Raw genomic sequence first — 57014 nt, forward strand, 5'->3', positions numbered from 1 at the left:
GAGATGATCTCCTTGACGTTGTCACTGAACCCGCCCAGGTACTCCTCGACGTTGGCCAGCAGGATCTGCTGGTTGTTCGTCGCGGTGGAATACAGCTGCTTCAGCGTCCACTTGCTGGTGTTGTAGAACACGTAGCCCGATGCCGCACTCAGGGGCGCATCGTCAAGTTCCATCGCCTTCATCTCTTCGCGCTGGAAGCGGACTTCTTCCAGCACGGCGGCCTTGGTCGGCTCCAGCAGAGTGTCGAGCCGGCGCAGGACGACCATCGGCAGGATGACGTCGCGGTATTTGCCGCGTACGTACACGTCGCGCAGGCAGTCGTCGGCAATGGACCAGATGAAGGAAACGAGTTTGTTGTGTGCTGCGTGGTTCATGTGTGGCGTTCTTCCATGTCGCGCCGGAAAGATTGGCGCGGCTTGCTGAAAGCGACCATTGTCTACTGCTCGCCGACGCTGTGGGACCTGCTACTGGACTGCGCCACCGGTCGCACGCGTCGCACTGCTGCCGGTGAAGGCCGCCGAGATGATCCCACCGGCCGGCTTAGCTTCTTCTGGAGCCTGCGCACCGACGCCTTCGCCCAGAGGGAGACCGACGGCCTGGCCGGATGGATGGACGTACTACACCGGCTTTGGCCCGACACGCGCGACATCTTCGCCGGCATCATCGACCCCGCCCCGCTTGCCTGCGCCCGCTACCGCGACACCGGCATGAAGCACTGGCGCCGTAGCCCCGTCGTGCTGCTGGGCGACTGCGCAGACGCCATGAGCCCGCAGCTCGGCCAGGGCGTGAACATGACGCTGCTCGATGCCGAAGCCCTTACCGCTGCGCTGCACGACGCCACATCGATGGAAACGGCGCTGCAGGCCTACCAGCGTGAGGGCGAGCTCACGTGTGGATCTAGGTAATGACCCAGATGGCTCACGACGCCTATTCAGCGACCCGCAAACTTGCCTCACACGGGATTATATGCATACGCGTTGCGAATTTCGGCATTAAAGAACTGCCCTATTGAGGAGGCCTCCATTAATCTCTCGTGCATAAAAGCCGGCACGTTATAGTACTCGTAAACCTTCCCAGTCTTTACAAATTCCACTTCCAACGTTTCCGAGGCGGGATCGTAACCTACTGACGCAATGTTTGATGAACTCACACTTTGCCGTTCCATATTCAGTCCTTCCACCAAGGGTTCTGCGAACGCCATGCCGCCGCCATGGCCGAATAGTCCTCTGCGGTTCTTTTTTTGGCCCAGCACTCTGCCACAAGTGGATCCCCGCTCGCGGGGCGAAATCGCTCGTCGGGAAGGGTGATACGACACCGGACTGGCAACTTTGCTGCCTCTCCTGTGATAACTGCCTCGCCAGTCCGAAGAACTGGCAGACTATCAACGATTCCTGACAAACTATCAGGAAGTGCCGCCTGAACCTTCGACCTGTCCATGGCGTTGGAAAGCCTCAGGGCAAAGAAGGTGCCACATTGCGAAAGAATCGTGTCATCAATCTCGGACGGTCTTTGACTAACGATCATGGCCCCAAGGCCAAACTTGCGTCCTTCTTTGACTATTCGCTGCACTGCGTCTCTGGCTGGGTTCTCGTTGTCATGACCAAGGTAACGGTGCGCCTCCTCCATAACCATCAGTAGCGGGCGCTGCCTGCCACCTTCTGGTCGGAGGCGGGCCCAAAATAGGCTCTCGTAGATAATGTTAAGAATTCCGCCGATCAGCCTCATGAGCACTGCACTCGGCACACCGCTCAAGTCCAACACTGTGATCGGCTTGTCATGCCCCAACCAACTTTCCAAAAGATCTGCCAGATCTTTCTCGACTGAGCCCTTCAAATCCGGCTCCCAAGGGCCAGGGTGAAGCATGAAGTCATACTTCCTATCCAGCAGTCGTGACCGCATTTGGTCGAGCTGGCGACGGATCGACAGTACGCCTGTTTTGTTTGCGAAAGGTGGAGCTCCCCCAGGGCCTGGCAAGGGATATGTAGGGGCCTCTAGCGTTCCAGCATCGCCGGGCGCAGTCTGGGCGGACGTTCGCTGGGTGTTTTCGTTCCAAGTCTTCAACTCTGGATCAATAAGCTCAGACCAAAGCGCCTTCAAGCTGAAAGGCAGGGGACTGTCTACAGTAAGTGAATTCAACTCCACACCGGGGGTCGGCTTGACCCCCACCGCTGCGGCCTTCATAGCTAATATGTGGTCATGAATTGCAGCTAACGCCTTTTCCTCAGTTTTTCCAAGAATAAAGTGAAGAAGATCGGAAAGACCCAATGCCCAGTAGGGGATATAGAGCGGAAACTCTCCCTTCAGCGGGCTAATCCGAAACACCTTTGCGGCGTCACTTAACGCATTTCCGTATTCACCATGAATGTCGATTAATAGAATTCGAGCACTCGGAAAACCGGGGCTTTGATCTTGGACAATAGATAACGAGCGCAAAAGGCTGGTTACGGTTGTAGACTTACCTGATCCAGTTGACCCGAGCACTGCGGAGTGCCGCGTAACAAGCTTGTCGAGATCAATCCGCACGGGAATACTCTCCGCGCCCGAAAGCCGACCGACCGCGACTTGCCCGAAGTTGCTACCTCCGTAGATGCGCGTTAAATCATCCTCTGTCACGAGGTGCACTTGGTCGTTGATCGACGGGTATTGACCTATCCCCCTTTCGAATGTGGTCTCGACCACTTCTCCGACCAACTGCACCTTCATCCACCGATCACCTTTAGCGCCGGGATCGACAACTGTCTCAGGCGTAGCTGATGCACCAACGTCTGAAATGATCCCATAAAGGTCGTGATAACCCTGCGGAACTCGTACGAAGCTACCAACTTGACCAACACGGTAACTTCGGCCGCCAATGACGGCGATACCAGACGCGATGCCCTCGTAAAGCCGGACGCTTATTGTTGCACCCGCAACTGCACCGACATGCCCTAGTAACGTCGGCGCGTTCACAAGCCTTCATCCGTATCATCGGAGGCCGTTTCAGAGAGCGGCTCTTTTACTAAGAAAGCCTGCGTTGATCTGGAGGCGGCAAAGAAGCGGGCCAACGGCTCTATCGCGCCAAGCGTGAACTCTGCCGATTTGTCAGGTGATGGCTGACTCCAATAGGAGGAGCGAATCGCACCCCAATCCTTAGAAGGAAGCTCCGTAGGCACGCGCCAGGCTCCTGGCGCTCCATTGATGATTGCCGCGTCACGCGCATAAACACTAAAGTTTGGCAGCCTAGAACCGAGTTCCGCAGCGCACACTTCCTCCTGCAACGTTTTAAATTGAAAAGCGAAAACTGCAGATGACGGATTTGCCGAAAGTCCTTCCGCAACCCGCGTCGAAATATGCGCATCGGCGAATGAGAAACCGGTTGAGATTAGCAAGGTGTCTGGGACGGACAAGAACGATCGCAGCCTATCCAAAAGAGATGTGTAAGGAGCCTTTTGAGTCTGTTCGTACTTCAGATGTTCGGGGAATATTAGGTGACTCGAACTAGAAGTTCCCGAACGTACGACCTCCCCTCTGCTGTTCGATCGCCAACCGAGTGAACCATGCAATTTCCAAAGACGAGTCCAGCGCGGCGGAAGATCATTGCTCGATACGGAAACGGCGTCGAAGAATGGGTTTCGCCCTCCGGTAAACCCGTCGAAATAAGGTGCTCGTATCCTTTCCAGCGCTTCTTCTAGTAATAGATCATAGTTTGTCGTGAAAATTTCTATCGGATGCTCTCTAGCGGCGCCTGTGATCCAGGTTGCGATTTCACTATAAGCAGAGATCTCCTGAGGAAGCCCTACGTTGACGACGTCAGCGATTTTTTCGCAGATTTTCTCGCCTAGAGTTCGATAGCCATCTCCATCGAGGCCGTGAACTTCGGCCTTGCCAATCACCTTCGAGAGAGTTCGAACTCGAGAAAGGATGGCTTCGATGTCTTGCCTAGGAGCAATCTCTTCCAGGAGGGCTTGAAGCTGATCTTCGTAAGTTGCCTTGAGTGAATCGAGGACTTGGGCAGTCAGCTCCGCAACCGCTGGGATTAGCGGGTAGCTGCCGTCGCTTTTCTTCATCCCCGCAGAGGCTCCCGCTCCAATGAGGAGCCCGATCCTCTTCCGTCCTCCCGAAATAATCGTCCGCAAAGCAGACATATAATGATCCGGATTGTGAACTGTATGACTAGACATCTTGCCCCCTCAAGACTGGTCGATCTACGTTGCTTCAACCGTTGGCAGCGCCAAGGCATATTAACTTTTCTGCTAGCTCATCATCCTTAATCGCGAACAATGTTGTGGCCGTTTCGGGGTGAGCCACATTCCCGAGGCTTTAAATTTGGCACGTGCGGTATTCGGTTTGAAAAATCTCAAGTACTCCCGTCTGCATCCACGTACCAATATAGCCCTCGTTTGACTATGGACACAGTCTTGGCTCCAAGCCCGACCAACGACCTGCATGCTGTTTCAATGCATTCCTAATGACGTCTGTCCTCCCCGTCAGATGTAAGGCACTCCGCGCGCGGGTCACACCTGTGTACACCAGCTCCCGCGACAGCACGCGGTTGAAGCGCTCTGGTAGCACCAGCCACACCTCATCAAACTCACTCCCCTGCGCTTTGTGCACCGTCATCGCGAACGCGCTGTCATGCGCCGGCAGCGCGGCGGGGTGGAACGGCCGTGGATTGCTCGGGTCATCGCCAGGAAACCACGCCATCAACGTGCCGCTGTCATCGCGCAGGCAGATGCCGATGTCGCCATTGAACAGACGATGGCGATAGCTGTTTTCGGTGATCAGCAGCAGGCGGCCGTGGAAGTAGCGGCTGCCGGCTGACGCCGGGCCGGCGCCGCGGCGGGTGCCGGCGAGCAGCTCCTCGATGCGGGCGTTGAGGCCGCGGGCGCCCTGCGGGCCTTCGCGTACGGCGGTGAGGATGCGCAGGCGGTTGGCGTTGGCGAGGGCTTCGGCGGGGTTGCCGGCTTCGGCGAGCGAGGTCCAGTGGGCGAGGAGGTGGTCGCGGTGGGTTTGCAGCGGGTCGGCGTTGCCTTCGTGGAAGTGGACGCCGGAGAGGGTGCCGCTGCGGAGGAGTGAGAGGGCGGTGTCGCTGTCGCCTTCGCGCACGGCGGTGGCCAGGGGGGCCAGGTCGAGGGTGGAGCTTTGGCGGTAACCGCGGGTGAGGTGGATGTGGTGGGCGGGGAAGGTGGCGTTGGTGGCCGATGGGGCGGGGGCTTCGCGCGCATGGCGCGCTCCTACGGGGAAGGCGTTGGCGGCGGCGAGGATGCCGGTTAGGACGTCGCCGGCTTCGACTGAGGGGAGCTGGTCGGGGTCGCCGAGCAGAACCAGGCGGGCGCCGTCGGGCACGGCTTCGACCAGCTTGGCCATCAGCGGCAGGTCGATCATGGAGGCTTCGTCCACCACCACCACGTCGAGCGGCAGCGGGTTGTCGGCGTGGTGGCGGAAGGTGGGGCTGTCGGGGATGGTGCCGAGCAGGCGGTGCAGGGTGGTGCCGGCGGTGGGCAGGTGGGCGCACAGGACGGGGTCGACGCCAAGGGCGGTCAGCGCCTGCATGGCGTTGCGCACGCTCTCGGCCATGCGCTCGGCGGCGCGGCCGGTGGGTGCGGCCAGGGCGATGCGCGGCGGCGCGGTGCCGGCTTGCAGTGCCTGCGCCACGAGCAGCACCAGCATGCGGGTGATGGTGGTGGTCTTGCCGGTGCCGGGGCCGCCGGTGACCAGCAGCAGGCTGTGGTGGAGGGCGGCGGCGGCGGCGCGGGATTGCAGATCGTCGCCGGTGGCGGCGTCGGGGAAGAGCTGGGCAAAGAGGTCGGCAAGGTGTGCGGGAACCTGTGCGTCGTCGCCATCGTCTTCTGCATGCGAATGCGGCACGGCGCTGCCGATCCGGCGCAGGCCTTCGGCCAGGCGGCGCTCGTACTCGCGGTAGCGGCGCAGGTAGACCAGGCCGTGCTCGAACACGAGCGGGGCGTCGGCGGCGGATTCGGCGTCGCCGGCCTCTGGACAGGCGACCCAGCGCGAGGATTCCAGCGCCTGGCGCCAGGCGTCGGGCGTGGGCCAGTCGATGGGCTCGTCCACCCGGCGCTGCGGGTCGGCCGGGTCGAAGCCGGCATGGCCGGCGGCGACGGCCAGCGAGGCCAGGGCGGCCGCGGCCAGCACGGCATCCGGCGTGTCCGGATCCAGCCGGCGCAGGCTGTGCGCCAGCGCCTGGTCCAATGGGCGCAGCGCGCCGGATTTCACGAGTGCGTTCAACAGGCTCATGCCACCGCCTCGCTGGTTTCGCCGGCGAACAGGGCATCGAGCGCGTGGACGAGGTCGGGATCGAAGCGCCAAGCCTGGATGCCCTTCGCTGCCTGCGCGCCCTGCACGGACTGCCCTCCCCCTTCCTGCCCACCCTTCGCGCCCTTCGCGTCTTCGCGAGACCCCTCCACCCCGCGACAAAACACATAGCGGGCACCGCCAAAATCACGGGCGTACTCGTACCCGTCGCCCAAACGGAAGCGCAGCCAGCGGTGCAGGGCGAGGGTGTAAATCAGCGCTTGCAGGTGGTATTCGCTGTGCGCCATGGCCTCCTCCAGCTGCGCGGGGGCGTAGCCGGGCAGGCGGTTGGATTTGTAGTCGAGCACGTACCAGCGGCCCTCATGCACGTAGGTGAGATCGATGAGGCCGGTCATCAGGCCTTCCAGCCTGCGGCGCATGCCAAAGCCCTGCCGCGCGGTGAGCAGGCCGTGGCGATGCAGCAGGGAGAGCAGCGCATCGACGCGGGTGGGCGCGAGGGCGAACTGGAACTCGATCTCCGGGCGGCGGTTCTCCTCGGGCACGGCCGCGAGCGTGATTCCTTCTGGCAGAGGGACGGTGAGGGTGTGGCCGATCATGGGCACGATCGCGGCCACGCCGTCGTCCATGTCGGCCTCGGCATAGCCACCCTTGCCCAGGGCATCGGTGATCTTCTTGCGCTCGCCTTCCGGGGCGTCGTCGCCGGGGCGCCAGGCGTGCCAGGCGGCGAAGTCGGCGTTTTCGAACGAGTCGTGCAGCACCACGCCGAAGCGGGCGCCGCCGAAGCGCGGGTCGAAATCGGCGGCATCGGCGGGTGCGGCTTCCGGGTTGTCTTCCGGCTCGTCGCGGCCCCCGGCGGCAGGCTGGGTGGCGGCGGTGGAGAGATCGTGGCCAGCGTCGGCGTTGGCCAGCTGGGTGAAGCTGTAGACCCACCAGTCGCTGGCGAGCGTGCGCTTCGTGGTGCGGGCGGCTGGGACCTCTTCCACGGTTTCGGCGCCAAGCCATGGCAGCTGCACAGGCGGCAGCGCGGCGTCGATGGCAATGGCATCCGGCGCGCGCGCGGCCAGCGCTTCGGGGTCGGACACCATGGTCCACAGCGGCGACTGCTGGTGGCAATAGAACATGCCCGTCGCCAGCCACAGGGCGTCGCGGGTGCGGGTGAGGCCGACGTAGAGCAGGCGCGCGTCTTCGGCGCGCTCGCTGCGCTTCCAGGCTTCAGCGGCTTCCTTCCAGCCGCTGTGCTCTTCCTGCAGTTTCCAGTGCAGCACGCGGCCGTCATCGCCGTGCACGGTTACCTTGCGGCCGGGGCTGCGGGGCATGCCGCCAATGCCGACGTAGGGCAGGAACACCAACGGGTATTCCAGGCCCTTGCTCTTGTGCAGGGTGACCACCTGCACGCGGCGGGCGTCGGATTCCAGCCGCAGCTGCTGGGCTTCGTCGTCGGCGCTGGCCTCGGCGATGGCGCGGGCCAGCCAGTCGAGCAGGCCGTGCAGGCCCAGGGCGTTGCGCTGGGCTTCCTGCAATTGCTCGGCCAGCTGCAGGTAGTTGGTGAGACGGCGCTCGCCGTCCATCAGGCCGAGCAGGCGCGGGGCGCTGTGGGCGCACAGCTCGCCAATCAGCGCCAGCGGGCCGCCGCGCTGCAGGCGCTCGCGCCAAGCCAGGGCTTCCAGCTGCTTTTGCTGCAGGGTGGCGCCTTCGGCATCGAGCACAGCGATGGCGTGCGCGTCCTCGCCCACCAGCACGGTGGCCAGCGCAGCGCGCAGGCGGCGGTCGTCGGCGCCGTGCACCAGCGCCTGCAGCAGGGTGTGCAGCTCGCGCGCTTCCGGGGTGGCGAACAGGCTCTGCTTGCCTGCGGCCACCGCCGGGATGCCGACCGCGGCCAGCGCGTCGCGGATCAGGATGGCTTCGCTGTGCTTGCGCACCAGCACGGCGATGTCGCCGGGCCGCACCGGCTCGCCGTTGATGGTGGCGCGCCCTTCGCGGGCATCGGTGAGCACGCAGTGGATCGCGGCCACGCAGGCCTGGGTGGCGAGTTCGCGCGATTGGGGCGAGCTGTGGGGTTTCAGGTTGCCGCTGCGGTCTGTCTCCGTCGGCTGCGGCGCCTGCCACAGGGTCAGCGCCGGGGCGGGTGCGCCATTGCGCTGGTATTCGACGTCATCGCGCGCGCCGCCGGGCTGCACCGGATGGAACTGGATGCGCGGGTCGATGAAAGGCGGGGCGATGTTGTCCCGGTCGGCTTCGTGCGCGGCCTGGGCCTGGCTGTAGAGCGCTTCTATGCTGCCGAGCACGGCGGGACGCGAGCGGAAGTTGTGCGACAGCGGCGGCGCCATGTAAGCGGTCTCGCGGGCGGCCAGGTAGGTCTCCACATCGCCACCGCGAAAGCCGTAGATGGCCTGCTTGGGATCGCCGATCAGGAACAGCGCCGGCTCCGGGCTGTCGGCACCAAACACGCGGTTGAAGATCAGCCACTGGCGCGGGTCGGTGTCCTGGAACTCGTCCACCAGGGCGATGCGGTACTGCCCGCGCAGGCGCTCGGCGAGGGCGTCGCCGTGTTCGCCTTCGAGCGCATCGGCCACGCGGTCAATCAGGTCGTCATAGGTCAGCACCCGCGCCTGCTGCTTGTGACGAAGCATGCGGCGGCGGGCGTCATCGCGCAGGCGGTGCAGCAGGGCCACCTGGCGCGCTTCGCGCAGGCGGTCGACCTCGGCCAATGCGGCGGCGTACTCCGCCACCGCATCGCACAGCGGCGAATCCGGGGTGCGCCCGGCGCCGGCCTTGCTGGTGCGCTTGAGCAGGGTGTCGCGGTGCAGCTGCTCCAGCTTGTCGTGATGGAAGCGGGAGCCGTGGTCACCACGGTCGCACCAGCGGGCAAGCTGGGTGAACAGCTCCTGGATCCATTCGGCCTTGTAGCTGCCGCCATGCAGCACCTTGCCTTCCACCGCGCGCAGCAGTTCATCACGGAAGCCGTCGCCATGGCTGCGCGCGGCTTCGGCGAAGACCTGCGCGGCGGCCTGCAGCATCGGGCCCGGATCGGGCAGCGAGGCCGGCGGCGGGGGCAGCAGCACCGGTTCGCGCACCAGCGGGGAAAGATCCTTGGCCAGCGCGTCGGGACCCTGCGGCCACAGTGCGTACAGGTCGTCGACGCTGGCGGCATCCACCGCGTGCGAGCGCCACAGGTCGGCGGCAATGCCGGCCCGCAGCTCCGCATCGCTGGCCAGCAGTTCGGGCGGATCAAAGCCCTGCCCGCTTTCCAGCGCGTGCTCGCGCAGCACCCGGGCGCAGAAGCCGTGGATGGTGAAGATGGCGGCCATGTCGATGTCGTTCGCCGCCGTACGCAGGCGGCGACGGACGGCGGTGCTGGATTCGCCGCTACGCTCTCTATGCGCTTCGATCAGGGTGCGCATCAGGTCGGCCTCGGGCGAGGCCTCCATGGACAGGCCTGCGGCCACTTCGGCGGCCAGCACCAGGCGCTGACGCACCCGCGCGCGCAGCTCCTGGGTGGCGGCTTCGGTGAAGGTCACGGCAAGGATCTGCCCTACCCCGAGGCCGCGCTCCAGCACCAGCCGCGCCAGCAGGGTGGCCAGGGTGAAGGTCTTGCCGGTGCCGGCCGAGGCCTCGATGGCGTAGACGCCCTCAAGCGGCTGGGTCAGATACGGGTCCTGCGGCGCGCTCACTCGCTGTCCTCCGGTTCGAAGCGTTCGGCCAGGCCGTGGAGCGCGTCGGGGTCGAGGCCGCCATGGACCTTGCCGTCGCGCAGGGCCAGGAACACCAGCAGGGCGGAATCGACGAAGCGCTGCAGGGTGTCCTGATCGGCAAAGGGATCGCAGCCGCGCAGGGCCTGGCGCAGTGCGTCGCCGTGCCCTTCGGCAAAGCCGCCGCCGCTGCCGTGCCACTGGCTGCGCGCGGCTTTTACCCCGCGCTCCAGATTCTCGGCGCCGTTGTATAACGCCCAGCCGCTGTAGGGCGCGTACGGCAGCGGTTCGCGCAGGCCCTGGGCGCGCAGCGCGAGCAGTTCGCGCAGTGCGTTACGTGCATCGACCGTCGACAGCTCCGGACGCTCGAACGGGCCAGGACCCGCGCGGCCGCCGTCGAAGAATTCCACCAGCGGCAGGTTGATACCGGCCGCGCGCGCCAGCAGCCAGTCCAGGCCGCTGCGAATCACGCTCGGCCCGTTGAGTTTGCCGAAGCGCATGCGCGCGATGCCGTGCGGGTATGCATCCTGGATGCGCCCGTGCACACGCACGCCGTCGATCTCCACTTCAGCCAACACCGATCCCGGTTCCGAATCCCCACGCCACTGCGAGAACGCGTCCAGCCACGGCGCCAGCAGCTCGCGCTGGTCGGCCAGCACCCGGCGCCCGGACGCCCCCGACGGCAGCAGGCCGCGAGCCCGCAGCGAGGCGTGGATGGCGGCATCGTCGCGACCGCGCAGCAGTTCGTCGAACAGCTCGCGCTGCAGCACGCTGCGCTCCAGCCCGCCGCCGGGCGCGGCCAGCGGCTCCAGGTCGTCGCCGTGCTCTTCGATCTCGATGAGTCGCATGCCCATGCGGGCGAGCAGCTCTTCGGCCGGGTGCAGCAGGAAGCGCCGCAGCGCACTGATCGACAGCTCCGGCTCGGCCTCGCCCGGCGCGAACGGATCGCCCACGAACCACGGTGGCAGCGCCACCCGCCGGTCGACGGCACCGGCGGCGGCCTGCTGCCAGCGGGCGTGATAGGAAAAGCGGCGCGGCTCGTTGGCCGAGCCAAAGGCTTCCGGCGAGAACGGCTGCAGCGGATGCTGCACCACCAGCGCATCGGCCACCTTTTCTTCCGTATCCGATGCGTGCTGGCCGACGGCGGCGTCGATCAGCTCCGATACCAGCACCGACGGCTCGCGCCGGCTGCCGTCGCGCGGGTCGGCGCCCTGCCAGCTCACGTAGAACACATCCTGGGCGGCAGTGAACAGCTGCAGGAACAGGAAGCGGTCGTCATCGCGGGTGGAGCGGTCGCCGGCGCGGCGCTTGTCGGTGCCGAGTTCCGCGGTGAGGCGGTTGAGGCCGGGGGCAGCATCACGGCGCGGGAATTCGGCGTCGTTCATGCCCAGCACGCAGATCACCCGGAACGGCAGCAACCGCATCGGCACCATGCGCGCGATGCTGACCCCGCCGGTGAGCAGCGGCGCGCGCACGTCGGCCTCGCCCAGCACGGCGCCGAAGTGGGCGCGCACGGCTTCGGCAGGCACCGGCGCATCGAAGTCGGCGCGCTCCGCGGTCTTGGCGAACTCGTCCACCAGCGTGCGCAGCCGGTCCAGCGCACGCTGGCTGGCCGGGCTGGTGGGCGGCTTGGGCAGCAGCGCTTCGAGCAATTCCAGCAGGCGTTCGCGCCACTGCGCCGGCGGCATCGCCTCGCCCAGCACCCTGGCGTAGCGGGCGAGCACGCGCAGCAGGCGGACCAGGGTATCCAGCGCGTCCAGCGCGCTGCCTTCAAGGTCCGGCAGCGGGGCCACGAGGCGGCCGTCGTTCGCGCGAATCAGCGCATCGCTGCCGCTGGCGTGGCCGAGCAGCAGGCGATCGAGGGCGAAGGCCCAGGTATAGGCGTCATCCTCGGGCGCGTCGAAGCGGGCGCGGTGGGCGCCATCCAGGCCCCAGCGCGCGCCGGCTGCCTCCAGCCAGGCCTGCAGCCGCTCGATCGCGGGCGCGTCCAGGCCGTTGGCCTCGGCCAGCGCGGGGCTGGCCAGCAGGTCCAGCGTTTCGTGCAGGCCAAAGCGCGACACCGGCAGCGCCAGCAGGCGCACGAACACTTCGGCCAGCGGTTCGTTGGCCAGCGGGCTGGCGTCGGCCAGTGCATAGGGGATGGCTTGTCCTGAAGCCGCTTCCCCACGACCACCGAACACCGCTTCCAGGTACGGAAGGTAGGGATCGATATCCGGCGCCAGCACCGCGACTTCGCGCGGCTGCAACGGCGGGTCGAAGCGCTCGTCATCGAACAGCGCGCGCAGCTGGTCGCGCAGCACCTGCAGTTCGCGCAGGCGGGTGTGGCAGGCGTGCAGCTGCAGGCTGGGGTCGGTGCGGTCCACCGCCTCGCGCAGCGGCCAGCCGGGCGCGCCACGACGGTGATACAGGTCCGACTGCAGCCGCCGCAGCAGGCTGCCGTGCAGCGCGCCACCGCCCTGGCCCGGGTCGGCATGGGCGTGGATTTCCGCCGAGGCGTGGATCACCTCGTAGTTGCCGACCAGGCGCATGAAGTCGACGCCCGCCGCGCCCCAGGCGCGCAGCAGCGGGGTTTCATCTTCGGCCAGCAGCCCGCTGCCCGCTTCCAGCCAGGCCGCTTCCGGCAGCGCGCGCACCCGCTGCAGGTCGCCCCAGTAGTCCTTTACCGGCGTGGGCACGAAGCAGTGCAGGGTGCCGGCGCGGGCCTGGGTGGCGATCACCCGCAGCACGTCGGGCGAGACGTTGAGGGTGGCGAAGGCCAGCAGCCGCGTGGGCAGGCCCTTGGGCAGGGGCCGCTCCGCGCCTTCGAAGCGGTCGAGGTACTGCTGGATGCGGCGCGCGCGATGGTTGTGCCCGCGCGCGATCCGGCGCCACAGGATGGACTGCGGATCATCCGGATCGGCGCCGCCTTCCCAGCGCAGCAGCCAGTCGCGGCGCCAGGCCTGGTACTTGCCGAACACCTGCGCCAGCTCCCCGGCCAGTGACCAGGCGCGCAGCGGATCGTTGCCCTGCACGTGGGCGGCGATCGCAGCCATCGCCGGCTTGGCCAGCAGCGCGGGATCGGTCAGCGCGGCGTACAGCGGCCAGTGCAGGGTTTCGGGATCCAGCTCATCCTCGCTGGGGCCGAGGTTGGCCTTCAGCGCATTGCCGAGGAACTCACCCGGGGTGAGGAACTCGATGTTGGCCGCCACGCCGTGGCGCGCGGCCAGGGTGGCCTGCAGCCAGCGGCGCATGGCCACCTGCGGGATCAGCACGATATCCGGCGCCAGCGGCGACGCGCCGGGAGCGGGCGTGCGCAGGATGTCGGCCAGCACTCCCGCCAGCACCTCCAGCGAATTGGAGTGGTAGAGGCGGAAGTCGGGCGCAGGAGGCGTGGTCATGGATGCGGCCATTGTGCCGGACGCCAATCGCAATTCCGGAGACAGCGGTTTTATGTAGGAGCGCGCCATGCGCGCGAAGCCGCGTGGATCATGTTTCGCGGGGAGGAGTCGGGCGGTTCGCCATGACCGACGCCCCCGCGGCATGGCCAGGTGTCACGCGGTTTCGCGCGCATGGCGCGCTCCTACGCGAGGGTTAGGATGGTCCCGGGCGTACTTGGCGCAACAGGAGCAGAAGCATGTTCGATCTGTCAGGACAGGTGGCGCTGGTCACCGGCGGCGCTGCGGGCATCGGCCAGGGCATTGCCACGGTATTGGCCAAGGCCGGGGCGAAGGTGGTGGTGGCCGACATCGACGCGGACGCCGGCGCGACCACGGCGAATGACATCGGCGGCGTGTTCAAGCCGCTGGACGTGACCGACCAGGCGCGGGTGCAGGCGGTGGTGGCGGAGATTGTGGAGGAGTCCGGCCAGCTCGACATCCTCGCCTCCAACGCCGGCATCTTCCCCCAGGCCACGCTCGAGGAGATGACCGAGGCCGACTGGGACCACATGCAGGCGGTCAACGTCAAAAGCATGTTCTTCGTGGTGCAGGCGGCGCTGAAGGCGATGGCGCCGCGCGGCTACGGGCGGGTGGTGATCACCTCGTCGATCACCGGGCCGATCACAGGCTTCCCCGGCTGGAGCCACTACGGCGCGAGCAAGGCGGCGCAGCTGGGCTTCATGCGCAGCGCGGCGCTGGAATACGCCAACCGCGGCATCACGGTGAACGCGGTGCAGCCCGGCAACATCCTCACCGACGGCCTGGCGGCACAGGGCGAGGCCTACCTGGACCAGCAGCGCGCGATCATTCCCACCCACACGCTGGGCACGCCGGAGGACATCGGCCACGCGGTGGCGTTCCTGGCATCGCGCGAGGCGGCGTTCATCACCGGACAGACGATCATCGTCGACGGCGGGCAGATCCTGCCGGAATCGCCCGAAGCGTTGCTGTAGCGCAGTCGCGGCGCGACGCTCCGTCCCGCCCGGCGGGACGGAGGTTGCTGTACTGGCCGGTACAATACGGGCCCTGCGTTCAGTAACCATCTGCAATCCTGCGCGGTCAACCGCGCTGCACACACCGGCCTGCCAAATGCCCGAGAACTCCGACATCGCCGTGCGCCTCTCCGGTGTCCGCCTTGACCGCGGGCCGCGCACGATCCTGTCCGATATCGACCTGGCCGTGCCGCGCGGCAGCATCACCGCGGTGCTGGGGCCGTCAGGCTGCGGCAAGTCGACCCTGCTGGCGGCGATGACCGGTGAACTGCCGATTTCCGCGGGCAGCATTGAGGTGCTGGGCCAGCAGGTGCCGCACAAGCAGCGCCCGCTGCTGGAGCTGCGCAAGGGCATTGGCATGCTGCTGCAGAACAATGGCCTGCTGACCGACCTGACCGCGGCCGAGAACATCGCCCTGCCGCTGCAGACCCACACGAAGCTGGCCGGCCCGGTGCTGGAACGGCTGGTGGAAATGAAGCTGCACGCGGTGGGCCTGCGCACGGCGGGGCACCTGTATCCGCGTGAGCTGTCCGGCGGCATGGCCCGGCGCGTGGCGCTGGCCCGGGCGCTGGCGCTGGATCCGCCGCTGATGCTGTACGACGAGCCGCTGACCGGGCTGGACCCGATCGCGATTGGGGTGATCATCGGGCTGATCGCGCGCTTGAACAGCACCCTGGGCCTGACCAGCATCGTGGTGACCCACCACGTGCGCGAAAGCCTGGCGATCGCCGACCGCGCGGTGGTGCTGGCCAATGGCCGCATCGTGTTCAACGGCACGCCGACCGAGCTGCACGAAACTGCCGATCCGCTGGTGCGCCAGTTCCTGGACGGCCGGCCGGACGGACCCATCGCCTTCGACTCCGCGCCGCGGGAAAGGGCCGCCTGATGCCGTTCGCAGAAGCCACACGTTCCGTCGGCCGCGCGGGCCTGTTCTCGCTGTCGGTGCTGCGCGCGTCGAAGCCGACCGCGGATTTCTTCGCCGAGCTGGTGCGCGAGATCTACAAGATCGGCGGCCGCTCGCTGCCGATCATCGCCGTGGGCGGCGCCTTCGTCGGCCTGTCGCTGACCCTGCTCGCCTTCCGCGGGCTGGAGACCTTCGGCGCCACCAACCAGGTCAGCATCCTGATTGGCCTGGGCCTGTACCGCGAGCTGGCGCCGGTGCTGACCGCGCTGCTGTTCGTGGGCCGGGCGGGCTCGTCGATTGCCGCCGAGCTGGGGCTGATGCGCGCCACCGACCAGATCACCGCGCTGGGGCTGATGGCGATCGACCCGGTGGCCAAGACGGTCGCCCCGCGCTTCTGGGCGGCGGTGATCACGGTGCCGCTGCTGACCGGGTTCTTCTGCAGCTTTGCGATTGCCACCAGCTGGTTCCAGGGCGTGCAGGTGCTGGGCATCGACTCGGGCATGTTCTGGCAGCAGATGCAGGACGCGGTGGATTTCCGCAACGATTTCGTCAACGCCTTCATCAAGTCCGCCGTGTTCGGCGGCACTGCGGCGCTGGTGGCCTCCTACGTGGGCTACCACGCCGAGCCGACCATCGAGGGCACCTCGGTGGCCACCACCCGCGCGGTGGTGAACGCCTCGCTGCTGGTGCTGATGTTCAACTTCGCCCTGTCCGCCTTCCTGTTCTGATGTCCCAAATTCTTATGTCCCATATGGAGACAACCGCATGAGCCGCTCCCGTGGCCCCCGCCTCGAATTCGCCGTCGGCGCCTTCCTGCTGCTGGCCCTGGCCACGCTGCTGGTGCTGGCGATCGCGTCCACCAACAACCGCTTCAGCCTGGGCTTTGGCATTGATACCTATGAGCTCAACGCACGCTTCACCGACCTGGGCCAGCTGCGGCCGCAGGCGCCGGTGAAGGTGGGCGGGGTAACCATCGGCCGGGTCGGCAGCATTGCCCTGGATCCGGTGCGGTTCGATTCCATCGTCACCTTGGACATCGACAGCCGCTACGACGAGCTGCCAATCGACACCTCGGCCACCATCCTCACCGGCGGGCTGCTGGGCGAAAGCTACGTGGACCTGCAGCCGGGCGGCGACCTGGAATCGCTGCAGCCGGGCGAGGAAATCGCCTACACCACGCCCGCAGTGGACCTGATCCAGATGGTCGGCCGCTACATGTTCAGCGGCCCCGAAGGTGACAGCGGGCAAACTGCGCCCGACAGCAACGACATCTTTGCCCCCGAACCGCTTCCCTCCCCCGAGGAGCAGAACTGATGAAAAAGCACATTTTTCCCCTGATCCTGGGCTCGGCCCTGCTGGCCGCGGCCCCTTCGCTGGTGTTCGCCCAGGCCAACCCGGCCGGCGCGGCCCAGACCCAGGGCACGCCCAGCCAGCTGGTGCTGGACAACACCCAGCGCGTGCTGACGACGCTTGAAAGCCGTCGCGACGAGTTCCAGCGCGACCCGAGCGCGCTGGAAGCCTTCGTGCGGTCCGAGTTCGAGACCATGTTTGACCGCGACTACGCCGCCCGCCAGGTGCTGGGCCGCCACGGCCGCGGCGCCGATGACGCCGAGATCGCCTATTTCGCCGATGCGCTGGCCGACAGCCTGCTGCGCCGCTACGGTGCCTCGCTGCTGGACTTCAACACCCGCCTGCAGGCGCGGATCGTGACCGAAACGGCGCTGCCGCGCGGGCTCGGCGTGCGTGTGGCCAGCGAGCTGCTGCGCCAGGGCGGCGAGCCGATCCCGGTCACCTTCCTGATGCGCCAGGGCGGCGGCACGTGGAAGGTGTTCGACGTGCAGGTGGAAGGCGTGAGCTTCGTCAGCACCTTCCGCCGCCAGTTCGACAACCAGCTGCAGAACAAGTCGATCCGCCAGGTGGCCGATGAGCTGCGCGGCGGCCGGGTCCAGGTTGATGCCGGGCTCTGAGTCCGTTTCGGTCCGTCGCCAGGACGACGCGGTGGTGTTCACCGGCGCCCTGGTACGCGACCGTATCGGCGGCCTGTGGCCCCAGGCCGTGGCCGCGCTGGAAGGCGCCCGCAGCCTGGATCTGGCGGCGGTGCCGCGCATCGACAGCGCCGGCCTGGCCCTGCTGTCGGCCCTGTCCGCACGCGGCGGCGGACTGGCCCTGAGCGGCAGCCCAGCGGGGCTGGATGAACTGCGCGCTGCCTACCGGCTGTCGCCTTCGCTGGAATTCGGCGGCGGCCAGCTGCCGCAATAGATCGGCCCCCACTTCCCCCAACGGCACCGCTTTGTGACCACCCAACCCTTCCCCCTGTATCGCACGCTGGCCCCCACGGCGACGCTGGCCATGGCGCTCGCGCTGTCCGCGTGCGCGGGCGGCAGCCAGGTGCGCAGCGATGCGCCGCCAGCCGCGCCGGCCGAAGCGACGGTTGTCATCACCGATCCGATGCTGGAAACCAGTCATCCGACAGCTGTGGAAACGGCTATTGCGACCGACGCCATCGCTGCCGAGGCCGCCACTGCTGTAGCGACCGTGGATACCGCAGAGCCGGTCGAGGCCACTGCCCCGGCCGTTCCGGAAGATGCCACCCTCGCACCGACCCAGGAAGAGCTGGACTTCGCCGCGATCTACGGCGAAGAGGTCTACGACCCGATCGCCGACCCCACCCTGCCCCCTTCGGCGCAGATGCCGGTCAGCTACGACCCGTGGGAGCCGTTCAACCGGCGCATGCACCGCTTCAACAACGCCGTGGACCGCACGGTGGCGCTGCCGCTGGCGCGCGCCTATGTGCGTGCGGTGCCGCGGCCGGTGCGGCTGGGCGTGAGCAACTTCTTCTCCAACCTCGGCCAGCCGGTGAGCGCAGTCAACGCGCTGCTGCAGGGCAAGCCGAAGCAGGCCGGACAGTCGCTGGGCCGGTTCGTGATCAACACCACGCTGGGTATCGGCGGGATCTTCGATCCGGCCACCGACGCCAGCATCCCCAACCGCAGCGAAGATTTCGGTCAGACGCTGGGCTTGTGGGGCTGGGAGAGCTCGCGCTATCTGGAGCTGCCGCTGTTCGGGCCGCGCACGGTGCGTGACGTGTTCGGACTGGCTGGCGATGCGCCGCTTTCCCCGACCCGGCAGATCGACGACGACGCGGTGCGCATCGGCCTGCAGGGCCTGCAGCTGGTGGATATCCGTACCCAGCTGATGGCGGTGGACCGGATGCGCGAAGGCGCAGCGGACGAATACGCGCTGGTGCGCGATGCCTGGCTGCAGCGGCGCAACTACCAGATCCACGGCGACCGCCGGAGTGCGGACGAGGATTACCTGCTGCCGGATTATCTGCTGGACGACGAGGCCAACCCCACCGTCCCCGCCGACGCCATCCCCGTCCAGATCCCCGACCTGTAGGAGCGCGTCATACGCGCGAAACCGCGTGAATCGTGGCATTGGGGCGGGGCTTCGGCCACGGCGAGGCATCCGTAGCCCCACCGGAATACCTATCGTCACGCGGCTTCGCGCGCGTGGCGCGCTCCTACTCTTCTTCGTCCTCGGCCAGCAGCTGCTCGGCTTCCACCCCGGGCAGTGACTCCACGTCCTTGAGCTGGCGTTCGATGGCGCGGGTGCGCACGCCGGCCTGCTTGATGCTGTTCTGCACGGTATTAAGCTGGCCATGGGTCTTTTCCAGCACGCCGGCGAACTTGCCGAACTCGCTCTTGACCGCGCCCAGCAGCTTCCACACCTCGCTTGAACGCTGTTCGATGGCCAGGGTGCGAAAGCCCATCTGCAGGCTGTTGAGCAGGGCGGTAAAGGTGGTCGGACCGGCCACCACGATGCGGAACTCGCGCTGCAGAAGGTCAACCAGGCCCGGACGCCGGATCGTTTCGGCGTACAGCCCCTCGGTGGGCAGGAACATCACCGCGAAGTCGGTGGTGTGCGGAGGCACCACGTATTTTTCGCTGATCGACTTCGCCTGCACCCGGATCGCACGCTCAAGCTGGTTGCCGCTGGTGCGCACAGCCTCCACGTCACCCTGCTCCTGGGCGTCGAGCAGGCGCTCGTAATCCTCGCTCGGGAACTTGCAGTCCACCGGCAGCCACACCGGCGTGTCGTCGTCGCGGCGGCCGGGCAGGCGGATGGCGAAATCAACCGCTTCAGTGGACCCCGGGCGCACCCGCACCTCGCGCTCGTACTGCTCGGCGATCAGCACCTGTTCGAGGATGTTCTCCAGCTGCACCTCGCCCCAGCCGCCACGATTCTTGACGTTGCTCAGCACCCGCTTCAGGTCACCCACGCCGGTGGCCAGCTGCTGCATCTCGCCCAGCCCGCGCTGCACCTGCTCCAGCCGCTCGGACACCAGCTTGAAGGAAGAATCCAGGCGGGTGTTGAGGGTGGACTGCAGTTTCTCGTCCACCGTCTCGCGCATTTTATCCAGCTTCTGCGCATTGTCCGCCTGCAGCGCCTGCAGCTGCTTTTCCAGGGTGTCGCGCATCTCGCCGATGCGCTGCTCGTTGCGTTGGGTCAGCTCACTCAGGCGCTGGCCGAAAGCCTGTTCAAAGCGCTGCTGCTGGGCGGTGAGCTCGCTGCGCGCCTTGCGTGCATCCTCGGTGAGCGACTCGCGCAGGGTGTCCAGGCGCTGGTCGGTGCGGACACTGAATCCGGTCAGGCGCTCGGCAAATCCGTCCATCCGCTGGGCCTGGCTGGCCGAAAAGCTGTCCAGCTGCTCGCGCAGCTCGCTGCGCCCGGCGCGTTGCTCGTCCCGCAGCGCGGCTTCCAGCGTGCTCCCCAACTGTTCCGCCGCATCGCCGGGGCGTCGTGCCAACAGCGCCAGCAGCAGCGCAACCACCGCCGCCAGCAGGACCAGGATGAGGATCAACGACAGCGACTGGATATCCATCCGCCCAGTGTAGCCAGCACAGTCTCAGCAGCTGCGCCTGTACGGCGGATGCGGTTGGTGTGGCGGCGACAAGTTCGGTCCCAGGCCTTGGCCGTACACACGGCCCTTCGGGACGACGCGCGATATTGGCGGCATGACGCAGGCCAGCCACAAGAGGGAGCTTCGCACCCGGAGCGCGCGCGAACCGGCCGCTGAAAGCGATGGCCGCCGGATCCTGGTGGACCGGCTGTGGCCACGCGGTGTATCGAAGGAGAAGCTGGCCGCGGATGCGTGGGTCAAAGACATCGCGCCGAGCGAAGCGCTGCGCAAGTGGTTCGGCCACGATCCGGAGCGCTGGGATGGATTCCGCGAGCGCTACTTCAAGGAGCTGGTCGACAACCCGGACGGGCTTGAGGCGCTGCGCAAGGAGATGCGCGGGGCGAAGCGGGTCACGCTGCTGTTTGGTGCGGCCGACACCGAACACAACAATGCCGTAGCACTGGTGGAATACCTCACCTCGTAGGAGCGCGCCATGCGCGCGAAGCCGCGTGAATTACGGGCAGGCCGGCGGGGCGGCGAGCGTGGGGACGATGGTGATGGGCAGGTCGCGGGCGCCTCTGGCCTGGTTGCCGCTGGCGTCCTCGGCGAAGGCGCGGATGATGTAGTCGCCGGACGGCAGCTGCGACGGCTGCCAGTGGCTGACGGCCATTTCACTGGCGCGCACGCGGTTGCTGGCCACGTAGAGGAAGCGGGTGCGGGCGGCGCCATGCACGGTGATGCCGCTGTTGGCAGCGTAGGCGACCTTCACCGCGCCGGTGTGTGCTGGCATGCGCGAGAAGTCGATGTTCATCGCCGGCCGGGTATGGCCCGGAAGCATGGTTCCGTCAGCGGCAAGGATCTGCCAGCCCACCCGATGCAGGCCCAGTCGGCGACGGGCAAGGTTGCCATCCACCTGGTCCCAGGCATCCACCACCACCTGCATTCCGCCCCTGTCCTGCGGCACCAGCAGCCGCCCTTCCGCGCGGTGCTCAAGTGGCTCGTCGTACTCATCCAGCAGCAGCACCCCGTCGATGCGCGGGGCCACGGTGTCGTCATAGTTCACCAGACCCAGGCGGATGGCGTTGAGCTGGTGCCCGAAGGGGCCGACGATCAGGTGCACGTGGGCCTGGGCGTTGATGGTGCCCAGCGGATCACCGGCGGCAAAGCGGGTGCCGCGGGCAATGCGCACCCGCTCCGGACGCCCGTCCTCGTCTTGCAGGATCTGGAACCGCGACGGATCCACGTTGCGGCCCTGCGGCGTGCGGCCGACCCGCAGGTGCAGGTAGGTGAGCTCATCGGTAGCGATGCCTTCCGCCTGGCCGCCAAAGCTCCACGCGGCCAGCGGCGAGCTGACCTTGGCGTCGGCGATCGACAGCACCTGCGCGCCCACATCGCCGCGGATGTCCAGGCCGTTGTGCAGGTGGCTACGGCTTTCCCCGCGGAAATTGCCGCGCACTTCGCCGAGCGTGCCGACGAGTTCATGCCAGCCGTCCTGCGGCGCGAGAGGCCAGCGGCCAGCGGTGGCGGGCAGCAGGCGTTCGGGATTGGGGCCGGTTGCGCTGTCGGCGCTGTCATCGGTGCGCGGCGCCACGCGGTGCAGGCGATGGCCAGCGGCATCGGCGAGCAGCAGGCTGCCATCCGGTTCGAGCCACAGCGCCGAGGGACGCGCGAACCACTGCTGCGCGTGCTCACCGGTCAACACCCGGATCCGGCCATCCGGCGACAGCTGCAGCACCCGGCCCGGCGACAATTCGGCCACGTACAGATGCCCATCATGGCTGGCGGCCACCGCCAGCGGCCGGCCCAGGCCGGTATCAAAGTCTTCCCACGGCGAAGGACGCCAGGTATCCGCCAGACCGTCCGGATCGATCCGCCGCAGCGCCCGGTTGCCGGTATCGGCCACCCATAGCCGGCCGTCGTCATCCAGGGTCAGTGCGGTGGGCGTATCGAACCGGGCCTCAAGACCCATGGAATTGCGGAACCCGGGCCGATCACCACCGGCCAGCGTGCGCACGCGGCCGTCGGTTTCGATCACCCGGATCCGGTCGTTCCAGGTATCGGCCACGAAGACCCGACCTGACGCATCCACCGCCACGCCCATCGGCCCGTGGAAGCGCGCCTGCGCGCCGGGGCCGTCGCGGAAGCCGGGGCTGCCGTCCCCGGCCAGGGTGGTCACGGTGCCGTCGGGGGTGATCCGGCGCACCGCGTGGTTGCCGGTGTCGGCTACATAGAGATTGCCGTGGGCATCCACCGCCAGCGCGGAAGGGGTGTGGAAGCGGGCCTGCGCGCCCACCCCATCGGCAAAGCCTTCTTCGCCACCGGCAAAGGTGTGCACATGGCCATCCGGCGTGATCCGGCGGATGCGATTGGCTTCGCCGCCATCGGCCACGAACAGGCTGCCATCCGGGCCGCGTACCAGACCCCAGGGTTCATCAAAGCGTGCCCGTACCAGCGCGCCGTCGCGCACGCCGCGATGGCCGTCACCGGCCAGCAGGGCGATCCGCGCCTGCCACTCGAACGAGGTCTCCGGCGGGGCGGCCGGAGTGTCGTCATCCCGCGACGGCCACAGCAGGGTGGCGGCCAGTCCAGCCAACACCAGCAGCACCACGCCCAGCAGCGCGCGGCGCGTTCCGGGCCGCGGCGCCCGGTGCCGCCGGTTCAATCCAGTACGCGGCAGAAGGCCGCCTTCAGGTAGCGCGACTCGGGCACGTGGGCCAGGAAGGGATGGTCGGCGCCGGCGCCGGACACCTTCAGCACCTGCACGGTACGACCTGCGTAGAACGCGGCGCGGCGCAGCATGTCGAGGAACTGTTCCTCACTCACCAGCCCGGTACAGGAGAAGGTGGCGAACAGGCCGCCCGGCTTCACCGCGCCGAGCGCCAGCTTGTTCATGTCCAGGTACTTCTTCAGCGCCGGGATCACCTGTTCGCGGTCGCGGGTCATCTTGGCCGGATCCAGCACCACCACGTCCCAGCCATCGGCATCGCGCGAGGCCACGTCACGCAGCCACGGGAAGATGTCGGCCTGCACGAAGCGCACGCGCACATCGTTGAGCCGCGCATTGGCGGCGGCGATCTCCAGCACCGCGCCGTCGATGTCTACGCCGGTCACGTCCAGCGCGCCGCGCGCGGCAGCGTAGATGCCGAAACCGCCGGTGTTGCAGCACAGGTCCAGCACCCGCTTGCCCTCGCACTGGCGCGAGAGCCATTCGCGGTTCTCGCGCTGGTCGGCGAAGAAACCGGTCTTGTGCGCGCCGGCGGGATCGGCGCGGAACTTCACCCCATGCTCGGTGATCACCGCCGGATCGGCCGGCACGCTGCCACGGAAATCGAAGCTCTCCTGCTTCTGCACGTGCTCGTCGGCGGAGGCGTGGATGCGGCATCCGGGGAAGTGTTCCCGCAGCGCCTCGTAGATCCATTCGCGGTGGCGGAACATGCCGGCCGAGAAGAACTCGATGACCAGCAGGTCGGCGTAACGATCCACCACCAGGCCGGAGAGCCCATCGCCCTCGCTGTGCACCGCGCGCCAGGCGTCGCTCACCTCATCCAGCCGCAGCACCTCGCGCCGCAGGCGCATGGCCTCGCCGATCCGGCGCTGGAACCAGGCGGCATCGACCCCTACGTCCGGGTCGGTTTCCAGGATCCGCAGCGCGATGCGCGAGCGGCCGTTGTAGAAACCGCGGCCGATCCAGGCCCCGTCCACGCCGACCGCGTCGACGATGGTGCCGGGGCTGATCCGCTGGGCGGGTTTTTCGACCAGCCGCTGGAAGATCCAGGGATGGGACGAGCGCCAGGCGTTCTTGAGCCTGACCGTGGGCAGTGGGGAATCCATGCCGCGATTCTAAGGCAGGTTGCATCGCGGAATTCCGGCGCCATTGTGTTGGGCATGCACCTGGAGATACCTGAACCGCCAGCCGACCCCAAAGCCCAGCACGCGGCCGACCGCCGTCGGCTTGGCAAGGCGCTGAGGCTGGCCGTCGGTTTCGTCGCCCTGCTGGCGGTGATGTTCGGCGTGCAGCACATGATCGACTGGCGCCCGCTCGCGGTGTCTCCACGGGAAGCAATCGGCCTGCTGGGCGTGCTGACCGCGCCGCTGCTGCACGGCTCGCCCGAGCACCTGTTCGCCAACGCCACCGCCCTGCTGATGCTGGGCACCCTCGCCTTCACCCTGTATCCGCGGGCCACGCCGCGGGCCCTGCCGCTGATGTGGCTGGGCGCGGGGCTGTGCGCGTGGTGGCTGGGCGATCCCGGGTCGCGGCACCTGGGCGCCAGCGGCGTGACCCACGGGCTGATGTTCCTGCTGTTCGTGCTCGGCATCCTGCGCCGCGACCGGCCCTCGGTCGCAGCCGGGATGATCGCGTTCTTCTTTTACGGCGGCATGCTGCTGACCGTGCTGCCGCAAGAGCCCGGCGTGTCCTGGCAGTCGCATCTGGGCGGGGCGGTGGGCGGCGTGGTGGCTGCCTGGCTGTTCCGGGCCAGCGATCCGCGCCCGCCGCGCAAGCAGTACAGCTGGGAGCTGGAAGAAGAAGAGGCCGAACAGGATGCAGCGCGCGAGCGCGACCAGTTCGAACCCGCGGCCCCCGACGACGTGCCGGTGCTGTGGCAGCGCGACGAACCGCGCCACGGCCAGGTGCTCCAGTTCCGCCCCCGCCCTAAAAGCGCAGACGACCCTCCCCTGTAGGAGCGCGCCACGCGCGCGAAGCCGCGTGAATTCCGTTTCATGGGGGAGCTTCGGTCACGGTGATCCCATCCGGATCCTCGCCGCGAGGATCAATGTCACGCGGCTTCGCGCGCATGGCGCGCTCCTACCCGGGTCGCTAGACTCGGGGCATGCGCACACTCCTGCTTGCAACGCTGTTCGCGGCCCTGTCCGGCTGCGCCGACGGCGGCTCCGCCGAACCCGCCGCCACCGAGGCCGATCCGATCGACGCGATCATGTCCGACTACAACGGCAACGTGCCCGGCGCGGCGGTGCTGGTACTTCGCGATGGCGAGGCGGTGGTTCGCCGCGGCTACGGCCTGGCCGATGTGGAAGCCGGCACCGCGATCACCCCGGAGACCAATTTCCGCCTGGCTTCAGTGAGCAAGGCGTTCACCGCGGCCACGGTGCTGATGCTGGCCGAAGACGGCCGGTTGCAGCTGGACGACCCGGTGCGCAAGTGGCTGCCATCTTTACCGGAGGCAACCGACGGGGTCACCATCCACCACCTGCTGGCTCATACCTCGGGCCTGGTCGACTACGAAGACGTGATGCCGGAAGGCCTGGACCGCCAGGTGCGCGATGCCGACGTGCTCAGCATCCTGGCAGGCCAGGACCGGCTGTATTTCGAGCCTGGCACGCAGTACCGCTACAGCAACAGTGCCTATGCCCTGCTGACCCTGATCGTTGAGGCCGCCACCGGCGGGCGCTATGCCGACTTCCTGCGCGAGCGGATCTTTGCTCCGCTCGGCATGGACAACAGCGTGGCGTTCGAGGACGGCATTTCCACCGTGGCCAACCGCGCCTTCGGCCACAGCCTGGTCGACGGGTCGTGGGCCCGGACCGACCAGAGCCCGACCAGCGCGGTGCTGGGCGACGGCGGCATCTACAGCTCGCTGGAAGACATGGCGAAATGGGACGCCGCGCTGTCCGACGACCGCCTGCTGTCCGACGCCACCCGCGCGCTGGCGTTCTCCGACAGGACCGGCGTGCCGGTGGGCGAGGACAACGTGGGCGCCTACGGCTACGGCTGGCGCCTGGACGGCGAGCGCATGTGGCACTCGGGCGAGACCATGGGCTTTCGCAACGTGATCATCCGCGACCCGGAGCAGCGGCTGACGGTGCTGGTGCTGACCAATCGCAACGCCCCGCGCCCGTACCCGCTGGCGCGGCGGATCATGGACGAGTTCAGCCGCTGATCCCTTGATCGCCAGGCCGGGCCCGTCCCGGCCTGGCGATCTTCCACGACCGACGGACTTCCCGAACTGCCATGTCCCGAACGCTGCGCATTGCCCTGGTATTGATCGTGCTCGCGGCATTGGCCGTGCTTGGCTGGCGCTGCGTGCAGACGCCACCGGAACCTGCTGCACCCGAACCGGTGGCGACACCGGTGGCCGACGCAGTGCCCCAGTCCAGCGATCCGGCCGCGCAGCGGATCGAGGCCGACCTGCGGCGACTGGCTGATGCCTCCCTGGAAGGCCGCGAGACCGGCACCCCCGGCTTCGAGCGTGCGGCAGCCCTGGTGGCAGCGCGCATGGCCGAGGCCGGGCTGGAGCCGGCGGGTGATGACGGCACCTGGTTCCAGCGCGTACCGCTGCTGACCGGCGTACCGCTGCGCGAGGGCGCGCGGCTGGCGGTGGAGCGCGATGACGGGGTGGAAGAGCTGCGCTTCAGCGACGACTTCCTGCCGTGGTCGAACTTCAACGTGGCACGCCATTCGGTGCGCGCGCCGGCGGTGTTCGTCGGCCACGCGATCCAGGCACCGGAGCTGGACCACGATGACTTTGCCGGCGTGGACCTGCGCGGCCGCATCGCGGTGATCCTGCCGGGCGCGCCGGACAGCTTCGACCACTACGCACGCGCGTTGCATTCGGCCACCCGGGAGAAGATGCAGGCGCTGGTGGATCGCGGCGCCGTGGGTGCGGTGATCGTGTCCTCGCCGCAGTTCGAAGCGCGCCTGCCGTGGGCGCGGATGCAGGCCGCCTGGGACAAGCCGGCCATGCGCCTGCGTGATGCCGAAGGATTCGCGGTTGATGGGTTCCCGCAGCTGCAGGCGGTGGCGGCGGTGAGCGTGGCCAAGGCGGACAAGCTGCTGATGGCGCCCGGCCGCACCGCGGCGCAGGTATTCGAGACCGCCCGCACCGGGAAGGGACGCGCGTTCGCGCTGGACGCCACGGTGGTGATTGAAGGTGGCACCCGCATCGAGGCGCTGGATTCGCACAACGTGATCGGCCGCCTGCCGGGCAGCGATCCGTCGCTGGTGGACGAGCACGTGGTGCACACCGCCCACCTGGACCACGTGGGCATCATCCAGCTGCGCGATGGCGATGCGGTCCACCACGGTGCCATCGACAACGCCCTGGGCGTGGCGATCATGCTCGAGACCGCGAACATCATGGCCACTGCCGAAACGGCGCCGCGCCGCTCGCAACTGTTCGGCGCGCTCACCGGCGAGGAACAGGGCCTGCTCGGCGCCCAGCACTTCGTGGCCCGGCCGACGGTGCCGCGCGAAGGGCTGGTGGCCAACATCAACATCGACATGCCGGTGCTGCTGGCCCCGAGCACCGACGCAGTAGTGATCGGCGCGGAGCATTCCACCCTGCAGGCGGCGGTGGAGGCGGCGGCCGAAGACGTGGGAGTGAAGCTGTCGCCCGATCCTTTCCCCGAAGAAGTCGCGTTCGTGCGCAGCGACCAGTACGCGTTCGTGCACGGCGGGATTCCCGCGGTGTACCTGGACGGCGGGGTGGAGTCGGCCGATGGCGAACGCGATCCGCGCCTGGCGCTCACCTACTTCCTGCGCAACTGCTATCACCAGCCCTGCGACGACGCGACCCAGCCCATCCAGTACGACGATGCCGCCCGCCTGGCCCGCCTCAGCGCGGCGCTGGCCACCCGCATCGGCAACGACAGCGCGCGCCCCGAGTGGAACCCCGGCGACTTCTTCGGCGAGCGCTTCGCCCCCCGTCTGTAGGAGCGCGCCATGCGCGCGAAGCCGCGTGACGGCGATCAGCACACCGCGGCTTCGGCTGCGACGCAGGATCCGAAGCCCCATCGCATCACCATGATTCACGCGGTTTCGCGCGCATGGCGCGCTCCTACGGGAGGGATGATGCACCGGTCAGCCCGCGTGCAACGCTTGCCCGGCACACTGGCGTGATGCTTCGCTCCCCTACTCCGGCCGAGAAAGTCGGCCTGTCCATTGCCGTGGCCACGGGTCTGTACGGCATTTCGTTTGGCGCGCTGTCGGTGGCCGCCGGGCTGTCGTTCTGGCAGACGGTGGCGCTGAGCGCGCTGATGTTTACCGGCGGCTCGCAGTTCGCCTTCATCGGCGTGCTCGGCGGTGGTGGTACGGGAGCGGCGGCACTCGGCGCGGCCAGCCTGCTCGGGGTGCGCAATGCGGTGTACGGCATGCAGATCAACCAGTGGCTGCGGCCGCGCGGATGGAAGCGGCTGCTGGCAGCGCAGGTGACGATCGATGAGTCCACCGCCACTGCGGCTTCGCAGCGCGATCCGGCCGAGCAGCGGCGCGGGTTCTGGGCTGCGGGGCTCGGCGTCTATCTGCTGTGGAACCTGTTCACCGCGCTTGGCGCGGCGCTGGGCGATGCCCTGGGCGATCCACGCCAGTGGGGGTTGGACGGCGCTGCGGTGGCGGCGTTTCTGGGCCTGCTGTGGCCGCGCCTGCGCGGACGCGAGCCGGTGGCGATCGCACTGGTGTGCGCGCTGGTCACCGCCGTGGCGCTGCCGCTGACGCCGCCGGGCGTGCCGATCCTGATCGCGGCGCTGGTGGCAGGCGCGCTGGGTTGGCGCGGTCCGGTATTGCCGCGTGCATGGCGGGAGGCCAAGCGATGACCATTTGGGCCTGGATCCTGCTGGCATCGCTGCTGGCGTTTGCGACCAAGCTGGCCGGTCATCTGGTGCCGGAAACGTGGCTGGCCGGCGCGCGCATGACCCGGGTGACCGCGGCGCTGACCATCGGCCTGCTGGCGTCGTTGACGGTGATGAACGCCTTCGCCGGCGGTGGCGCACTGATGCTGGATGCCCGTGCCGGTGCACTGCTGGCGGCCGCGGCGGCGCTGGCCCTGCGGGTGCCGTTCCTCGGGGTGGTGGCGGTGGGCGCGCTGGCCGCTGCCCTGCTGCGGCTGGCCGGCCTGCCCTGAACCACGGCGGCCTTCAGCTGCCGACAGGGCGCGGACCGATATGCTCATGCGGATGTTCCGGACCCCGCCGATGATGACCGCCCGACCTTCCCTCTTCCGCTTCCCGCTGGCCCTGCTGTGCACCCTGGTGCTGCTGGTCGCCTGTGGGCACAACGAAGTGCGGCCGGTGGCCCCAGTGACCATCGACCCGACCCCGGCACCGCTGCCGGAGCCGCCTCCCGTGCGGGTGGGCCTGGCGCTGGGCGGCGGCGCGGCCAAGGGCTTCGCCCACATCGGCGTGATCAAGATGCTGGAGGCGAACGGCATCACCATTGACGTGGTGGCCGGCACCAGCGCCGGCAGCGTGGTGGGCGCGATGTATGCCGGCGGCATGGACGCATTCGCGCTGCAGGAGCGCGCGGTGGCATTGGACGAGGCCTCGATCCGCGACATGCGGCTGTTCAGCGGCGGATTGCTGCAGGGCCAGAAGCTGCAGGACTATGTGAATGCCCAGGTGGACGGGCGCCCGATCGAGCGGCTGGGCAAACCGTTCGCCGCGGTCTCGACCCGGCTCGACAACGGCGCACGCACGGTGTTCACGCGCGGCAACACCGGCCAGGCCGTGCGCGCCTCCAGCGCGGTGCCCGGCGTGTTCGAACCGGCGAAAATCGGCGATTACAGCTACGTGGACGGCGGGGTCAGCAGCCCGGTGCCGGTGGACGCGGCGCGCCAGCTGGGCGCCGACGTGGTGATCGCGGTGGACATTTCCACCCAGGCCAGCGGCACGACGCCCGACCACTTGCTGGGCATCGTCAACCAGTCGATCGCGATCATGGGCCAGCGCCTGGGCGCCGAGGAGCGCGGCCGCGCCGACGTGGTGATTCGCCCCGAGGTGGACGACATCGGCCCGGCCGATTTCAGCCAGCGCGCGCGGGCGATTGCCGATGGCGAGCGCGCGGCGCTGGCAGCGATGCCGCAGATCCGCGCAGCCATCGCCCGGGTACAGGACCAGCGCACGATGGCGCTGGCTCCGCGCATGCCGCCCGAGCCGGAACCGGCCGAGTGCAGCCGCGGCTGGGTGCAGGCGCTCAGCCCGTTCCGCGGTCCGGACAGCTGCCAGAAAGCGGCGGGGGCTTCCGGGCTGCGCTGATCCTCCTGCCGCTCAGCCCGGCAGTGGCAGCCCGCGGAATTCCTTGACCGTGCGCAGCACGAAGTTGGAATTCACATCGGCCACGCCGGTGGCATTGAGCAGGCGGTCGAGCAGGAAGCGCGAAAAATGGTCCAGGTCCTGCACCACCACCTGCAGCAGATAGTCCATGTCGCCGCTCAGGGCGTGGCAGGCGACAACTTCATTCCAGCCCTGGACGGCGGTACTGAAGCGCTGCACGTAGCTGGCGTCATGCTTTTCCAGCTGCACGCGCACGAACGCCTGCAGGCCCAGTCCCAGGCGCTCGGCATCCAGCTCCACCCGGTAGCCGGCGATCACCCCGCTGCGCTCGAGCCGCTGCACCCGGCGCAGGCAGGCCGACGCCGACAGGTGCACCCGTTCCGCCAGCTCCGCGTTGGTCTGGCGGCCGTGGCGCTGCAGCTCGGCCAGCAGCTGCAGGTCCGTGCGATCCATCTGGATTGACTGCATTGATCTGTCGCCTTTGAGGCATATGGCGCAACAAATGTGCGCGCTTAACCGGATCTTACGCAACAACGCAAACCCGTTGCGCCGCCCGCGCGCTACGCTGGAATGACCGCCCGCCAGGAAACTGCCATGAGCCAGCCACGCCGCGTTGAAAACCTGCACACCGACAAGGGCAAGGTGCCTGTGTATGCCACCGGCGTGGTGGAGCAGCCCTGGGACGACTACAGCGCCGACGACCACGACACCTGGGCCACGCTGTACGCGCGCCAGCGGGAGATCCTGCCGGGCCTTGCCTGCAACGAATTCCTCGATGCCCAGGACGCCATGGGCATGACCGCCGAGCGCATTCCGAAGTTTTCCGAGCTCAACATTGAGCTGCGCAAGGCCACCGGATGGGAGCTGATTGGCGTGGAAGGGCTGTTGCCGGAGCTGGATTTCTTCGACCACCTGGCCAACCGCCGTTTCCCGGTGACCTGGTGGATCCGGCGCCCGGACCAGATCGACTACATCGAAGAGCCCGACCTGTTCCACGATCTGTTCGGCCACGTGCCGCTGCTGATGAACCCGCTGTTCTCCAACTACATGCAGGCCTACGGCGAGGGCGGGCTGAAGGCCCATGGCATCGGCCCGGATGCGCTGCAGGCGCTGACCCGGCTGTACTGGTACACGGTGGAGTTCGGGCTGATCAACACCCCGGAAGGCCTGCGCATCTATGGCGCAGGGATCGTCTCGTCCAAGGGCGAATCGATCTACAGCCTGGAGAGCGCGGCGCCGAACCGGGTGGGCTTTGACGTGGAGCGGATCATGCGTACCCGCTACCGCATCGACACCTACCAGAAGACCTACTTCGTGATCGACAGCTTCGAGCAGCTGATGCGCGGCACCGAGCCGGACTTCACCCCGATCTATGCGCGGGTGGATGCGCAGGAGTCCGTGCCGGCGGGCGAAGTGCTTACAGGCGACAGGCTGTTCCAGCGCGGCACCGGGGAAGGCTGGGCCGCCGACGGCGACATCTGAGAGAGCATCGGCACTCCGCTCTGTTCCGCCGCCGTGATCTTTTGCACACGGAAGATCGGAGATCATTGCGGGCATGCATTCCTTCCCCCGATTGTCCCTGACCGTGGCCGGCCTGATGGCCGCTGCCCCCTTCCTCGCTTCGGCCCAGACCGTGGACACTGCCGACGCCCCGAGCGACGCAGTCACTCTGGACCGCGTCGTGGTGCAGGCTTCGCGCCTGCGCGGCGTGGACGCGTTCGACATGCCGGCTTCGGCCACTGTCATCCCCATGCGTGGGGAGACCAGCGGCGCGGACGCCGACGTGTCCGAATCCCTGCGCGGGATCCCCGGCCTGCTGGCGCGCAACCGCCACAACCTGGCCCAGGACACCCAGCTCTCGATCCGCGGTTTCGGTTCGCGCGCCACCTTTGGCGTGCGCGGCTTGCGCCTGTACGCCGACGGCATCCCCGCCTCGATGCCGGACGGCCAGGGCCAGCTGTCGCATTTCAGCCTGATCGGCGCCGACCGCATGGAAGTGCTGCGCGGGCCGTTCTCGGCCCTGCACGGCAACTCGTCCGGCGGCGTGGTGCAGATCTGGAGCGCCGATGGCGAGCCGGGTGATCCCTGGCAGGCCCGCGCCACCTGGGGCGCCGACAGCACCTGGACCGCCGCAGCGCAGCTGCTGGGCGGGACCGAGCGCATGGGCTACAACCTGGCGCTCTCGCGCCTGGACACCGACGGCTGGCGCGACCACAGCGCCGCGCGGCGTGACGTAGCCAACCTCAAGCTCGGCTTTGATATCGGCACCGCTGGACGCCTGCAGCTGGTGGCCAACCACGTCGATATCCCCGAGGCGCAGGATCCGCTGGGCCTGACTGCAGACCAGGTGCGCGAGGATCCACGCCAGGCCGTGGCCAATGCCCACATCTACAACACCCGCAAGAGCGTGCGCCAGAGCCAGACCGGCGCGGTGTACGAGCACGACATCGGCGCCAACCAGGTGATCCGGGTGATGGCCTACGGCGGCGAGCGCGAGGTGCTGCAGTATCTGCCGATCCCGCCCGCGCCGCAGGGCGGCCCACTGCATGCCGGCGGGGTGATCGACCTGGACAACCGCTACCACGGCTTCGATGCGCGCTGGTCGCTGCAGTCGGAGCTGGCCGGGCGCCCGCTGGAAGTCACCGTGGGTACCAACGTGGACCGCCAGCGCCAGGATCGGCGTGGCTGGGAGAACTTCGTCGGCGATCAGCTCGGCGTGCGCGGCGGGCTGCGCCGCGACGAGCGCAACCGGCTGGAAAACGCCGACGTCTATGCCCAGGCCTGGTGGCGCCTGGCGGATCGCTGGTCGCTGCTGCTGGGCGCGCGCCACAGCGAGGTGGAGTTCGATTCCCGCGACAGCTTCGTGACCGGGGTCAACCCCGACGACAGCGGCCAGGTGCGCCACCGCCATACCGCCCCGGTGGCCGGCATCAGCTACGCGCCGGACCGGAACCTGCGCGTGTACGCCTCGGCGGGCCGCGGCTTCGAGACCCCGACCTTCAACGAGATCTCCTATCGCGCCGATGGCGGCGCCGGGCTGGCATTCGACCTGCAGCCGGCGGTGAGCGACAACTACGAGCTGGGCATGAAGTGGCGCGGCGACGCCGGGATGCGGCTGGAAGCCGCCCTGTTCCGCGCTGATACCGCCGATGAGCTGGCCGTGGCCCGCAATGCCGGCGGCCGCAGCAGCTTCCGCAACGTGGGCAGCGCCCGCCGCCAGGGTCTGGAACTGGCCTGGGGCATGCCGCTGGGCGAAGCGTTCGACCTGGCCGTGGCCGCGACCCAGCTGGATGCCACGTTCCGCAGCGACTACCTGATCTGCCAGGGCGCTGGCTGCACCGTGCCATCGACCCTGGTGCCGGCCGGGACCCGGATCCCCGGCGTGCCGGAACAGCAGCTGTCGGCCCGGCTGGAATGGCGCGAGGGGCCGTGGACAGCGGCCCTGGAAGGTGAAGCGGTGTCTTCCGTTCCGGTGAACGACCTGGGCACGGAATCGGCAGCAGGTTATGGCCTGCTGAACCTGGAGGCCTCGCGCAGCTGGCGCGGGCCGGGCGGCACCTGGCGGGCGTTCGCACGCATCGACAACCTGCTCGACCGCGACCACATCGGCTCGGTGATCGTGAACGAAGGCAACGGCCGCTTCTACGAGCCGGGCCGCGACCGCAGCTGGCTGGTGGGGCTGCACTGGACCGGCCGTCCCTGAGCCGCGGGCGCCAGTGGGCCAGCGCCGGAAATGTTATGTTTGACGGGATATCGGCCGCGGTTTTCCCGGCCCTTTCCTTCCGCTGACAAAGTGATGCCGTGTCCATTTTTTCGAACCTGGAACTCGTGCCCGGGGATCCGATCCTCGGCCTGACCGATGCCTTTCGCGCTGATCCACGTCCCACCAAGGTCAACCTTGGGGTCGGGATCTACTACGACGAGGAAGGCCGGATCCCGGTCATGGGCGCGGTGCAGCAGGTCGAGCGCGAGCTGGCCGAACGCAGCCCGCCGCGCGGCTACCTGCCGATCGACGGCATGCCCGATTACCGCAGCGCCACCCGCGAGCTGCTGTTTGGCGCCGACTCGCCGCTGATTCGCGAGGGTCGCGCCAGCACCACCCAGACCATTGGCGGCAGCGGCGCGCTGCGGGTCGGTGCCGATCTGCTCAAACACGCGCTGCCGTTCGCGCGCGTGGCGATCAGCACGCCGAGCTGGGAAAACCACCGCGCCCTGTTCCCGGCAGCCGGTTTTGAAGTGGTGGACTACACCTATTTCGATGACGCCAGCCACGGCCTGGATTTCGACGGCATGCTGGTCGACCTGGGCAAGCTGGAAGCCGGCACCGTGGTGCTGCTGCACGCCTGCTGCCACAACCCGACCGGCGCCGACCTGACCCGCGAGCAGTGGGCCCAGGTGATCGACCTGCTGCACGAGCGCAAGCTGGGGCCGTTCCTGGACATGGCCTACCAGGGCTTTGACCAGGGCATCGCCGAAGACGCGCATGCCATCCGCCTGCTGGCTGAGTCGCCGATCCGCAACTTCCTGGTGGCGAGTTCCTTCTCCAAGTCGTTCTCGCTCTACGGCGAGCGCATCGGCGCGCTGACCGTGGTCAGCGACAGCGCCGAGGAATGCGAGCGCGTGCAGTCGCAGGTCAAGCGCCTGGTGCGCACCAACTACTCCAGCCCGTCCAACCACGGCGCGGCGCTGGTGGCCGGCGTACTCAACGACCCGGCACTGCGCACGCAGTGGGAAGAAGAGCTCGGCCAGATGCGTACCCGCATCCACGCCCTGCGCGACGGCCTGGTGGAGCGGCTGGCGGCGCACGGCGCGGCGGATTTCGAGTTCATCCGCCACCAGGCAGGCATGTTCTCGTACTCCGGCCTCAGCCGCGCCCAGGTGGACCGCCTGCGCGAGGAGTTCGGCATCTATGCGGTCGGCACCGGCCGCATCTGCGTGGCCGGGCTGAACATGGACAACATCGACTACGTGGCCGAAGCGGTCTCCAGGGTCAGCCGCGGCTGACTTCGCTGACCGCCGGTCCGAGGCCCTCGAGCTTGGTACCGGGAAAGAAAAGGGCCGCATCGCTGCGGCCCTTTTTTTCATCAGGAAAGCAGCGCGGCTCTCAGACCGACCTTCAATCCGCGGATTCCGCGTCGATGTCGAGGGGCAGTTGCACCTGGAATACGCTGCCCCGACCCGGCTCCGAGTCTGCCCACAGGCGGCTGCCGTGACGCTCGACGATGGCGTGGGCAATCGCCAGGCCCAGGCCGTCGCCACCGCCCTGTTCGGTGGGGTGCAGGCGCTGGAACGGCTCGAACAGACGCCCGGCATAACGCATGTCAAAGCCGCGCCCTTCATCACCCACCTCGATCTGCATGCGCCCATCGACGATCTTGCCACTGACCCGGATCCGGACCGTCTCCTGCTGGCTGGAAAACTTCCAGGCGTTGTGTAGCAGGCGCTCGAACAGCTGCTTGAGCTGGCGCTCGTCGCCGCGGACGAACAAGTCGGGTTGTACGGTGGCTTCCAGGACCCGTCCGGGCTCGGCGTCCTGCAGTTCGGCCAGGCTCCATTCCACCAGCATGCCCACATCCACACGCTGCATGCGCAGCGACGCGCGGGCCACGTGGGAAAGCTGCAACAGCCCGTCGATCAGGCCATCCATGCGCGCGGCCGCTTCGCGGATGCGCTGCACGTAGCCGCGGCCCTCCTCCCCCAGCGCGGCGGAATGATGCTGGTCGATCAGGCCGGCGTAGCTGCTGATGGCGCGCAGCGGGGCGCGCAGATCGTGTGAAATGCCGGCTGCCAGCACCTCCTGTTGCGTGCGCAGCGCCTGCAACGCCTGTTCAGTTTTTACCAGCCGCTCGTCGGGGGTGAGCGACGTCGGCGCGGAATCTGGATCGGAAAGCATCGCGCAAAGCCCCTGTGAAACGATCGCAGTGTACCGGCGTGGCGATGATGGTCACGTCGAATTTCCGGGCTGCGCGCGCCCTCAGAACAGTTCGCCCTGGGGCGAGGGGGGTCGGGGCGGAACGAACAGGCCGCAATCCAGCGCAGGCAGCCGGCCATAGCCCAGGCGCCGCTGGGCGCGGGCGAAGCGGGCGGCGATCAGGTCGGCGAACGGGCCTTCGCCGCGCATGCGCCGGCCGAAGCTGCTGTCGTAATCCTTGCCGCCGCGCATCTGCTGGATCAGGCTCATCACGTGCGCAGCGCGATCGGGATAGTGCAGGGCCAGCCACTCGCGCCAGATCTCCTTGAGCTCATGCGGCAGGCGCAGCAGCACGTAGCTGGCGGCACCGGCACCGTGCTCGCGCGCCGCCTCGAGGATCGCTTCCAGCTCCATGTCGGTGATCGCCGGCACTACCGGGGCGACCAGCACGCCCACGGGAATCCCGGCATCGGACAGGCGCCTGACCGTGGCCAGGCGCGCATGGGGCGCGGCCGCCCGCGGCTCCATGTTTGCCGACAGGCGATTGTCCAGCGTGGTGATGGACAGGTACACGGTGACCAGGCCCTGGTGGGCCATCGGTGCCAGCAGGTCAAGGTCACGGGCAACCAGCGCGCCCTTGGTCACGATGCTGCACGGGTGGCGGCACTCGGCCAGCACTTCCAGCAGCTGCCGGGTGACGCCCCACTTGCGCTCGATCGGCTGGTAGCCGTCGGTGTTGATGCCCAGCGCGATCGGTGAGCAGCGGTAGGAGGGTTTGGCCAGTTCCTCGCGCAGACGATCCGCGGCGTTGGTCTTGGCGTACAGCCGGGTTTCGAAATCCAGACCCGGCGACAGGTCCAGATAGGCATGCGAGGGCCGGGCGAAGCAGTACACACACCCGTGCTCGCAGCCCCGGTAGGGATTGACCGACTGGGTGAAACCCACGTCCGGCGACTGGTTTCGGCTGATGACCCGTCGCGCCTTTTCTTCCGTGACCACGGTTTCCAGACGCGACTGCCCCGCCTCTTCGGCAAGCACCTGGAGGCTGTCCCAGCCGTCGTCTTCCAGGCGCACGGCCTGCCGCTGGAAGCGCCCGTCGACAAAGGACGCAGCGCCGCGACCGCGGACGGGTTCGGTGGCGGGGCCGTGGGGTCTGGCGCGGGTTCGCATGGCACCATGCTGGCACGCCGCCGTCGCAGGGCCCGAGACGGAAGCTGAAGGAGTCAGCTGAATACGTGGGTGTCCGGTCACCCGCGGTCCTTTCGTTAATTACTCATGCACTGACGAAATACGAGGACCAGCGCACATTTACCGGGGGAAACATCATGCTGGCAGTCCGTCCATTCCATCATCAATTCCTGCAGTTCCTGCATGCCAGGCAGTCTCCCTGGCACGCGCCGCCATTGCGCGACGCTGAATGGAATTCCACTCGTCAATGCCCGCCTGTCATGTGCAGCCGGAGACCTGGTCCCGGCTTCCCGCCCATGCGGCGGGGACAGGTCGTGACTGGGGCCATTCAACCTGCCGTCGGCGCCCATTCCGCGAATTCCGCGTAACCCCGCCCCGGACGCTCCTGGCGGTTCCCACTCGCCCCCGTGACTCCCTTCTTTCAGACCTGACTATCCATGGACAGTCCTTCTCCTCATCGACGCTGCGTGATCTGGTTCGGAAAGCCCTCCGCGCACGAACGGAAGATGTTGGCCGCGGCGGGCTGGAACCTGCGCGTGGTTGATCCGTGCGCCGACGGCCACGTGGGCATGCGCGGCGGTGACCAGGTGGTAGCGCTGGTGGACCTGCGCAACGGCGCCCCACAGGTGATTGAAGCGCTCAAGCGCACCGTGGTCGATCACGCCGATCTGCCATTGATCGCGATGATTCCCGACGATGGGGCTGATGATCCGGCGCTGCAACCGATCCTGCGGGCCTGCGGCGAGCGCATCGTCTGCCCGTTCAACACCCAGCAGCTGTCCCAGGCTTTGGCGAACTTCGACGAACGCTCGCCGGGCAGCGGCGACATCGGCGGCATGATCGGCCAGAGCGCGCCGATGCTGGAGGTGCGCGCCACGCTGCACCGCTACGCGCGCGTGGACCTGCCGGTGCTGGTGACCGGGGAAACCGGCACCGGCAAGGAGCTCGCGGCGCGCGCCCTGCACGATCTTTCCGATCGCCGCCGCAGCCCGTTCATCGCGGTCAACTGCGGCGCGCTGCCGCCCGGGCTGATCCAGGCCGAGCTGTTCGGCCATGAGCGCGGGGCCTTCACCGGCGCCGCCAGCCGGCGTATCGGCCTGTTCGAATCGGCCAACACCGGCACCATCTTCCTGGACGAGATTGGCGATCTGCCGATGGACGCGCAGGCCAACCTGCTGCGCGTGCTGCAGGAGGGCACCCTGGAACGGGTCGGCAACAGCCATTCCACCAAAGTGGACGTGCGCGTGCTGGCGGCCACCCACGTGGACCTGACCGAAGCCGTGGAACGCGGCCGGTTCCGCCGCGACCTCTACTTCCGCCTGGACGTACTGCATCTGCAGATGCCGCCGCTGCGTGAGCGCGCCGGCGACATCGAGATCCTCGCCCGGTGTTTTTTGGAAGAGTTCCGCAGCCTGCACCCGGTCAGCGCGCGCGGGTTCGACCCCTCGGCCCGGCGCGCCCTGCTTGCCCATCCATGGCCGGGCAACGTGCGCGAGCTGCTCAACCGCGTGCGCCGTGCCGCGGTGATCACCCGGCGGCCGCTGATCAGCGTGGCCGACCTGCAGCTGGAGCACGACGCAGCCCGCAACGGGGAAGACTGCCTGGACAGCGCCCGCCACAGCGCCGAACGCGAGGCGGTGCTGTCGACCCTGCGCGAGACCGGCTTCAACGTCAGTGCCTGCGCCCGCCGCCTGCGGGTCTCCCGGGTCACGGTCTACCGGCTGTGCAAGAAGCACCAGCTGTCGCTGGCCGAGCTGCGCTGAGAGGCTGGCGCTGGGCAGCCGACGCCGGGCGCGCCGCAACGCAACGGCGATCTACAGGGTGTAGGGGATCTTGAAGTTGAGACTGAAGTCCGGCGCGTCCGGAGTCAGGCCGATGCCGAGCATGCCCACGAACGTGGCCTGCGGGCTGAGCGCGTGGGTCACGCCCAGGCTCAGGGTGGCGGCATTGCCATCGGAGCCGATCAGCTTCACCCACTCACCGCCCTCGTAGCGGGTGCGCGCGCGCGCGTTGAACCGGTTGTTGTAGGCAATGCTCAGGCTGGTGCGCTCGTTGAAGGCGAACGCCACGCCGGCACCCAGGGTGAACGCCCGGCCGAGCCTGACGTCGCCCGGGTTGACCGTGGCCGGATTGTTGTCCAGGTCGTCGAAGCTGGCGGCGAACGCGTGCGTGTAGCCGATGCTGCCGAACAGGATCGCCGGTTCGGTGGCCTTGACCGCCGACAGATTGGCCGACGCCTGCCACACGCCGTTGCCGGTCGGCTGCTCCTCGGGGACCGCGAAACGGATGAAGTCGTCCTCGTCACGCTCCAGCACCCGCCACGGAATCCCGTACGGCTCGCGCCCGGTGGGGGCGGTGACCCCCATGGTGAGCACGGTCTCGGGCACCAGCCCGCGTTCGGAGAACAGCTTGTAGTTGGCGCTGGCGGTGATGTCGCCCAGGCCCGATCCGCTGGTGTGCGCCTGCGCGATGACCGCCGCAGCGCCGCCTGCACCGCCCTTCTGGTAGACGGTGCGCCGCCAGATCCACGGCACGTCCAGGTTCAACGTCAGCCGCGGCGATACACCCCAGCGCGCACCCAGGTTGTAGGTGGCGGTGTCGGATTCGACATTCTCGATCGCGATATTGCCCAGGAAGATGGCGTCCAGGGCCAGGAAGCCGTTGAGGGTCAGCTGCTTGCGGTCGTAGCGGTTGTAGCTGATGCCCTGGTCGATCACCAGGCGCTGGTTGAACAGCGCCTGCTGCTGCTGGCGCACGTCGGAGACGCTGCGGGCCTCTTCTTCACGGGCGCGCTCGGCGTCCTCGGCGGTGCTCGCATAGCCGGCGTCCGGCGGCGGCGCTGCGGCCGGCGCCTGCGCGGTGGCCGGGGGCGCGACCGGGGCGACCGCTGCCGCCTGCGCCGGCGGGGCCGCCTGGGTGGCCGGTGCGCGACCGGTGATGCGCGCCTGCAGCGCCTGCATCTGCATGTCCAGCTCGCGCAATCGCCGTACTTCCTGGGAATAGGCGGCTTTGAGCGCCGCCAGCTCCTGCATCATGCGCGCCACTTCGTCGCGCTCTTCGGCGCTGAGGGCCATTCCGGCCGGCTGTGCTTGCCCCGGCGGCTGCTCGACCTGGGCGACGACGGGCGTTGCCACGCATGCCAGGACGGCGGCCAGCGCCCATGCCAACGGCGTTGGACGCGGGCCGCTGCCCCTGCGCACAACCCGACGTCCCTGTCCCTGATGCTCTCCCCCGAGTCGCATCAGAGACCGCCGATCCCGCGCGTGGTCACCAGCGCCTGGGCGACGTTCTGGTTGAGCATCGCGGTCGTTGGCAGCGCTTCGCGCACCATATCCAGATGCAGCCGATTGCTGACCGACTGGCCATCGCTGGTCAGGCGAATGCTCTGGCCCATGCTGCCCGCGCGGATCCATTGTTCGACCGCGCCGTGACCCTGGACTTCGAGCAGCACGCCAGCAGTGTTGCCGTCGAACTGGACACTGGCCGAAGCCGCGCCGGCGCTCTGGCTGATGCCGCCCCGGGTTGCGCCGCCGGCAGTGGCCACGGGCACCTCGCCGTCACGCAGCGTCAGTGAGGTCAGGTTACTGGCGGCGTTGCCGTCGCCGGCAACCTGCACGCCCTGGACCAGGCCGGACACGTTGGCCAGACCGGCGCTGTCCACGCTGCGCTGGCCGGAAGGCACGGGCATCGGCGCGTGTTCGTCGGTCAGCACCACGTTGGGGCTGAAGCTCACCACCGGCTGGCCGTCGCTGAAATCAAAGCCGATGTCGAGCCGTCCCTGCAGCATCTGCCCGGAACCCGTCTGCCAGCTGGAAATCATCGACACCCCGAACCACAGCACCTTGTTGTCGCCGGCGATGAAGCGGCCGCGCATCAGGTCCAGTTCCGGATCGGGAATCTCGGTCAGCCCTCGGGCCGTGGGGGCCGGGGCCTGCTCGGCCAGCGCCGGCGCGCTGCACAGCATCGCTCCCAGCAGCAGCGCACGGCCCAGCGAATGGATTGTGTTCATTTCACAGCTCCGTCAGAACAGGTCCGCATGGGTGAAGCCGAAATCAAGCAATTCGGCATCGGTCAACGGTCCCTGACGTGCATACAGGGCCTTGGCGCTAGCGCGCGAAGGCGGGTCCAGCAGCACGGTATTGCGGTCAAAGTCACTGCCTATCACGACAAACACGGCCCGTGACGGCCACCCGGCCATGAATTCATCGAGCGGGACGCTGCGGTTGCCCAGCATCGGGTCGCCGATCTCCACGGTCTCGCCCTGGACCTGCTTGAGGACCACGAAATGCCGGAACCCGGCCACGTCCATCAGCACGATCGCAGGCACCCGCAGGCTGCGCAGCCGCTCCTCATCCACCCGGTAGCCGCGTCCGCGCATGCCCAGGGATTCGACGTACTGTTTGATGTCCAGCAGCGAAAAACCACGCTCGCGGACGATTTCCGGGTCGGACACCATCATCATCCCTTCGATCACGGTTGCCTCGTCGGCGTCGAGCCGGTAGGCGTAGCGCAGGATGGTGGCCAACGCTGCGGCTCCGCAGCTGTAGTCGGTGTACTGGCGTACCACATGCCGGAACCGGCCCTCGGTCATGCTTTCGACCGGCTTGGTGAACAGCGCCCCGTTGGGCAGCACGCCGGCGAACTGGATGTCCGCCGCATGTGCGCCCGCAGTGGCTGCAAGTCCGGCCAGGGCCAGGGTCGCCGCGGCCCGTTGCGCCGTCCGGCGCCAGGTCGTGGTCCAGTGCGGCAAGCTGTTCGTCATCCTGGTCTTCCCTTTCCGAGAAGGAGGCCCCGCTCCGCGGGGGAGGCGGAGCGGGGCTTCCGTTGCATCCCGGTCACAGGGGAAGGACCGGGAAACCTCTTTACGCCGTCAGGCGTTGTTTACTCGCCGCCACCATTGACCGGCGGCGGACCACCGTTGGCACCCGGCTGGGCAACGGCCATGGACAGGCTGTTGGCCTGCATGTTGCCGCTGCCGGCGGCCAGGTTGACGCCGATGTTGCCCGAGGCGTTGGCAAACGCGTTGTCGGACAGCGTCGCCGTGTTGGTCGCATCGCGCACGATCCACTGGGTCGTCGTCACGGTGCCGGCCAGGCTGGCCTGCAGGTCGCTGAAGGACAGCTCATCGAACGACAGCGTGCCGGACTCGGTGCCTGCGTACTCGCCTTCCTCGACGTTGTCGAAGCCCAGGCCGCCGACACCGTCCCGGAACGGATTGGCCACTGCACCCTGGCTTTCGGAGTCGAAGTCGGCATGGCCGATCGCGTCGCCTGCCGGATGCTCCTCGCCTTCCCACATGTCAGCGTAGAAGTTGCTGCTCTGGTAGGAATTTCCGGTGCCTGCGTAGCCGCCCAATGCGGAACCCTCGTAGGTGCCGGTGACCGAACCGCTGGTCTCGCCGCTCACCGTGCCGCTCAGGGTGATGTCAATCGTGTCGGTCAGCTCTTCCATCACGCCGGTGTTGGATACGACGTTGCCGGTGGAGATCTGGTTGGAGCTGACCGAAGCCTGCGCATAGGCGGCGGTGGCAACCGAGGATGCCATCGCGTTCTTCTGCATGTTGTTGTTGCCCGACGCGATGTTGGCGCCGATGTTGCCCGACGCGTCGCTGAAGGCGTTGTTGCCCAGGCTGGCGCTGTTGGTCACGCCCATGTTGACGGTGGCGTTGCCGGCGCCGTACTGGTTGACGAAGATTTCGGCGTCGGCCAGGCCGAACGAGAAGCCCGCGTCGGCGGCGGCCAGCGCGGCGGCGTTGTCCTGCACGTTGTTGTCGCCGGCGGCGACGTTGAACTGCAGGTTGCCCGAAGCCGCGGTACCTACATCGTCACCGATCGATGCGTCGTTGGTCAGCATGTCGTTCAGGCCAACGTTTTCGGTGTTGGATTGGCGATTGTCGACCAGCGCGATGGCGGCCGAATCCAGGTCGATCTCGCCGGTGATGGTCGGCTCGCCGGTGAAGGAGATGTCCGAGTTGAGCGAGATCGACTTGTCGATGTTGACGCTCACGCCGTGCTCGTCGCGCTCGCCGCGGATGTCGGTACGGCCGAACTCGTTGCGCACGATGTTGGAGGTGACCTCGTTGGTCTCCACGTTTGAGATGACGGTCTCGCTGATGTCGCTGCTGACGAATTCGCTGACGTCGGAAGTGAAGAACTCGCTGACGTCGGAGGTGACGGTCTCGTTGACGGTCGAGTTGGTGGTGTCGTTGACGACGACATTGCGGTTGAGGTTGTCGTTGTAGTCGTAATCGTAGTCGAGGGTGACGTCGCCACCGACGAGCAATTCACCGCCAACGGCCACTTCACCCACGGCTTCAATGTCGCCGAAGATGGCGATGTCGGTGTCCACCGTGGTAATGACCTCTGGCGGCGCGACCTGCGCCGCAGCGGTGCCCATCGCGAAGGTCGCGACGGCGACTGCAAGTGCAGTCATCTTCAGATTGCCTTTCATGGTTGTCTCCTGTTGAACTCTCTCTGGATCAAATGCCGGGGCCGGCGCCTTGTACGGAGATCAGAAGCCTGTTCTCCGTGAAATTGGCGACACCCGCGGCCTGGTTGAGCTGCAGAACCCCATCGAACCCCTGCAAGGCGGACCCCTCGACGCCCACCTCACGGGTATGCGTTCTTGCGGCCCCTGGTTCGGGGATGGCTTGCACTCCTGCCGACGCGAAGTCCGCCGACGCCAACATCGCGTCGGGGGTTTCACGTATGCCTCGTTGCGCCAGCGCCACCGTCACTGCGTTAAGTTCCGCATTGCCGGTGCCGCTGGCCTGATTGATTGATGCCAGGCCGCCGGCGCCCTGGAGGACGTTGCCGGTAATGACGGCGATGGCATGGTCGGGGGCGGTTCCCACGTCGCCCTGGCTGCGCTGGAGCGCGGTGGCGGACGCCTGGGCAAGCTCGCCGATCGCGATGCTGCGCAGGTTCGCCTGCTGGTTGAGGTCGCCGGCGGCGATGTTGACCGCGATCGCGCCGCTGGCACCCGCCAGCGCGTTGTCCTCAAGGCGCGTCTGCGCCAGGTACTGGAGCATGTCCGCGTAGTCGTCCGCTTGCTGTGCGTGCGCGGGTGTCGCCGCGAGCAGCGGCAAGCCGATCACAAGCACTGCGATCCCCAAGACACGGCCCATGGTCATGGTCCGCCCGGGCCGCTTTTGCCGAGCGGGAACTGCGACATGGCCCCGGTCACGTGGCTGCCAATGCCCCGGGTGGTCGTGCCTACTGTCCCCAGCGGGCCCGAAAGCGCACCGCCGACACTTCCGCCCACGGCGCCGGAGTGCTGCACCTGACCGGTGCCCAGGCCGACGCTGATTGCATTGTTCACCGTGCCGTCGATGCCCGACGCCGGACGCGCCGGGCCGAGGCTGTGGCCGGAGGAAATCGCCGCGAAATCCGCATCGCTCATTTCCCCGGTGCCCAGGCCGGCGTGCAGCTCACGGCTGGGCCTGGGATCAACGATCAGGGCCACGCTGGGCGGGGCCGGACGGTACGCAGGGCGCGCATTGACGTTCCGCAGCAGCACCATTTCCCCGTGTTGGGGATGGACGCCTGTACGTGACCCGGCCGCCTGCGCAGTGACAGGCGCCAGCATCAGCGCGGTCAGTGCTGTGAGCAGGAGGAAAGAAGATTGTCTGGTCATGGGGCACACGCTCGCAGTGGTAGCGGACAGTGACTACGCAGGCCCCGTGCCAACTGTTTTTACCCAATCAATTCAATGACTTGCATTCATGGCCAATCAGCTTTGCCTGCCAGGGTGTAACAGCTGCTTGGCAGCTGCGGGCGCGTTGCCGGTGCAATCTCCCGCAACGGCGCGGATTTCACCCTCCAGCGGGGTGTAACACCGGTGTTACACCCGCGACCTCGGGCGTTACAGTGCCGTGGACACCCGTGGGTTCGGCAACCGCCGCGCTCGGGTTAGCCTGTAAAAGCGCCGGCTCGGCGCCTGTCGAAGGATGTGGGACATGCCCGAACTGCTGCAGCGTGGCTGGGAGCTGCTCGCCTCCGGCAGTGGCCTGGTCCTGGTGCTGGTATTCGGCTGGCTGGCCTATCTGCTGCTGCTGGGTGGGTGGATCATCCTGCAGAAGCGCGAGCCGGTAGCGACGCTGAGCTGGCTGCTGGGCCTGGCCCTGCTGCCCTATCTCGGGTTCCTGATCTACCACGTGTTCGGCCCGCAGCGGATCCGCCGCCATCAGCTGCGGCGGGAAACCAGCCGGGCACGGATGACCGGAGATGCCGATTACACCGGAGAATCCAGCGATGCCGCGGAGCTGACCCGCCTGGCCGAAGCCAGCACCGGGCTGTCCCGCAGCCTTGCCCACAGCGTGCGCCTGCTGGTTGATGGCTGTGCCACCTACGACGCGCTGCTGGACGACGTGCGCGCGGCCACCACCCACATCCATCTTGAGTACTACATCTACCACCCGGACCATGCGGGCACCGCGCTGCGTGATGCGCTCACCGATCGGGTGCGCGCCGGGGTCAAGGTGCGGCTGCTGATCGACGCGGTCGGCGGCAGCCGGTCGCGGCGCTTCTTCACCGATTTTGTCGAAGCCGGGGGCGAGCTGGCGTGGTTCCATCCGCCCAAGTTCGGCCGCGTCTGGCAGCGCCCGTGGCTGAACATGCGCTCGCACCGCAAGATCGTGGTCATCGACGGTCGGATCGGCTACACCGGCAGCGTCAACATCAGCGACGATCATGATGAGCGCCATAATGATGACGCGTTCCGCGACCTGCACCTGCGGCTGGAGGGCGAAGCGGTGCTGCGCCTGCAGCGTGTGTTCGTGGAGGACTGGATCTACGCCACCGGCGAAGACGCCTGTGTTGATGAAATCCATCGGCAGACTCCCCGCCCAGATGAGCTCGGGACCATCCGCACCCAGATCCTCACCTCAGGACCTGATTCTTCCTGGGAAGCCATTCACCGCCTGCACGTGGGCGCGATCCACGGCGCGCAGCGGCGGGTATGGCTGGCCACCCCCTACTTCGTGCCAGGCGAGGCGGCAATGATGGCGCTGACCTCCGCCGCCCTGGCCGGACTGGACGTGCGACTGCTGGTTCCCAAGCGCTCCGACAGCCGCCTGGTCACCCTGGCCGCGCGCTCGTATTTCGACACCCTGATCAAGGCCGGGGTGAAGGTGCACGAGTACGGCCCGCGCATGCTGCATACCAAGGCCCTGCTGGTGGACGACCACCTGGTAGTGCTTGGCAGCGCCAACTTCGATCACCGCAGCTTCCGCCTCAACTTCGAGGTCTCGGCACTGCTTGATGACACCGACCTGGCCGCCAAGCTTGAGCGGCACCTGCAGGGGGAATTCGAGAATGCGCCCGTGGTCCAGCGTGCCGAGGAACGACCGCTGTTTCGTGAACTCCTGCCCGAGGCACTGGCCAGACTGCTGTCACCGCTGCTCTAGGATCCGGGACGGACGGCTGGTTCCATGGACCGGGCGGCTTCCCGGGCGCGGCCAAGGCGTTAGACTGTTCCCGTTCAAGGAGGAAAACACCCCATGCCCTGGCTGTTCCTGCTGCTGGCAATCGCCGCATTTGCAATTGCAATGACCACTACCTCGATGGCGCTCGCCGTCATTTGCATCCTGGTGGCGCTGGTGCTGATGGTGATCTGGGTGATGGGCCTGGTTGCACAAAGGGTCGGTACGCGCTCAAGGGACGAGACGATGATGATCGACCCGCAGGAGCTGCGCCGACTGCGCGAACAGGCCGAGGCCCGCCGTGCGTCTGGGTCCGTGGCCGATCGCACATCGGCCGCTGACCGCTGACCGAACACCTTGGCCGGGAAGCCGCTTTTCATGACCAGACTCAGTGTGAACCTCAACAAGGTAGCCCTGCTGCGCAATTCACGCGGGGGGGGCGAACCCGACATCCTGCGCGCGGCGGTGACCTGCCTGGATGCCGGTGCGCATGGCCTGACCCTGCATGCCCGCCCCGATGCGCGCCACGCCCGCACCGACGATGTGCTGAAGCTGGCCCGCCTGTGCCGGGACCGCGGCGTGGAGTTCAACCTGGAAGGCAATCCCTTCGCCCCTGCGCGGGCGGGCTATCCGGGTTTCCTGCCGCTGTGCGAACGGGCCCAACCCCATCAGGCGACCCTGGTTCCGGATGGAGATGAGCAGCTCACCTCCGATCATGGTTTCGATCTGGCCGCCGATGCCGAACGGCTTCGCCAGCCGATTACGGCCCTCAGGGACATGGGCTGCCGGGTCAGCCTGTTTGCAGATGCCGACACCGGCCTGAGCCTGACCCGCGCGGCGGCGATTGGCGCCGACCGGATCGAGCTCTACACCGGTCCCTTTGCCGAAGCCCACGCACGCGGGGAGGCCTCCACGGCGCTGCCGATGTTCATTGCTGCAGCCAGTCGTGCGCAGGACGCCGGGCTGGGCGTCAACGCCGGCCATGACCTGAGCCAGGACAACCTGGCTGAATTCCTGGCCGCGGTACCCGGCGTGCTTGAGGTCTCGATCGGTCATGCGCTGATCAGCGAAGCCCTCTACCAGGGCTTGGCCACCACGGTGTCAAACTATCGGAAAATAGTCGCGGTCTGAGGACTGACGGTACAGACATTGAAGGCACGACAAAAAAACGCCGCCCATTGGGCGGCGTTCAACTTTGCGGCTGTTGTCCGGTACGCCGCGCTGCAGGCAACGGCGTACCGGGAACACCTCTGCTTCTTGGCCCTGTTTCTTGGCCTTACTTCTTGACGAAGCCGATCTTCAGCATCTGCGCGTTCTTGGCTTCAGCCAGGACCTTGGCCAGGATTCCATATTCCGAATCCTCTGCGGCGTCGATCTCCAACGTCGGCTGATTGCCCGGATCGCGCTGGACCTCGGCTTCCATCATGTTGCGCAGGGCGGTCACCGGCGTTGGACTGTCATTCCAGAACACCTGACCCGCACCATCGATCCGCAGCCGGATTGGCTCCGGCGGGTCAAGCCGCTGCTCCGGTGGCGTCTCGGAGCGCTGCGGCAGGTCGATATCGATGGGGTAAGACAGCTGCGGCGCGGTCACCATGAAGATGATCAGCAGAACCAGCATCACGTCCGCAAGCGGAATGATGTTGATTTCAGCCATTGGGCCGTCGCTGGAGTTGGAACTGAACGCCATCGTGGATCTCCGTTGTTACTCGCGTGTGGCGACAAAGCCGACCTTGCGCATGCCCTGGGCCTGCGCAATGGTCACCACCTCGTTGATCGTGCGATACGGGGTGGTGCGGTCGCCGCGCACGTTGACCGGTGGCTGCGGCGTCTTCTGCGCCTCCACCGAAAGCGCGCTTTCCAGCAACTCGCGTGTGACCGGCTGGTCATTGAGGAAGATATCGCCGTTTTCCTTCACTGCGATGGTGATCGGCGGCGCAGGCGGTGCCTGGTCGGGGCGGTCTTCCAGATCGGCACGGGGCAACTCGACTTCAACCCGATGTGCCATCAGGGGTGCTGTCACCATGAAGATGATGAGCAGCACCAGCATCACGTCGACCAGCGGCACGACGTTCATCGCCGCCATCGGCTCGCCGCCACCTTGGTTGGCACTGTAGGACATATGCGGCCTCCCTCAGTCTGTCCGGATCAAGCCTTCTTTGCAGGTGCCGGGGCGGAAACATCACCCACGCGCGAACCGATCGCAAAGAAGTCGTGCAGGTCATGGGCGAAGGTATCGAGCTTGTTGTTGAGCATCCGGTTGGCACGGTTGAAGAAGTTGTAGCCAAGCACCGCCGGAATTGCCACGCCCAGACCGATCGCGGTCATGATCAGCGCCTCACCCACCGGACCGGCCACCGCGCCGATGTCGGCCTGGCCGCTGGCGCCGATGCGGATCAGGGCGCGGTAGATGCCCCACACGGTACCGAGCAGACCGACGAACGGAGCGATCGAACCCACGGTGGCCAGCAGGGTCAGACCGGACTCGAGACGCAGCGATTCGCGCACCACGGCCTGACGCAGGGCGCGGTCGACATACTCGGAGCGGGTCAGCGACTCGACCAGGCGCGAACCTTCGTGGCGCTGGTGGTGGGCAGCCGCCTGGGCAGCATCAAGGGCAATCTTGGAGAACGGCTCGCTCGGACGCTGTTCTTCCATGTAGCGGATTGCGTCCTGCGCGTTCGGGGTTTCCCAGAACGTGCGGACCACGCGGTCGGTACTGCCTTTGAGGCGCTGGTTCTTGATGAGGTTGAAGATGATCCAGTAGATCGAAAGCGCAGACATGACGAGAAGGGTGATCAGAGCCGACCAGCCGACGATGTCCAGGTGGTGGATCATGTCGCCGAAGCCCATCTGCTGCAGCGCTGCGGCGCTGTCGGCGGCTCCGGTAGGGGCGTTGGTAGTTTCCTGCAGCATGACGCTTACCTTTGAATGTTGAAGGTGGAGTTGGTGAATCGGGATTGGAACTGATGAATCTTGTGGAAGCAGTGGAGCACGCGGTCAGTCGAGGTTGAAGTCGACCGGAACGCGCACGCGCCCGGCAGAAGAAACCCCATCGATCTTGGCCGCATTGAAGCGCCACTTGCGTGCCGCCTGGATGGCTGCACGGTCAAGATCGCGGTTGCGACTGGACCGTTCGACCTGCACATCGGTCACGTTGCCCTGGGCATCGACGCTGATGATCAGGATCACTGTACCGGTGATGCCCGAGCGCAGCGCTGCCGGCGGGTAACGCGGCGGATTCATGGCGCGCGAGGAAACGTCGACGCTGGCCTCGATACTTTGCGGCGGTGCGGGCGGCGCTGGTGGCGCCGGCGGTGGCGCAGGCGTGTCCATCGGCGAAGGGGTGTCGAAGACTACCGGCGGATCATCCGGCGGTGGCGGCAGCGGCGAAGGCTGCGGCGGCGACAGCTCCTTGATCTCCGGCGGCCGTTCCGGCTCCGGCGGCGGCGGCGGCGGGGGTGGCGGCGGCGGCGGCGGTTCGATGATCACGACCTGGGTCACGTCATCCCTTTCCGCGTCGGCGGCGGGAGGATTGACAGGAGCCAGGAGCAGCAGCACGGCTGCCACGTGGAAGGTGATCACCATGGTGAAGCCGGCGATGCGCGCCCAATCCAGGCCTGGGTCCTGGCCCGTCTCGTTGTTCGGCAAGCGTTGCGTCATGCGGAAAAACTCGAGTCTATCCGGACGTGCGGCCCGGTTCTGGTGGTTCGGAAATCCCGTTGCGTTTTGCCAACGGGAAATTCCAAGTCTATACCAATCCTGTTACGCGTTACCAACCGAAATGGGGCAACGATTGGCACATGCGAAAGCACTGCAGGATCAGTTTCCGATGATGCGGCGCGCCTCTTCCGGACGCCTCACGCCCTTCTCGAGCGCCTGTCTGGCGGCGTCGGCAGCTTCCGCTTCCCGACCTTCTCCGTAGAGTACGCGTGCCAGGTTGAGGTAGGTCTCGCCACTGCTGTCCAGCGGGGCGGCCTTGCGGTAGGCGTCAATCGCCGGCTCCACCTGATCGGAGAAGTAATGGGCCTGGGCGAGCGCGAGGAAGGTCTGGTGATTGCTTTCCAGTACGCCCTTCTCCAGACCTTCGTTGATCACTGCGATGGCGGCAGCCTCGCCACCGTCGGTATTCAGATGCAGAGCCATCAGGTTGCGGTACTCGCGGTCCTCGGTGAGCTCACCGGCGGCACGCAGTCGCTCCATGACCTCGATCGCCTTGTCGTTCTGGTCGACCTGCATGTACATGGCGGCGAGGTTCATCTGCGAACGCTTGTCGTCAGGTGAGTTGGAAGCGATCTGCTCCGCCATGGCGGTAGCCTCCGCGTCGCGACCTGTCTCCGCATAGGCCGCCATGAGGGCCTGGGTCCAGCTGGCGTGGGGTTCTTCCGCCGCGTCGATTGCCTCTCGCAGGGCAGGAATCGCCTCGTCATAGCGCTCGGCCTGGTACAGCAGCTGCCCACGCAGGGCGAGGTCGCTCGCTTCGCTGCTGCCCGACTCGGCGAAGTAGCGATCCAGCAGGGTCAGGCTCTGCTCGGTCTCTTCATCCTGGGCGTGCAACTGGGCCACCATCAGCATGGCCTGGAAGTGGTTGTTGTTGTCGAGCGCGTCGTACTCGATGGCCTGGGCGATATAGCGCTTGGCCGCCTCGACGTCGTCGGCGTTGTAGGACGCGTGGCCGGCCATGTTGGAGGCATAGGCCTTGTCGTAGTTGTTGGCGCGCTCCTGCGCGATGATGTCCTCAGCCTGCTCGATGACCTTGGCGTACTCCTCATCCTGCATCGCGGCATTGAGGCGGTTGAGTCGCTGCGCCATCCGCGAAGAGGCACCTTCTTCCGGTGATTCGCGGGTTGCGTTGGGGTAACGCTCTTCAACTTCCTCCTTGGCACTGGAGCCACGCCGGCTGCGCTGGCATTCGTCGGCGGCCGCGGCAACCGCAGGCGAGGTGGCGGCGGTGGCTTCTGCGGCAGTGCCGCCAGCAAGGATAGCCGCGACGGCAAGTGCGATCAGCGCGGGAGCATGGGGGGTGGATTTCATGGAGTCACCTTTCATCTCTGGACGACGTCCGGGCGCAGGAGCGCACCGGAAAACAGGATTTTGGCACAGGACCGGCCCGGAGACAGCAGCCAGTGGGAAAATGGCGGGCAATCAGCCGCAGGCGGGCCTGCGGCCAGAGGCACGAGCCTGTTCGTACACCGGCACCAGGCCGGAAGCACGGGCCTGCAGTTCGCCGATGCGCGCCTCGGGGTTGGGGTGGGTGGACAGCCACTCCGGAGGCCGGCTGCCACCGGCGGCAATCATGTTCTGCCACAGGTCGACGGCCTTGCGCGGATCAAAGCCGGCGCGGGCCATCAGGTCCTGTCCGACCACGTCGGCTTCGGTTTCCTGGGCACGCGAGCCCGGCAGCAGGAAGCCTGCCTGGGCCGCAATACTGCCGCCCTGCATCGCGGCATTGCCAATGCCCTCGCCATAGCGTGCACCCAGCAGCCCGCCGACCACCTGCAGCGCACCGGCGGCGCCGTACTGGCGGGTGATGCGCTCGTCGTGATGGCGGGCAGTGACGTGGCCGATCTCATGGGCAACCACCGCCGCCAGCTGGTGCTGGTCACGGGCCACGGTGAACAGACCGGTGTTCACGCCGACTTTGCCGCCGGGCAAAGCGAAGGCATTGGGGCTGTCATCGACGAACACCGCAGCCTCCCAGGCAATCTGGCGCTGGTCGGCCGGCAGTTCCCGCACCAGCGCGTTGACCACGCAGGTGAGATAGCTGCTCTGCTGGCCGCCGGCCACGCGCTGTTCGCTCTTCATCTGGGTGAAAGCCTGGGCGCCAAGCTGGTTGAGCTGGTCCTGCGATACCGCGCCGACGTACTGGGTGCGGCCGGTAGGCGAGGTGGTGGTGGCGCAAGCGACGGCCACCAGGGCGACGGCCAGCGCCAGGAGAAGCTTCTTCATGGGTGTGTTCCCTGTCCTTGTACCGGAGTGCTTTGAAGCCGTTGTAGTCGGCTCGGGCTGAAGAATATGTAAACAGTGCCCGCGACCGGCCAGGGAAGGCCGGCCGGGCAAAGTCCGGTCAGACGTCCAGGTTCGAAACCTTCAGCGCGTTGTCTTCGATGAATTCGCGGCGCGGCTCCACCACATCGCCCATCAGGATGCTGAAGATCTGGTCGGCGCCCACTGCGTCCTCGATCCGCACCTGCAGCAGGCGGCGGGTGTCGGGATTGACCGTGGTGTCCCACAGCTGCTCGGGATTCATCTCACCCAGGCCCTTGAAGCGCTGGATCTGCCGACCGCGCTTGGCCTCGTCCATCAGCCAGGCATGGGCCTGGGCGAAGTTGGTCACTGATTGGGTCCGGTTGCCGCGCAGGATCATGGCCCCTTCGCGGATCAACCCGTGCAGCAACTCGGCCGCGTCACGCACCGGCTTCAGTTCGCCGCTTTCCAGCACTGCCAGCGGCAACACATGGCGCTGCTCCATGCCCATGTGGCGGCGCGTGCCCACCAGGGCCACGGGCCGGCCGTCGGCATCGGTCTGCAGGTCCAGCGTATACACCGGTCTGCCCGCACCGCTCTGGTTCAGGCGTGCAGCAAGGGCATCGAGCTCATGGCGCTCGTCGATGTTCTCGATGACAATTTCCGGATCCAGCGGGGTGAAGTCGATCAGCGCCTCGATCAGTGCCGGATCGTGGCGGTGCGCGTTGCGGGCGATCGCTTCCTGGGCCCGGGCGTAGACCAGCAGCAGGTTTTCCAGCGCCTGGCCTTCGATCGGCGGCTCGCCCTCGGCCGGCACCAGCGAAGCGCCCTCGACCGCATTGGACGCCAGATAGGCGTTGAGCGCCGCGTCGTCCTTCATGTAGAGCTCGTTCTTGCCCTGCTTGACCTTGTACAGCGGCGGCAGGCCGATGTAGACGTGGCCGCGCTCGATCAGCTCCGGCATCTGCCGGTAGAAGAAGGTCAGCAGCAGGGTGCGGATGTGGGCGCCGTCCACGTCCGCGTCGGTCATGATGATGATCTTGTGGTAGCGCAGCTTGTCCGGATCGTAGTCGTCCTTGCCGATGCCGGTGCCCAGCGCCGTGATCAGCGTGCCAACCTGGTCGGAAGACAGCATGCGGTCGAAGCGGGCGCGCTCGACGTTGAGGATCTTGCCGCGCAGCGGCAGCACCGCCTGGTTCTTGCGGTTGCGGCCCTGCTTGGCCGAACCGCCAGCGGAGTCACCCTCGACGATGAACAATTCGGACAGGGCCGGATCCTTCTCCTGGCAGTCGGCCAGCTTGCCCGGCAGGCCGGCGATATCCAGCGCGCCCTTGCGTCGGGTCAGATCACGGGCCTTGCGTGCGGCCTCGCGGGCGCGGGCAGCGTCCACCGCCTTCTCGGTGATGGCCTTGGCTTCGTTGGGGTTTTCCTGGAGGAATTCTTCGAGGCGGGCGCCAAAGGTCTGCTCCACCGCCGGTCTCACGTCCGATGAGACCAGCTTTTCCTTGGTCTGCGACGAGAAGCTGGGGTCGGGGACCTTCACCGACAGCACCGCGATCATGCCCTCGCGCATGTCGTCGCCGGACAGCTGCACCTTGGCCTGCCTGGCGACGCCGTTCTGCTCGATGTAGTTGGTCAGCGTGCGCGTCAGCGCGGCACGGAAGCCCTGCAGGTGGGTACCGCCGTCCTTCTGCGGAATGTTGTTGGTGAAGCAGTACATCGTTTCCTGATAGGAATCGGTCCACTGCAGGGCCACTTCCACCACGATCCCGTTCTGCTCGCCGGACACCGCAATCACGTTCGGATGCAGCGGGGTCTTGAGCTGGGCCAGGTGCTCGACGAAAGAGCGGATGCCGCCTTCGTATTCGAACGTATCCCGGCGCTCGTTGCCGTCGTCATCTCCGCGCTCGTCCACCAGGGTGATGCGTACGCCCGAGTTCAGGAATGACAGCTCGCGCAGGCGCCGGGCGAGGATTTCGTACTGGAACTCGGTGTTGGTGAACATGTCGGTGGACGGCTTGAAGCGCAGCACCGTGCCGCGTCGGCCATCGGCCGGCCCTACCGCCTTGAGCGGATACTGGGGTTCGCCGTGCCGGTATTCCTGGCGGTAATGCTCACCATCGCGCCAGATGTCGAGCGACAGATGCTCGGACAGCGCATTGACCACCGAAACGCCGACGCCGTGCAGGCCGCCAGACACTTTGTAGCTGTTGTCGTCGAACTTACCGCCCGCGTGCAGCACGGTCATGATGACCTCGGCGGCGGAAACCCCTTCTTCCTTGTGCACGTCAACGGGAATGCCGCGGCCGTTGTCCGACACCGAAACCGAGCCGTCCTGGTGGATCGTGGCCACGATTTCGTCGGCATGCCCGGCCAACGCCTCGTCGACAGCGTTGTCGACCACCTCGAACACCATGTGGTGCAGGCCGGTGCCGTCATGCACATCGCCGATATACATGCCGGGCCGCTTGCGCACGGCTTCAAGGCCGCGCAGCACGGTGATCCGGCTGGAATCGTAGGAAGCGTTATCGACTTCCGGCGTATCGGGAGTGGTGTCAGTCATTCATGTATCCGGGTTGGCTGGAAGCTCCAGCGCGTTTGCAACGCACGAGAGCCCGCCCAGCACTCACAAGGGGCTCAACCGATGAATTATAGCATTTGCCCCGCCCTGCCCCCTGAGCGGGTCGGTGCAGCGATCAGGCCCCGCTGATCCTGCCGTGTTCCACGTGGAACACACGCACCGGCTGCCCGACAGGCGCTTCGGGCGCGTCAGTCCCCGTCACGAAGACCTGCGCGCCGCTTTCCGCCAGAGTTGCCAGCACCCGGGCGCGGTGACCCGCATCAAGTTCGGACGCCATGTCGTCCAGCGCCACTACCGGCCACTCGCCCAGCTGATCCGCCAGATGCCGGGCCTGGGACAAAAGACAGGACAGCGCGGCGAGCTTGGCCTGACCGCGCGACAGGGCCTCGTCATGCGGCATCGACGCGAAAGCCACCCGCCAATCCGCACGATGAGGTCCGGTGCTGGTATGTCCCAACATCCGATCCCTGTCCCGGGCCAGCAGCAGCGCGTCGGCCAGGGACATGCTTTCCCTCTTCCATCCGGGGAGAAATTGCAGCCCGGCGTGCCCGAGCATCGGTGCAATCTGCGCAGAGGTGGCCGCCAGCACGTCCTGCAGGCTCTGCAGGTAGGCCTCGCGAAAGTCCGTCAGCCCCTCTCCGGCCGTCACCAGCTCCAGATCCCAGACGTCCAGCTGGTCAGACGGCGCCCCTTGCTTCAGCAGCGCATTGCGCTGCCTCAAGGCCCGGGCATAGCGCCGCCACAGCGGAAGGAACCCGGGTTCCACGTGGAACAATCCCCAATCCATGAACCGGCGCCGCGGATCTCCGCTGCCGCCGACCAGGGCATGGCTGCCGGGCTCGAAGGTCACCACCTGCAGCGCGGCACAGAGTTCCCCAAGCTGGACAACCCCCTGCCCGTCCAGACGGCCCTCCCAGCTGCTACCGGAATGGCGCAACCCTGCCCGACGGTCGCGCTGCGCGCTGTCCTGTGACCATTCGACGTAGATTTCCAGAGCCTCTGCGCCGGTCCGGATCAACCCATCACGCACTCGCCCGCGGAAGCTGCGGCCGTACGCCATCAGGTGCAGCGCTTCCAGCACGCTGGTCTTGCCAGCGCCGTTGTCCCCCAGCAACAGATTGAGCCCGGGGGCCGGTTCGAGTTCCACCTGCTCCAGGCGTCGCAGATCGCTGATCCGCAGCCGGCTCACCCGCATCGGATCCCCCGGCTGCGCAATGTCCAGGGATAAAAACGCCCGGACTGGGCCGGGCGTTGTTGTTTCACGTGGAACATGGTGCCTGTCACAAACGCAGCGGCATCACCACATGCCGGCATTTCTCACTGCTCGCCTCCCGCACCAGTGCGGATGAGTTCGCGTCGCGAAGCTGCAGCACCACCTCCTCGTCACGCAAGGCGCCCAGCGCGTCCAGCAGGTAGTTCACGTTGAAACCCACTGCCAGATCGTCGACCGTGGTCTGCGCCTCGATCTCTTCCTGGGCTTCTTCCTGCTCGGGGTTGTGCGCGCTGATCTTGAGCTGCCCCGGGGATACTTCCACCCGCACGCCGCGGTACTTCTCGTTCGACAGGATGGCAGCACGCTGCAGCGCGGCGCGCAGGACTTCGCGGTTCACGCGCACTTCGCGGTCGGCACCAATCGGAATCACCGCCGCGTAATCGGGGAAGCGGCCGTCGATCAGCTTGCTGGTGAAGGTCACATCGTCGCGTTTGACCCGCAGATGACTGCGGTCCAGTTCCAGCTCCAGCTCCCGGTCGCCGCCCTCCAGCAGCCGCTGCAGCTCGGTCACACCC

The 57014-nt window shown here is 67.2% G+C and carries 50 protein-coding genes (2 of these 50 running past the window's edge); 22 read left to right on the forward strand and 28 right to left on the reverse strand.

What is annotated here, in order from left to right; translation table 11 throughout:
* On the reverse strand, window positions 1-374 hold the 5' portion of the coding sequence (locus tag ACW7G3_RS04675) for a type I restriction-modification system subunit M (protein WP_456981392.1). Its footprint begins 2017 nt before the window's first position; the window shows 374 of its 2391 coding nt (coding positions 1-374); its start codon is at window positions 372-374; its stop codon lies off the left edge, out of view.
* A 15-nt stretch (window positions 375-389) separates the two neighbouring features.
* On the opposite strand from ACW7G3_RS04675, the gene ACW7G3_RS04680 reads away from it, so the two are divergent.
* A complete protein-coding gene (locus tag ACW7G3_RS04680; protein ID WP_456981394.1) occupies window positions 390-905 on the forward strand; it encodes an FAD-dependent oxidoreductase in 516 nt (171 codons plus the stop codon).
* Window positions 906-952: 47 nt separating this feature from the next.
* Here the strand turns inward: ACW7G3_RS04680 and ACW7G3_RS04685 are convergent, their stop codons facing one another.
* From ACW7G3_RS04685 to recC, 6 genes are all read right to left on the reverse strand, one after another.
* Entirely contained in the window at window positions 953-1201 is a 249-nt protein-coding gene (locus ACW7G3_RS04685; RefSeq protein WP_456981396.1) for a KTSC domain-containing protein, read from the reverse strand.
* Window positions 1168-2949, reverse strand: a complete 1782-nt coding sequence (locus ACW7G3_RS04690; RefSeq protein ID WP_456981398.1) for an ATP-binding protein — start codon at window positions 2947-2949, stop codon at window positions 1168-1170. Before ACW7G3_RS04690 ends, ACW7G3_RS04685 begins: the two co-directional genes overlap by 34 nt.
* Window positions 2946-4046, reverse strand: coding sequence for an SIR2 family protein (locus tag ACW7G3_RS04695; protein WP_456981399.1), 1101 nt, complete (start codon window positions 4044-4046; stop codon window positions 2946-2948). The genes ACW7G3_RS04690 and ACW7G3_RS04695 overlap by 4 nt, the downstream gene beginning before the upstream one ends.
* Window positions 4047-4383: 337 nt before the next feature.
* Window positions 4384-6234, reverse strand: a complete 1851-nt coding sequence (gene recD, locus ACW7G3_RS04700) for an exodeoxyribonuclease V subunit alpha (RefSeq protein WP_456981401.1) — start codon at window positions 6232-6234, stop codon at window positions 4384-4386.
* A complete protein-coding gene (locus ACW7G3_RS04705; RefSeq protein ID WP_456981402.1) occupies window positions 6231-9923 on the reverse strand; it encodes a UvrD-helicase domain-containing protein in 3693 nt (1230 codons plus the stop codon). Before ACW7G3_RS04705 ends, recD begins: the two co-directional genes overlap by 4 nt.
* The gene (gene recC / locus ACW7G3_RS04710) at window positions 9920-13318 is read right to left on the reverse strand and encodes an exodeoxyribonuclease V subunit gamma (protein ID WP_456981404.1); all 3399 of its coding nucleotides are present in this window, start codon (window positions 13316-13318) and stop codon (window positions 9920-9922) included. Before recC ends, ACW7G3_RS04705 begins: the two co-directional genes overlap by 4 nt.
* A gap of 236 nt (window positions 13319-13554) precedes the next feature.
* On the opposite strand from recC, the gene fabG reads away from it, so the two are divergent.
* The 7 genes from fabG (at window position 13555) to ACW7G3_RS04745 (ending at window position 18652) form a co-directional block, all read left to right on the forward strand.
* Window positions 13555-14310: a 3-oxoacyl-ACP reductase FabG gene (gene fabG, locus ACW7G3_RS04715; RefSeq protein WP_456981406.1), complete on the forward strand. Its 756-nt coding sequence runs from the start codon at window positions 13555-13557 to the stop codon at window positions 14308-14310.
* A 136-nt stretch (window positions 14311-14446) separates the two neighbouring features.
* Window positions 14447-15235: an ABC transporter ATP-binding protein gene (locus ACW7G3_RS04720; RefSeq protein ID WP_456981407.1), complete on the forward strand. Its 789-nt coding sequence runs from the start codon at window positions 14447-14449 to the stop codon at window positions 15233-15235.
* Window positions 15235-15981: an MlaE family lipid ABC transporter permease subunit gene (locus tag ACW7G3_RS04725; protein WP_456974218.1), complete on the forward strand. Its 747-nt coding sequence runs from the start codon at window positions 15235-15237 to the stop codon at window positions 15979-15981. The genes ACW7G3_RS04720 and ACW7G3_RS04725 overlap by 1 nt, the downstream gene beginning before the upstream one ends.
* 37 nt (window positions 15982-16018) lie before the next feature.
* Window positions 16019-16567 (forward strand): outer membrane lipid asymmetry maintenance protein MlaD, encoded by a 549-nt coding sequence (gene mlaD, locus ACW7G3_RS04730; protein WP_456981408.1) that lies wholly within the window; start codon window positions 16019-16021, stop codon window positions 16565-16567.
* Window positions 16567-17220 carry an MlaC/ttg2D family ABC transporter substrate-binding protein gene (locus ACW7G3_RS04735; RefSeq protein ID WP_456981409.1) on the forward strand — a complete coding sequence of 218 codons (654 nt, stop codon included), beginning with the start codon at window positions 16567-16569 and terminating at the stop codon, window positions 17218-17220. The genes mlaD and ACW7G3_RS04735 overlap by 1 nt, the downstream gene beginning before the upstream one ends.
* Window positions 17207-17512 (forward strand): STAS domain-containing protein, encoded by a 306-nt coding sequence (locus tag ACW7G3_RS04740; RefSeq protein WP_456974224.1) that lies wholly within the window; start codon window positions 17207-17209, stop codon window positions 17510-17512. Before ACW7G3_RS04735 ends, ACW7G3_RS04740 begins: the two co-directional genes overlap by 14 nt.
* 90 nt (window positions 17513-17602) lie before the next feature.
* A complete protein-coding gene (locus tag ACW7G3_RS04745) occupies window positions 17603-18652 on the forward strand; it encodes an MlaA family lipoprotein (RefSeq protein WP_456981827.1) in 1050 nt (349 codons plus the stop codon).
* 124 nt (window positions 18653-18776) lie between these two features.
* On the opposite strand, the gene rmuC is transcribed toward ACW7G3_RS04745, so the two are convergent.
* Window positions 18777-20132, reverse strand: a complete 1356-nt coding sequence (gene rmuC / locus ACW7G3_RS04750; RefSeq protein ID WP_456981828.1) for a DNA recombination protein RmuC — start codon at window positions 20130-20132, stop codon at window positions 18777-18779.
* 139 nt (window positions 20133-20271) lie between these two features.
* On the opposite strand from rmuC, the gene ACW7G3_RS04755 reads away from it, so the two are divergent.
* Entirely contained in the window at window positions 20272-20640 is a 369-nt protein-coding gene (locus tag ACW7G3_RS04755; protein ID WP_456981411.1) for a DUF488 domain-containing protein, read from the forward strand.
* Between the two features lie 30 nt (window positions 20641-20670).
* Here ACW7G3_RS04755 and ACW7G3_RS04760 read toward each other — a convergent pair whose 3' ends face one another.
* Window positions 20671-22818, reverse strand: coding sequence for a gluconolaconase (locus ACW7G3_RS04760; RefSeq protein ID WP_456981413.1), 2148 nt, complete (start codon window positions 22816-22818; stop codon window positions 20671-20673).
* Window positions 22815-23987 carry a class I SAM-dependent rRNA methyltransferase gene (locus ACW7G3_RS04765; RefSeq protein WP_456981415.1) on the reverse strand — a complete coding sequence of 391 codons (1173 nt, stop codon included), beginning with the start codon at window positions 23985-23987 and terminating at the stop codon, window positions 22815-22817. Before ACW7G3_RS04765 ends, ACW7G3_RS04760 begins: the two co-directional genes overlap by 4 nt.
* A gap of 54 nt (window positions 23988-24041) precedes the next feature.
* On the opposite strand from ACW7G3_RS04765, the gene ACW7G3_RS04770 reads away from it, so the two are divergent.
* The 6 genes from ACW7G3_RS04770 to ACW7G3_RS04795 all read left to right on the forward strand — a co-directional run bounded on the left by ACW7G3_RS04770 (window position 24042) and on the right by ACW7G3_RS04795 (window position 30140).
* The gene (locus ACW7G3_RS04770; RefSeq protein WP_456981416.1) at window positions 24042-24836 is read left to right on the forward strand and encodes a rhomboid family intramembrane serine protease; all 795 of its coding nucleotides are present in this window, start codon (window positions 24042-24044) and stop codon (window positions 24834-24836) included.
* 149 nt (window positions 24837-24985) lie between these two features.
* Window positions 24986-26053 carry a serine hydrolase domain-containing protein gene (locus ACW7G3_RS04775; RefSeq protein ID WP_456981417.1) on the forward strand — a complete coding sequence of 356 codons (1068 nt, stop codon included), beginning with the start codon at window positions 24986-24988 and terminating at the stop codon, window positions 26051-26053.
* Between the two features lie 71 nt (window positions 26054-26124).
* The gene (locus tag ACW7G3_RS04780) at window positions 26125-27825 is read left to right on the forward strand and encodes a M28 family metallopeptidase (RefSeq protein WP_456981418.1); all 1701 of its coding nucleotides are present in this window, start codon (window positions 26125-26127) and stop codon (window positions 27823-27825) included.
* A gap of 185 nt (window positions 27826-28010) precedes the next feature.
* A complete protein-coding gene (locus ACW7G3_RS04785; RefSeq protein WP_456981420.1) occupies window positions 28011-28703 on the forward strand; it encodes an AzlC family ABC transporter permease in 693 nt (230 codons plus the stop codon).
* On the forward strand, window positions 28700-29011 hold the full coding sequence (locus ACW7G3_RS04790) for an AzlD domain-containing protein (RefSeq protein ID WP_456974239.1): 312 nt from the start codon (window positions 28700-28702) through the stop codon (window positions 29009-29011). The genes ACW7G3_RS04785 and ACW7G3_RS04790 overlap by 4 nt, the downstream gene beginning before the upstream one ends.
* A 73-nt stretch (window positions 29012-29084) precedes the next feature.
* Window positions 29085-30140, forward strand: coding sequence for a patatin-like phospholipase family protein (locus ACW7G3_RS04795; RefSeq protein WP_456981421.1), 1056 nt, complete (start codon window positions 29085-29087; stop codon window positions 30138-30140).
* A gap of 12 nt (window positions 30141-30152) precedes the next feature.
* Here the strand turns inward: ACW7G3_RS04795 and ACW7G3_RS04800 are convergent, their stop codons facing one another.
* Window positions 30153-30626: an Lrp/AsnC family transcriptional regulator gene (locus ACW7G3_RS04800; RefSeq protein WP_456981422.1), complete on the reverse strand. Its 474-nt coding sequence runs from the start codon at window positions 30624-30626 to the stop codon at window positions 30153-30155.
* A 126-nt stretch (window positions 30627-30752) separates the two neighbouring features.
* On the opposite strand from ACW7G3_RS04800, the gene phhA reads away from it, so the two are divergent.
* The 3 genes from phhA to ACW7G3_RS04815 all read left to right on the forward strand — a co-directional run bounded on the left by phhA (window position 30753) and on the right by ACW7G3_RS04815 (window position 35162).
* Window positions 30753-31640 (forward strand): phenylalanine 4-monooxygenase, encoded by an 888-nt coding sequence (gene phhA, locus ACW7G3_RS04805; RefSeq protein ID WP_456981424.1) that lies wholly within the window; start codon window positions 30753-30755, stop codon window positions 31638-31640.
* A 73-nt stretch (window positions 31641-31713) separates the two neighbouring features.
* The gene (locus ACW7G3_RS04810; protein ID WP_456981425.1) at window positions 31714-33861 is read left to right on the forward strand and encodes a TonB-dependent receptor family protein; all 2148 of its coding nucleotides are present in this window, start codon (window positions 31714-31716) and stop codon (window positions 33859-33861) included.
* A 98-nt stretch (window positions 33862-33959) separates the two neighbouring features.
* Window positions 33960-35162 (forward strand): amino acid aminotransferase, encoded by a 1203-nt coding sequence (locus tag ACW7G3_RS04815; RefSeq protein ID WP_456981426.1) that lies wholly within the window; start codon window positions 33960-33962, stop codon window positions 35160-35162.
* Window positions 35163-35274: 112 nt separating this feature from the next.
* Here the strand turns inward: ACW7G3_RS04815 and ACW7G3_RS04820 are convergent, their stop codons facing one another.
* Entirely contained in the window at window positions 35275-36051 is a 777-nt protein-coding gene (locus ACW7G3_RS04820; protein ID WP_456981427.1) for a sensor histidine kinase, read from the reverse strand.
* Between the two features lie 81 nt (window positions 36052-36132).
* Complete coding sequence (locus ACW7G3_RS04825; RefSeq protein ID WP_456981429.1) at window positions 36133-37239, reverse strand: PA0069 family radical SAM protein; 1107 nt, start codon at window positions 37237-37239, stop codon at window positions 36133-36135.
* A gap of 524 nt (window positions 37240-37763) precedes the next feature.
* Between ACW7G3_RS04825 and ACW7G3_RS04830 the strand changes: the two genes are divergently transcribed.
* On the forward strand, window positions 37764-39020 hold the full coding sequence (locus tag ACW7G3_RS04830; RefSeq protein ID WP_456974257.1) for a sigma-54 interaction domain-containing protein: 1257 nt from the start codon (window positions 37764-37766) through the stop codon (window positions 39018-39020).
* Between the two features lie 51 nt (window positions 39021-39071).
* Here ACW7G3_RS04830 and ACW7G3_RS04835 read toward each other — a convergent pair whose 3' ends face one another.
* The 6 genes from ACW7G3_RS04835 to ACW7G3_RS04860 all read right to left on the reverse strand — a co-directional run bounded on the left by ACW7G3_RS04835 (window position 39072) and on the right by ACW7G3_RS04860 (window position 44892).
* Window positions 39072-40331, reverse strand: a complete 1260-nt coding sequence (locus tag ACW7G3_RS04835; RefSeq protein WP_456981829.1) for a hypothetical protein — start codon at window positions 40329-40331, stop codon at window positions 39072-39074.
* Between the two features lie 167 nt (window positions 40332-40498).
* Window positions 40499-41266, reverse strand: coding sequence for a hypothetical protein (locus ACW7G3_RS04840; RefSeq protein WP_456981431.1), 768 nt, complete (start codon window positions 41264-41266; stop codon window positions 40499-40501).
* A 12-nt stretch (window positions 41267-41278) separates the two neighbouring features.
* Window positions 41279-42019, reverse strand: a complete 741-nt coding sequence (locus ACW7G3_RS04845; protein ID WP_456981432.1) for a C39 family peptidase — start codon at window positions 42017-42019, stop codon at window positions 41279-41281.
* Between the two features lie 119 nt (window positions 42020-42138).
* Window positions 42139-43707, reverse strand: coding sequence for an adhesin (locus ACW7G3_RS04850; protein ID WP_456981433.1), 1569 nt, complete (start codon window positions 43705-43707; stop codon window positions 42139-42141).
* A 28-nt stretch (window positions 43708-43735) separates the two neighbouring features.
* Entirely contained in the window at window positions 43736-44389 is a 654-nt protein-coding gene (locus tag ACW7G3_RS04855; protein ID WP_456981435.1) for a hypothetical protein, read from the reverse strand.
* Window positions 44386-44892, reverse strand: coding sequence for a hypothetical protein (locus tag ACW7G3_RS04860; protein WP_456974269.1), 507 nt, complete (start codon window positions 44890-44892; stop codon window positions 44386-44388). The genes ACW7G3_RS04855 and ACW7G3_RS04860 overlap by 4 nt, the downstream gene beginning before the upstream one ends.
* A gap of 322 nt (window positions 44893-45214) precedes the next feature.
* On the opposite strand from ACW7G3_RS04860, the gene cls reads away from it, so the two are divergent.
* From cls to ACW7G3_RS04875, 3 genes are all read left to right on the forward strand, one after another.
* Entirely contained in the window at window positions 45215-46663 is a 1449-nt protein-coding gene (cls, locus tag ACW7G3_RS04865) for a cardiolipin synthase (protein WP_456981436.1), read from the forward strand.
* Window positions 46664-46756: 93 nt separating this feature from the next.
* Window positions 46757-47026 carry a hypothetical protein gene (locus tag ACW7G3_RS04870; RefSeq protein ID WP_456974273.1) on the forward strand — a complete coding sequence of 90 codons (270 nt, stop codon included), beginning with the start codon at window positions 46757-46759 and terminating at the stop codon, window positions 47024-47026.
* Between the two features lie 30 nt (window positions 47027-47056).
* Entirely contained in the window at window positions 47057-47809 is a 753-nt protein-coding gene (locus ACW7G3_RS04875) for a pyridoxine 5'-phosphate synthase (RefSeq protein WP_456981437.1), read from the forward strand.
* A 145-nt stretch (window positions 47810-47954) separates the two neighbouring features.
* Here the strand turns inward: ACW7G3_RS04875 and ACW7G3_RS04880 are convergent, their stop codons facing one another.
* The 9 genes from ACW7G3_RS04880 to dnaN form a co-directional block, all read right to left on the reverse strand.
* Complete coding sequence (locus ACW7G3_RS04880; protein ID WP_456974277.1) at window positions 47955-48368, reverse strand: ExbD/TolR family protein; 414 nt, start codon at window positions 48366-48368, stop codon at window positions 47955-47957.
* A gap of 15 nt (window positions 48369-48383) precedes the next feature.
* A complete protein-coding gene (locus ACW7G3_RS04885) occupies window positions 48384-48800 on the reverse strand; it encodes an ExbD/TolR family protein (RefSeq protein WP_456974279.1) in 417 nt (138 codons plus the stop codon).
* Window positions 48801-48826: 26 nt separating this feature from the next.
* Complete coding sequence (locus ACW7G3_RS04890) at window positions 48827-49594, reverse strand: MotA/TolQ/ExbB proton channel family protein (RefSeq protein WP_456981438.1); 768 nt, start codon at window positions 49592-49594, stop codon at window positions 48827-48829.
* Window positions 49595-49678: 84 nt separating this feature from the next.
* Complete coding sequence (locus ACW7G3_RS04895) at window positions 49679-50341, reverse strand: energy transducer TonB (RefSeq protein ID WP_456981439.1); 663 nt, start codon at window positions 50339-50341, stop codon at window positions 49679-49681.
* A gap of 159 nt (window positions 50342-50500) precedes the next feature.
* Window positions 50501-51712: a tetratricopeptide repeat protein gene (locus tag ACW7G3_RS04900; protein ID WP_456981441.1), complete on the reverse strand. Its 1212-nt coding sequence runs from the start codon at window positions 51710-51712 to the stop codon at window positions 50501-50503.
* Window positions 51713-51823: 111 nt separating this feature from the next.
* Complete coding sequence (locus ACW7G3_RS04905) at window positions 51824-52627, reverse strand: M48 family metallopeptidase (protein ID WP_456981442.1); 804 nt, start codon at window positions 52625-52627, stop codon at window positions 51824-51826.
* Between the two features lie 118 nt (window positions 52628-52745).
* Complete coding sequence (gene gyrB, locus ACW7G3_RS04910; RefSeq protein ID WP_456974289.1) at window positions 52746-55208, reverse strand: DNA topoisomerase (ATP-hydrolyzing) subunit B; 2463 nt, start codon at window positions 55206-55208, stop codon at window positions 52746-52748.
* 133 nt (window positions 55209-55341) lie between these two features.
* Window positions 55342-56421 (reverse strand): DNA replication/repair protein RecF, encoded by a 1080-nt coding sequence (gene recF / locus ACW7G3_RS04915; RefSeq protein WP_456981443.1) that lies wholly within the window; start codon window positions 56419-56421, stop codon window positions 55342-55344.
* An 85-nt stretch (window positions 56422-56506) separates the two neighbouring features.
* Window positions 56507-57014, reverse strand: partial view of a DNA polymerase III subunit beta gene (gene dnaN / locus ACW7G3_RS04920; RefSeq protein ID WP_456981444.1) — the 3' end only. The gene runs 593 nt beyond the window's last position; 508 of the gene's 1101 nt are visible here — the last part of the coding sequence; its start codon lies beyond the right edge, outside the window — the gene reads right to left on this strand; it ends in the stop codon at window positions 56507-56509.

Source organism: Luteimonas sp. A478, assembly GCF_054052025.1.

Coding starts and splice junctions, on each gene's coding strand:
- ACW7G3_RS04830 (WP_456974257.1), top strand. CDS start 37,764: ATGTTGGCCGCGGCGGGCTGGAACCTGCGCGTGGTTGATCCGTGCGCC.
- ACW7G3_RS04720 (WP_456981407.1), top strand. CDS start 14,447: ATGCCCGAGAACTCCGACATCGCCGTGCGCCTCTCCGGTGTCCGCCTT.
- ACW7G3_RS04795 (WP_456981421.1), top strand. CDS start 29,085: ATGACCGCCCGACCTTCCCTCTTCCGCTTCCCGCTGGCCCTGCTGTGC.
- ACW7G3_RS04825 (WP_456981429.1), bottom strand. CDS start 37,239: ATGCGAACCCGCGCCAGACCCCACGGCCCCGCCACCGAACCCGTCCGC.
- recC (WP_456981404.1), bottom strand. CDS start 13,318: ATGACCACGCCTCCTGCGCCCGACTTCCGCCTCTACCACTCCAATTCG.
- ACW7G3_RS04745 (WP_456981827.1), top strand. CDS start 17,603: ATGGCGCTCGCGCTGTCCGCGTGCGCGGGCGGCAGCCAGGTGCGCAGC.
- ACW7G3_RS04725 (WP_456974218.1), top strand. CDS start 15,235: ATGCCGTTCGCAGAAGCCACACGTTCCGTCGGCCGCGCGGGCCTGTTC.
- ACW7G3_RS04820 (WP_456981427.1), bottom strand. CDS start 36,051: ATGCTTTCCGATCCAGATTCCGCGCCGACGTCGCTCACCCCCGACGAG.
- mlaD (WP_456981408.1), top strand. CDS start 16,019: ATGAGCCGCTCCCGTGGCCCCCGCCTCGAATTCGCCGTCGGCGCCTTC.
- ACW7G3_RS04860 (WP_456974269.1), bottom strand. CDS start 44,892: ATGACCAGACAATCTTCTTTCCTCCTGCTCACAGCACTGACCGCGCTG.
- ACW7G3_RS04855 (WP_456981435.1), bottom strand. CDS start 44,389: ATGACCATGGGCCGTGTCTTGGGGATCGCAGTGCTTGTGATCGGCTTG.
- ACW7G3_RS04765 (WP_456981415.1), bottom strand. CDS start 23,987: ATGGATTCCCCACTGCCCACGGTCAGGCTCAAGAACGCCTGGCGCTCG.
- ACW7G3_RS04840 (WP_456981431.1), bottom strand. CDS start 41,266: ATGAACACAATCCATTCGCTGGGCCGTGCGCTGCTGCTGGGAGCGATG.
- ACW7G3_RS04735 (WP_456981409.1), top strand. CDS start 16,567: ATGAAAAAGCACATTTTTCCCCTGATCCTGGGCTCGGCCCTGCTGGCC.
- ACW7G3_RS04810 (WP_456981425.1), top strand. CDS start 31,714: ATGCATTCCTTCCCCCGATTGTCCCTGACCGTGGCCGGCCTGATGGCC.
- ACW7G3_RS04685 (WP_456981396.1), bottom strand. CDS start 1,201: ATGGCGTTCGCAGAACCCTTGGTGGAAGGACTGAATATGGAACGGCAA.
- ACW7G3_RS04905 (WP_456981442.1), bottom strand. CDS start 52,627: ATGAAGAAGCTTCTCCTGGCGCTGGCCGTCGCCCTGGTGGCCGTCGCT.
- ACW7G3_RS04740 (WP_456974224.1), top strand. CDS start 17,207: ATGCCGGGCTCTGAGTCCGTTTCGGTCCGTCGCCAGGACGACGCGGTG.
- recF (WP_456981443.1), bottom strand. CDS start 56,421: ATGCGGGTGAGCCGGCTGCGGATCAGCGATCTGCGACGCCTGGAGCAG.
- ACW7G3_RS04900 (WP_456981441.1), bottom strand. CDS start 51,712: ATGAAATCCACCCCCCATGCTCCCGCGCTGATCGCACTTGCCGTCGCG.
- ACW7G3_RS04845 (WP_456981432.1), bottom strand. CDS start 42,019: ATGACGAACAGCTTGCCGCACTGGACCACGACCTGGCGCCGGACGGCG.
- cls (WP_456981436.1), top strand. CDS start 45,215: ATGCCCGAACTGCTGCAGCGTGGCTGGGAGCTGCTCGCCTCCGGCAGT.
- ACW7G3_RS04835 (WP_456981829.1), bottom strand. CDS start 40,331: ATGGCCCTCAGCGCCGAAGAGCGCGACGAAGTGGCGCGCATGATGCAG.
- ACW7G3_RS04875 (WP_456981437.1), top strand. CDS start 47,057: ATGACCAGACTCAGTGTGAACCTCAACAAGGTAGCCCTGCTGCGCAAT.
- gyrB (WP_456974289.1), bottom strand. CDS start 55,208: ATGACTGACACCACTCCCGATACGCCGGAAGTCGATAACGCTTCCTAC.
- phhA (WP_456981424.1), top strand. CDS start 30,753: ATGAGCCAGCCACGCCGCGTTGAAAACCTGCACACCGACAAGGGCAAG.
- ACW7G3_RS04870 (WP_456974273.1), top strand. CDS start 46,757: ATGCCCTGGCTGTTCCTGCTGCTGGCAATCGCCGCATTTGCAATTGCA.
- ACW7G3_RS04800 (WP_456981422.1), bottom strand. CDS start 30,626: ATGCAGTCAATCCAGATGGATCGCACGGACCTGCAGCTGCTGGCCGAG.
- ACW7G3_RS04775 (WP_456981417.1), top strand. CDS start 24,986: ATGCGCACACTCCTGCTTGCAACGCTGTTCGCGGCCCTGTCCGGCTGC.
- recD (WP_456981401.1), bottom strand. CDS start 6,234: ATGAGCCTGTTGAACGCACTCGTGAAATCCGGCGCGCTGCGCCCATTG.
- ACW7G3_RS04895 (WP_456981439.1), bottom strand. CDS start 50,341: ATGACGCAACGCTTGCCGAACAACGAGACGGGCCAGGACCCAGGCCTG.
- ACW7G3_RS04850 (WP_456981433.1), bottom strand. CDS start 43,707: ATGAAAGGCAATCTGAAGATGACTGCACTTGCAGTCGCCGTCGCGACC.
- ACW7G3_RS04785 (WP_456981420.1), top strand. CDS start 28,011: ATGCTTCGCTCCCCTACTCCGGCCGAGAAAGTCGGCCTGTCCATTGCC.
- ACW7G3_RS04770 (WP_456981416.1), top strand. CDS start 24,042: ATGCACCTGGAGATACCTGAACCGCCAGCCGACCCCAAAGCCCAGCAC.
- ACW7G3_RS04890 (WP_456981438.1), bottom strand. CDS start 49,594: ATGCTGCAGGAAACTACCAACGCCCCTACCGGAGCCGCCGACAGCGCC.
- ACW7G3_RS04695 (WP_456981399.1), bottom strand. CDS start 4,046: ATGAAGAAAAGCGACGGCAGCTACCCGCTAATCCCAGCGGTTGCGGAG.
- ACW7G3_RS04755 (WP_456981411.1), top strand. CDS start 20,272: ATGACGCAGGCCAGCCACAAGAGGGAGCTTCGCACCCGGAGCGCGCGC.
- fabG (WP_456981406.1), top strand. CDS start 13,555: ATGTTCGATCTGTCAGGACAGGTGGCGCTGGTCACCGGCGGCGCTGCG.
- ACW7G3_RS04790 (WP_456974239.1), top strand. CDS start 28,700: ATGACCATTTGGGCCTGGATCCTGCTGGCATCGCTGCTGGCGTTTGCG.
- ACW7G3_RS04780 (WP_456981418.1), top strand. CDS start 26,125: ATGTCCCGAACGCTGCGCATTGCCCTGGTATTGATCGTGCTCGCGGCA.
- ACW7G3_RS04885 (WP_456974279.1), bottom strand. CDS start 48,800: ATGTCCTACAGTGCCAACCAAGGTGGCGGCGAGCCGATGGCGGCGATG.
- ACW7G3_RS04680 (WP_456981394.1), top strand. CDS start 390: ATGTCGCGCCGGAAAGATTGGCGCGGCTTGCTGAAAGCGACCATTGTC.
- ACW7G3_RS04880 (WP_456974277.1), bottom strand. CDS start 48,368: ATGGCGTTCAGTTCCAACTCCAGCGACGGCCCAATGGCTGAAATCAAC.